Source organism: Burkholderia cepacia (genome assembly GCF_001039005.1).
GTDB lineage: Bacteria > Pseudomonadota > Gammaproteobacteria > Burkholderiales > Burkholderiaceae > Burkholderia > Burkholderia theae.
Genome location: NZ_LDWR01000079.1, coordinates 1 through 56,028, shown reverse-complemented (window position 1 = coordinate 56,028; position 56,028 = coordinate 1). Strand labels below are relative to the sequence as shown.

General features: G+C 65.8%; 53 protein-coding genes and 1 tRNA gene (1 of these 54 only partly in view). 27 read left to right on the top strand and 27 right to left on the bottom strand.

Translation table 11 applies throughout. The features are described 5' to 3' along the window. From VL15_RS35875 to VL15_RS35810, 14 genes are all read left to right on the top strand, one after another. Nucleotides 1–724: the 3' portion of a glycosyltransferase family 2 protein gene (locus tag VL15_RS35875; protein ID WP_230684601.1), read on the top strand. Its footprint begins 119 nt before the window's first position; the window shows 724 of its 843 coding nt (coding positions 120–843); its start codon lies beyond the left edge, outside the window; it ends in the stop codon at nucleotides 722–724. A 43-nt stretch (nucleotides 725–767) separates the two neighbouring features. Further along, nucleotides 768–1,703: a glycosyltransferase family 2 protein gene (locus VL15_RS39185; RefSeq protein WP_053077773.1), complete on the top strand. Its 936-nt coding sequence runs from the start codon at nucleotides 768–770 to the stop codon at nucleotides 1,701–1,703. After that, nucleotides 1,700–4,138 (top strand): glycosyltransferase, encoded by a 2,439-nt coding sequence (locus VL15_RS39180; RefSeq protein WP_053077772.1) that lies wholly within the window; start codon nucleotides 1,700–1,702, stop codon nucleotides 4,136–4,138. Before VL15_RS39185 ends, VL15_RS39180 begins: the two co-directional genes overlap by 4 nt. Then, a complete protein-coding gene (locus tag VL15_RS35860; protein ID WP_048251519.1) occupies nucleotides 4,135–5,025 on the top strand; it encodes an NAD-dependent epimerase/dehydratase family protein in 891 nt (296 codons plus the stop codon). Before VL15_RS39180 ends, VL15_RS35860 begins: the two co-directional genes overlap by 4 nt. After that, complete coding sequence (locus VL15_RS39175) at nucleotides 5,004–6,146, top strand: glycosyltransferase family 4 protein (RefSeq protein ID WP_155420367.1); 1,143 nt, start codon at nucleotides 5,004–5,006, stop codon at nucleotides 6,144–6,146. Before VL15_RS35860 ends, VL15_RS39175 begins: the two co-directional genes overlap by 22 nt. Before the next feature lie 31 nt (nucleotides 6,147–6,177). After that, entirely contained in the window at nucleotides 6,178–6,996 is an 819-nt protein-coding gene (locus VL15_RS35850) for an ABC transporter permease (RefSeq protein WP_048251518.1), read from the top strand. Then, nucleotides 6,986–8,374 carry an ABC transporter ATP-binding protein gene (locus VL15_RS35845; RefSeq protein ID WP_048251517.1) on the top strand — a complete coding sequence of 463 codons (1,389 nt, stop codon included), beginning with the start codon at nucleotides 6,986–6,988 and terminating at the stop codon, nucleotides 8,372–8,374. Before VL15_RS35850 ends, VL15_RS35845 begins: the two co-directional genes overlap by 11 nt. A 2-nt stretch (nucleotides 8,375–8,376) precedes the next feature. Further along, nucleotides 8,377–9,324 carry a glycosyltransferase family 2 protein gene (locus VL15_RS35840; RefSeq protein WP_080971062.1) on the top strand — a complete coding sequence of 316 codons (948 nt, stop codon included), beginning with the start codon at nucleotides 8,377–8,379 and terminating at the stop codon, nucleotides 9,322–9,324. A 181-nt stretch (nucleotides 9,325–9,505) separates the two neighbouring features. Continuing rightward, nucleotides 9,506–11,086 carry a methyltransferase domain-containing protein gene (locus VL15_RS35835; protein ID WP_048251516.1) on the top strand — a complete coding sequence of 527 codons (1,581 nt, stop codon included), beginning with the start codon at nucleotides 9,506–9,508 and terminating at the stop codon, nucleotides 11,084–11,086. Nucleotides 11,087–11,382: 296 nt separating this feature from the next. Then, nucleotides 11,383–12,498 (top strand): GDP-mannose 4,6-dehydratase, encoded by a 1,116-nt coding sequence (gene gmd / locus VL15_RS35830; RefSeq protein ID WP_048251515.1) that lies wholly within the window; start codon nucleotides 11,383–11,385, stop codon nucleotides 12,496–12,498. Then, the gene (gene fcl / locus VL15_RS35825; protein WP_155420369.1) at nucleotides 12,498–13,439 is read left to right on the top strand and encodes a GDP-L-fucose synthase; all 942 of its coding nucleotides are present in this window, start codon (nucleotides 12,498–12,500) and stop codon (nucleotides 13,437–13,439) included. The genes gmd and fcl overlap by 1 nt, the downstream gene beginning before the upstream one ends. Before the next feature lie 191 nt (nucleotides 13,440–13,630). Continuing rightward, nucleotides 13,631–14,602, top strand: coding sequence for an NAD-dependent epimerase/dehydratase family protein (locus tag VL15_RS35820; RefSeq protein ID WP_048251514.1), 972 nt, complete (start codon nucleotides 13,631–13,633; stop codon nucleotides 14,600–14,602). An 11-nt stretch (nucleotides 14,603–14,613) separates the two neighbouring features. Next, nucleotides 14,614–15,630: an MraY family glycosyltransferase gene (locus tag VL15_RS35815; RefSeq protein WP_048251513.1), complete on the top strand. Its 1,017-nt coding sequence runs from the start codon at nucleotides 14,614–14,616 to the stop codon at nucleotides 15,628–15,630. A 12-nt stretch (nucleotides 15,631–15,642) separates the two neighbouring features. Beyond that, entirely contained in the window at nucleotides 15,643–17,517 is a 1,875-nt protein-coding gene (locus tag VL15_RS35810) for a polysaccharide biosynthesis protein (protein ID WP_048251512.1), read from the top strand. Between the two features lie 87 nt (nucleotides 17,518–17,604). On the opposite strand, the gene VL15_RS35805 is transcribed toward VL15_RS35810, so the two are convergent. Genes VL15_RS35805 through VL15_RS35785 form a run of 5 tightly spaced genes read right to left on the bottom strand, consistent with a single transcriptional unit; the run spans nucleotide 17,605 to nucleotide 23,042 of the window. Then, nucleotides 17,605–18,711, bottom strand: a complete 1,107-nt coding sequence (locus VL15_RS35805; RefSeq protein WP_048251511.1) for an MraY family glycosyltransferase — start codon at nucleotides 18,709–18,711, stop codon at nucleotides 17,605–17,607. Between the two features lie 27 nt (nucleotides 18,712–18,738). Further along, nucleotides 18,739–19,761: a UDP-glucose 4-epimerase GalE gene (galE, locus tag VL15_RS35800; RefSeq protein ID WP_048251510.1), complete on the bottom strand. Its 1,023-nt coding sequence runs from the start codon at nucleotides 19,759–19,761 to the stop codon at nucleotides 18,739–18,741. 15 nt (nucleotides 19,762–19,776) lie between these two features. Next, nucleotides 19,777–20,913: a glycosyltransferase family 4 protein gene (locus tag VL15_RS35795; protein WP_048251509.1), complete on the bottom strand. Its 1,137-nt coding sequence runs from the start codon at nucleotides 20,911–20,913 to the stop codon at nucleotides 19,777–19,779. A 51-nt stretch (nucleotides 20,914–20,964) separates the two neighbouring features. After that, complete coding sequence (locus VL15_RS35790; protein WP_048251508.1) at nucleotides 20,965–21,789, bottom strand: glycosyltransferase; 825 nt, start codon at nucleotides 21,787–21,789, stop codon at nucleotides 20,965–20,967. After that, a complete protein-coding gene (locus tag VL15_RS35785; RefSeq protein WP_048251507.1) occupies nucleotides 21,786–23,042 on the bottom strand; it encodes a lipopolysaccharide biosynthesis protein in 1,257 nt (418 codons plus the stop codon). The genes VL15_RS35790 and VL15_RS35785 overlap by 4 nt, the downstream gene beginning before the upstream one ends. A gap of 257 nt (nucleotides 23,043–23,299) precedes the next feature. Here VL15_RS35785 and VL15_RS35780 point away from each other — a divergent pair, with 257 nt between their 5' ends. The 4 genes from VL15_RS35780 (at nucleotide 23,300) to waaA (ending at nucleotide 28,185) form a co-directional block, all read left to right on the top strand. Beyond that, nucleotides 23,300–24,694, top strand: coding sequence for a phosphomannomutase/phosphoglucomutase (locus tag VL15_RS35780; RefSeq protein WP_048251506.1), 1,395 nt, complete (start codon nucleotides 23,300–23,302; stop codon nucleotides 24,692–24,694). A gap of 174 nt (nucleotides 24,695–24,868) precedes the next feature. Further along, the gene (gene waaC, locus VL15_RS35775; RefSeq protein WP_048251505.1) at nucleotides 24,869–25,864 is read left to right on the top strand and encodes a lipopolysaccharide heptosyltransferase I; all 996 of its coding nucleotides are present in this window, start codon (nucleotides 24,869–24,871) and stop codon (nucleotides 25,862–25,864) included. Nucleotides 25,865–25,907: 43 nt separating this feature from the next. After that, complete coding sequence (locus VL15_RS35770) at nucleotides 25,908–26,792, top strand: Kdo hydroxylase family protein (protein WP_048251504.1); 885 nt, start codon at nucleotides 25,908–25,910, stop codon at nucleotides 26,790–26,792. Between the two features lie 37 nt (nucleotides 26,793–26,829). After that, complete coding sequence (waaA, locus tag VL15_RS35765) at nucleotides 26,830–28,185, top strand: lipid IV(A) 3-deoxy-D-manno-octulosonic acid transferase (RefSeq protein WP_048251503.1); 1,356 nt, start codon at nucleotides 26,830–26,832, stop codon at nucleotides 28,183–28,185. A gap of 67 nt (nucleotides 28,186–28,252) precedes the next feature. Here the strand turns inward: waaA and ureG are convergent, their stop codons facing one another. The 12 genes from ureG to urtA form a co-directional block, all read right to left on the bottom strand. Further along, a complete protein-coding gene (gene ureG, locus VL15_RS35760) occupies nucleotides 28,253–28,900 on the bottom strand; it encodes an urease accessory protein UreG (protein ID WP_048251502.1) in 648 nt (215 codons plus the stop codon). A 17-nt stretch (nucleotides 28,901–28,917) separates the two neighbouring features. Next, nucleotides 28,918–29,598, bottom strand: coding sequence for an urease accessory protein UreF (locus VL15_RS35755; RefSeq protein ID WP_048251541.1), 681 nt, complete (start codon nucleotides 29,596–29,598; stop codon nucleotides 28,918–28,920). Next, nucleotides 29,585–30,196: an urease accessory protein UreE gene (gene ureE, locus VL15_RS35750; protein ID WP_048251501.1), complete on the bottom strand. Its 612-nt coding sequence runs from the start codon at nucleotides 30,194–30,196 to the stop codon at nucleotides 29,585–29,587. The genes VL15_RS35755 and ureE overlap by 14 nt, the downstream gene beginning before the upstream one ends. A gap of 17 nt (nucleotides 30,197–30,213) precedes the next feature. Beyond that, entirely contained in the window at nucleotides 30,214–31,920 is a 1,707-nt protein-coding gene (gene ureC, locus VL15_RS35745; protein WP_048251500.1) for an urease subunit alpha, read from the bottom strand. Between the two features lie 38 nt (nucleotides 31,921–31,958). Beyond that, nucleotides 31,959–32,264 (bottom strand): urease subunit beta, encoded by a 306-nt coding sequence (locus VL15_RS35740; RefSeq protein ID WP_048251499.1) that lies wholly within the window; start codon nucleotides 32,262–32,264, stop codon nucleotides 31,959–31,961. An 8-nt stretch (nucleotides 32,265–32,272) separates the two neighbouring features. Then, nucleotides 32,273–32,575, bottom strand: a complete 303-nt coding sequence (ureA, locus tag VL15_RS35735; RefSeq protein WP_006406310.1) for an urease subunit gamma — start codon at nucleotides 32,573–32,575, stop codon at nucleotides 32,273–32,275. A 235-nt stretch (nucleotides 32,576–32,810) separates the two neighbouring features. After that, nucleotides 32,811–33,689 (bottom strand): urease accessory protein UreD, encoded by an 879-nt coding sequence (locus tag VL15_RS35730; protein ID WP_048251498.1) that lies wholly within the window; start codon nucleotides 33,687–33,689, stop codon nucleotides 32,811–32,813. Between the two features lie 152 nt (nucleotides 33,690–33,841). Further along, nucleotides 33,842–34,534 carry an urea ABC transporter ATP-binding subunit UrtE gene (urtE, locus tag VL15_RS35725; protein ID WP_048251497.1) on the bottom strand — a complete coding sequence of 231 codons (693 nt, stop codon included), beginning with the start codon at nucleotides 34,532–34,534 and terminating at the stop codon, nucleotides 33,842–33,844. Between the two features lie 4 nt (nucleotides 34,535–34,538). Beyond that, nucleotides 34,539–35,396 carry an urea ABC transporter ATP-binding protein UrtD gene (urtD, locus tag VL15_RS35720; protein WP_048251496.1) on the bottom strand — a complete coding sequence of 286 codons (858 nt, stop codon included), beginning with the start codon at nucleotides 35,394–35,396 and terminating at the stop codon, nucleotides 34,539–34,541. After that, nucleotides 35,393–36,577, bottom strand: coding sequence for an urea ABC transporter permease subunit UrtC (gene urtC / locus VL15_RS35715; RefSeq protein ID WP_048251495.1), 1,185 nt, complete (start codon nucleotides 36,575–36,577; stop codon nucleotides 35,393–35,395). Before urtC ends, urtD begins: the two co-directional genes overlap by 4 nt. Nucleotide 36,578: 1 nt before the next feature. Continuing rightward, nucleotides 36,579–38,198 (bottom strand): urea ABC transporter permease subunit UrtB, encoded by a 1,620-nt coding sequence (gene urtB / locus VL15_RS35710; RefSeq protein ID WP_053077769.1) that lies wholly within the window; start codon nucleotides 38,196–38,198, stop codon nucleotides 36,579–36,581. A gap of 142 nt (nucleotides 38,199–38,340) precedes the next feature. Further along, nucleotides 38,341–39,648 carry an urea ABC transporter substrate-binding protein gene (gene urtA / locus VL15_RS35705; protein WP_048251494.1) on the bottom strand — a complete coding sequence of 436 codons (1,308 nt, stop codon included), beginning with the start codon at nucleotides 39,646–39,648 and terminating at the stop codon, nucleotides 38,341–38,343. A 307-nt stretch (nucleotides 39,649–39,955) separates the two neighbouring features. Here urtA and VL15_RS35700 point away from each other — a divergent pair, with 307 nt between their 5' ends. Continuing rightward, the gene (locus VL15_RS35700) at nucleotides 39,956–41,284 is read left to right on the top strand and encodes an aspartate aminotransferase family protein (RefSeq protein WP_048251493.1); all 1,329 of its coding nucleotides are present in this window, start codon (nucleotides 39,956–39,958) and stop codon (nucleotides 41,282–41,284) included. An 84-nt stretch (nucleotides 41,285–41,368) separates the two neighbouring features. On the opposite strand, the gene VL15_RS35695 is transcribed toward VL15_RS35700, so the two are convergent. The 4 genes from VL15_RS35695 to hemN form a co-directional block, all read right to left on the bottom strand. Further along, nucleotides 41,369–41,692, bottom strand: a complete 324-nt coding sequence (locus tag VL15_RS35695; protein WP_048251492.1) for a rhodanese-like domain-containing protein — start codon at nucleotides 41,690–41,692, stop codon at nucleotides 41,369–41,371. 14 nt (nucleotides 41,693–41,706) lie between these two features. Continuing rightward, the gene (locus VL15_RS35690; protein ID WP_048251491.1) at nucleotides 41,707–42,363 is read right to left on the bottom strand and encodes a protein-L-isoaspartate O-methyltransferase family protein; all 657 of its coding nucleotides are present in this window, start codon (nucleotides 42,361–42,363) and stop codon (nucleotides 41,707–41,709) included. 104 nt (nucleotides 42,364–42,467) lie between these two features. Beyond that, nucleotides 42,468–42,725, bottom strand: a complete 258-nt coding sequence (locus VL15_RS35685; protein ID WP_048251490.1) for a hypothetical protein — start codon at nucleotides 42,723–42,725, stop codon at nucleotides 42,468–42,470. Nucleotides 42,726–42,797: 72 nt separating this feature from the next. Further along, entirely contained in the window at nucleotides 42,798–44,189 is a 1,392-nt protein-coding gene (gene hemN, locus VL15_RS35680; protein ID WP_048251489.1) for an oxygen-independent coproporphyrinogen III oxidase, read from the bottom strand. 172 nt (nucleotides 44,190–44,361) lie between these two features. Between hemN and VL15_RS35675 the strand changes: the two genes are divergently transcribed. The 3 genes from VL15_RS35675 to VL15_RS35665 all read left to right on the top strand — a co-directional run bounded on the left by VL15_RS35675 (nucleotide 44,362) and on the right by VL15_RS35665 (nucleotide 46,167). Beyond that, on the top strand, nucleotides 44,362–44,679 hold the full coding sequence (locus tag VL15_RS35675; protein ID WP_048251539.1) for a YkgJ family cysteine cluster protein: 318 nt from the start codon (nucleotides 44,362–44,364) through the stop codon (nucleotides 44,677–44,679). Beyond that, complete coding sequence (locus VL15_RS35670) at nucleotides 44,676–45,257, top strand: DUF1439 domain-containing protein (protein ID WP_048251488.1); 582 nt, start codon at nucleotides 44,676–44,678, stop codon at nucleotides 45,255–45,257. The genes VL15_RS35675 and VL15_RS35670 overlap by 4 nt, the downstream gene beginning before the upstream one ends. A gap of 79 nt (nucleotides 45,258–45,336) precedes the next feature. After that, entirely contained in the window at nucleotides 45,337–46,167 is an 831-nt protein-coding gene (locus VL15_RS35665; protein ID WP_048251487.1) for an undecaprenyl-diphosphate phosphatase, read from the top strand. 116 nt (nucleotides 46,168–46,283) lie between these two features. On the opposite strand, the gene trmB is transcribed toward VL15_RS35665, so the two are convergent. After that, nucleotides 46,284–47,051 (bottom strand): tRNA (guanosine(46)-N7)-methyltransferase TrmB, encoded by a 768-nt coding sequence (gene trmB / locus VL15_RS35660; protein WP_048251486.1) that lies wholly within the window; start codon nucleotides 47,049–47,051, stop codon nucleotides 46,284–46,286. Between the two features lie 133 nt (nucleotides 47,052–47,184). Next, nucleotides 47,185–47,259, bottom strand: a tRNA-Gly gene (locus VL15_RS35655). Nucleotides 47,260–47,595: 336 nt separating this feature from the next. Here VL15_RS35655 and VL15_RS35650 point away from each other — a divergent pair. After that, nucleotides 47,596–47,940 (top strand): cupin domain-containing protein, encoded by a 345-nt coding sequence (locus VL15_RS35650; RefSeq protein WP_047900015.1) that lies wholly within the window; start codon nucleotides 47,596–47,598, stop codon nucleotides 47,938–47,940. A 390-nt stretch (nucleotides 47,941–48,330) separates the two neighbouring features. Further along, nucleotides 48,331–49,491 carry an enolase C-terminal domain-like protein gene (locus VL15_RS35645; RefSeq protein ID WP_048251485.1) on the top strand — a complete coding sequence of 387 codons (1,161 nt, stop codon included), beginning with the start codon at nucleotides 48,331–48,333 and terminating at the stop codon, nucleotides 49,489–49,491. Between the two features lie 3 nt (nucleotides 49,492–49,494). Here the strand turns inward: VL15_RS35645 and VL15_RS35640 are convergent, their stop codons facing one another. Further along, nucleotides 49,495–50,121 (bottom strand): LysE/ArgO family amino acid transporter, encoded by a 627-nt coding sequence (locus tag VL15_RS35640; protein ID WP_048251484.1) that lies wholly within the window; start codon nucleotides 50,119–50,121, stop codon nucleotides 49,495–49,497. A 101-nt stretch (nucleotides 50,122–50,222) separates the two neighbouring features. Then, nucleotides 50,223–51,152, bottom strand: coding sequence for a LysR substrate-binding domain-containing protein (locus tag VL15_RS35635; RefSeq protein ID WP_048251483.1), 930 nt, complete (start codon nucleotides 51,150–51,152; stop codon nucleotides 50,223–50,225). A 171-nt stretch (nucleotides 51,153–51,323) separates the two neighbouring features. On the opposite strand from VL15_RS35635, the gene VL15_RS35630 reads away from it, so the two are divergent. The 3 genes from VL15_RS35630 to scpB all read left to right on the top strand — a co-directional run bounded on the left by VL15_RS35630 (nucleotide 51,324) and on the right by scpB (nucleotide 54,738). Beyond that, a complete protein-coding gene (locus tag VL15_RS35630; protein WP_048251482.1) occupies nucleotides 51,324–52,646 on the top strand; it encodes an MFS transporter in 1,323 nt (440 codons plus the stop codon). Nucleotides 52,647–52,708: 62 nt separating this feature from the next. Next, nucleotides 52,709–53,932 carry a CaiB/BaiF CoA transferase family protein gene (locus VL15_RS35625; protein ID WP_048251538.1) on the top strand — a complete coding sequence of 408 codons (1,224 nt, stop codon included), beginning with the start codon at nucleotides 52,709–52,711 and terminating at the stop codon, nucleotides 53,930–53,932. Then, a complete protein-coding gene (gene scpB, locus VL15_RS35620) occupies nucleotides 53,929–54,738 on the top strand; it encodes a methylmalonyl-CoA decarboxylase (protein WP_048251481.1) in 810 nt (269 codons plus the stop codon). The genes VL15_RS35625 and scpB overlap by 4 nt, the downstream gene beginning before the upstream one ends. 29 nt (nucleotides 54,739–54,767) lie before the next feature. Here scpB and VL15_RS35615 read toward each other — a convergent pair whose 3' ends face one another. Continuing rightward, nucleotides 54,768–55,310 carry a chromate transporter gene (locus VL15_RS35615; RefSeq protein ID WP_048251480.1) on the bottom strand — a complete coding sequence of 181 codons (543 nt, stop codon included), beginning with the start codon at nucleotides 55,308–55,310 and terminating at the stop codon, nucleotides 54,768–54,770. Next, a complete protein-coding gene (locus VL15_RS35610; RefSeq protein ID WP_048251479.1) occupies nucleotides 55,307–55,918 on the bottom strand; it encodes a chromate transporter in 612 nt (203 codons plus the stop codon). The genes VL15_RS35615 and VL15_RS35610 overlap by 4 nt, the downstream gene beginning before the upstream one ends. Between the last annotated feature and the right edge of the window lie 110 nt (nucleotides 55,919–56,028).

Here is a 56,028-nt window from a genome sequence, read left to right as displayed (position 1 = left end):
AACGTTCAATCATGGAGCGTTTCTGGAGCGGGCTCTCGTTTCGGTGTTCTCCCAAGATGTACCCGTCGAAGTGATCGTCCTGGATGCCGGGTCGACTGACAACACGCGCGAAATACTCGAGCGCTGGGACGACAAACTGGCCTACTGGAGGAGTCATCCCGACGGTGGGCAGGCGCAGGCGATCAACGAAGGGATTGCACGCGGGACTGCGCCGTACGTTGCATGGCTGAATTCGGACGACGCGTACATGCCGAACGGACTCGAACGGCTCGTCGCCGCGCTCGATGCGCAACCGGCGGTGCCCGCCGTGTACGGCCGTTCGATGGTCATCGATGCGAACGACCGTCCCCTCAGGCCTTACAGTACTGAAGCGTGGAATCGGTCGCGCTTTGCCCGGCGTTGCTTCATTTCGCAGCCCGCAACGATCATGCGACGCGAAGCATGGGAGGCTGTCGGGGGGCTGGACGGCGCATTGGGGTATGCACTTGATTACGACCTGTGGTGGCGTCTTGCAGAGTATGGCGGCTCGTTGGGGTACCTCGACGAAATTGTCGCTGCGACGCGCGCGCACATGGTGACCAAGACGATTCGCAATCCTGTTCAACACTACCGCGAGGCAATGCGGACGGTCAGGATCCATTACGGGCATGTTCCGCTTGTCTGGTATGCCAAGATGCCGGTGTCGGTAGGGGTGCGGTTGCTCATGAGCCCGTTCGCGCGCTAACCGGGACGCGGTTCGACCGCCCGGGCGGCTATGTTGGGAAGATATGTATCCAAAATTTTCGATTATTGTGCCGACGTTCAACGCGGCCGCCTCGCTGGATCAGGCTCTTCTGTCGGTGCGCAGTCAGCAATATCCTGCCGCTGAAGTGATTCTGGTCGACGGCGGCTCGACGGACGATACGCTGGCGATCGCGGCACGTTACGAGGATCTCATCGGCCAGTTGCGCTCCGAGCGGGACAACGGGATATACGACGCGATCAACAAAGGGGTTGCCCTTGCAACCGGCGATCTGATCATCGTGCTCGGTTCGGACGATCAGCTGGCCGACGGTATTTTGAGCACGGTGGCTCATGCGTGGACGGCGCAGCCGTCCGACATCGTGGCGGGCCAGGCTCTGATGTTTGCGGCGGACGGGACTTCGCAACTGCGTGCCGACGAGGACTACAATGCTGGCGCGCTCGTCAGCGGCGTGCCTTTCTGTCACAACGCGATGTTCGCGACGCCGGAGGCGTATCGCCGGGTAGGACCCTATGACACGTCCTATCGCATGTGCGCGGATGCGAAGTGGGTTCATGGCGCGATTCGGGCTGGTTGCACCTGCCTGCGGCTTGATCGCGTCGCCGTTCATTTTTCTCTCGCTGGCCAGTCCACTGTCCAGGGTGAGTTGACGCTGGCCGAAACGTATCGCTCGATTGTCGAGAATTTTCCATTTCTCGGAACCGAGGATGCGGAGCACGTATTTCGGACCATCCGCGGTTGGTCCAGCGGCGAGCGACTCGAGGATATCCTGCGGTTGCACATGTCGGAATCGCGGTTTCAAAATGCGGTTGCGCTGGCATTGCTGACGCGCGTGCGGATCGTGGCGTCCTCCGCGCACGCAAATCGTCAGAACGTTGCCCTGACGCCGGCTTCATTGGCGCAGCGTATCAGGCGTAAGCTTGGCCGTATTAACACCTATATTCGCAACCAAGGAACATGAAGCTCTCCTTCATCATCCCTGCTTACAACGTTGAGCGATACCTCGAGCGCTGCCTGTTGTCGATTCTGGAGCAGCCGTTTCACGACTACGAGATCATTGTCATCAACGACGGCTCGACAGATCGAACGGAAGAAATCGCGCGGCACTATGCATTGCGGGATCCCCGGATTCGTATCATCAATCAGCCGAATAGCGGGCAAGGAGCCGCGCGCCTGAACGGGATCGATCAGGCGCAGGGCGAATATGTCTGGTGCGTCGACAGCGACGACTGTCTGGTCGATAACGTCCTGCTGCGCATGACCCGCATTCTCGAGCAGTTCGCGCCGGAAGTCCTCGTCGCGAACTTCGAGTATTTCTGGGATGGTGGGGCCGTCCAGCCGGCGAGCGTCGTGCCGCCGCGCTTGGTCGGGAAGGTGATTGAGCCGGCGGCTGATCCGGCCGACTTCGCTGTCGTGTCGTGCTGGACTGCGCCGCCGTGGCGACTGATCGCGCGGCGGCAGTTGCTGATCGACAAAGGTATCCGCTTCGCAACAGGCGTCTTTTACGAAGACCACCCATTCGCGATCAAGCTCATGCTGAATGCCAAGCGTGTGTACGTCGATGGCGGGATCACGTACCGCTATTACCAGCGCGAAGGTTCGACGACCAAGCTGAACGATCGCAAGGCGTTCGATTTCATTCCGGTGCGCGACGAATGCCTGAAGCTGTTTGCCGAGCACGGAGCGCGCGAGAATTTCGCGGGTATCCTGGTCGGCTATATCGCGCCGTTCAATTTCTATGAGGCACACGTCGCAGACGAGTTCAAGGGCGAGTTCCTCACGAGGTTGGCGGCAAAGCTGAGCGACGACGACGTCGAGTTCGTTCGCCTTCATGGCGACTGGTCGGCTCAGGCGTTCCTGAAGATGGTGCGCTCCCAGGATCCGAAGCTGATGCGTCGGTTGCGGATGGCGCGGCGCTTGCGCGCGTTCGCGAGCCGCGAGGGCTATCGGCGCATCGTCGCGCATGGCCGTGCAGCGGCGCGGCGGGTTGTCGGCAAGGCCATTGCCCGCGGACGCCAGGCGGTCAGTCGGCAGATTCATCACGCAGGCTTTGATTACGGCGGCGTGCGCTTCGTCGAACTTGGTCAAGGCGCGCGACTGGAGCATGCGATCGTCGACGTTCGTGTCAAGCCGGAGCACAGGAAGTACTTGCGGGTGGGTGACGGCAGCCATGTCGGCGGGTATTACGTTTTCGAGCGCGGCCTCGGCACGATCACCATTGGTGACAAGAGTTCGATAGGGAGCGGCTGCAAGATAATCTGCTCCCAGGAGGAAGGGATCGTCATCGGGAACAACGTTCTGATTTCGTGGGATTGCACGCTGATCGACAGCGATTCCCACTCGCTGGATCCGGCGGTCCGATGGAACGATGCATATGACTGGAAATGCTCGGCTGATATCGGTCAGACGGGCGCCTACAAGGATTGGTCGCAGGTCGTGTCGAAGCCCATCGTTATCGAGGATGGCGCATGGATCGGCTTTGAGTCGGTCATCATGAAAGGTGTGCGCATCGGGCGCGGCGCGGTTGTTGCCGCGCGCTCGGTCGTGACGAAGGACGTTGCGCCGTTTTCCGTCTATGGCGGCAATCCGGCGCGCTTCATCAAGCTGGTGCCGCGCGAGTCGTGGTCCTGGGAGGATATCGTCGGCGCGTCGCAAGGCGATCCGCAGTTTCGAGACATCCTGGACAGCTCATACCTGAGCGCGGATTCCGGTATGTCGCTGCGGCGCTTTCGCGAAAGCGGCGAGTTCGTCGGCACGCTGGAACTGATTCGCGCCAAGTGCCCTCACGCGCGAACGATGATCGACGTCGGTGGCGGCAATGGCGTGATGGCGGTTGCCTTTGCCCTGGAGGGCTATCACGTCAAGCTGGTCGAGAAGTCGGGCGATAGGATCGTCGGCACGCTCGCAGCGGAAACCTTGCTCAACTTCGTCGCCATGAACGTCGACCCGACCATCAGGGAGCGGGTGCGCATAGTCAGCAGCGACATGGAGTCGCTGGATGTCGACGAACAGTTCGACGTCGTCTATTGCCGGCAAGCGCTTCATCATTTTCGAGATCCGGTTACTTCGCTCAAGAAAATCAAGGAACTGCTTGCCGCGAACGGCGTCGCGTTGCTGATTCGCGAGCACGTGATTTTCGACGAGGACGATCGAGCGCGGTTTCTGGACGGGCATGCGTTCCATCACTATTACGGCGGTGAAAACGCGTACACGGTCGAGCAGTATCTCGATTTCGTGAGGGCGGCGGGCTTGCGGTTACACCGAACCCTGGGCTTCGCGGACAGCGTCATCAATTATTTCCCGCATTCGGAGCAGGAACTGGCGAATCTGTCGGAGCTGGACGTCGCGGGTCGCCCGTATTCGTTTGTGCTCGATCGGGAAGAGGCGGTCCAATGAGGGTTCTCGTCATCGGCTCCGGCGGGTTCATCGGAAGCCACGTCGCGGATACGCTCGAAGCCACCTGCGACGTGGTGCGCGCGGACATCTTTCCAAGCGATGCGAAAGATTTTGTCTGCTACGACAAAGACAATCCGGACTACGCACATCTGTTGCGGTCGATCGCTCCGGACGTCTGCATCAACTGCTCCGGTGCCGCCAGCGTGCCTGCGTCGCTGAGCGATCCGCAGCACGATTACCTGCTGAACGCGCGTCGTGTGATTGAAATGCTCGAGGCGATTCGTGTGAATAGTCCTGGGACGCGCTTCGTTCATCTGTCGAGCGCTGCCGTTTACGGTAATCCGGCTGTGATGCCGGTGACCGAGGCGGCGCCAGCGGCGCCGGTGTCGCCATATGGCTGGCACAAGTATTACGCCGAACTGGCTTGCCGCGAGTATTTCGAGCAGTTCGGCGTTCGGTCCGTTTCGTTGCGGATTTTTTCGGCATATGGCCCGGGCCTCAGGAAGCAACTCTTCTGGGACGTGTACGGCCGCGCGCGCGGGCAAGAGGCGCTGGAACTGTTCGGCACGGGCGGAGAGACACGCGACTTTATTTTCATCGACGATCTCGTGTCGTGCATCGCGCTGATTCTGCAGAGCGACGTGTTCGACGGCCGGGCTGTCAATGTCGCGAGCGGCGTGTCGGTGCCGATCGAGCAGGCGGTCACAACGTTGCTGGCGCATCTCGATTGGCATCCGAAGCTCGCATTTTCAGGCTCGGCTCGCCAGGGCGATCCCATGCAGTGGCAGGCAGACATTTCAAGTTTGACGAAGCTCGGATTCGAGCCGAAGTACGACATCGTCAGTGGTCTTCGTAAGGTGGCAGTGTGGCTAAAAGAGCAAAACTAGGCATCCCGTTTAATTACGACGATTCCTGGATTGGTGGTACCTACTATATTAAGAATCTGGTGTCCGCGCTGAACATGCTTCAGGATGCGGAAAAGCCGGAAATCTACATGCTGAGCAACGGCCAGGAATCGTTCGATTTCATCCGCCACCATACCGGCTATCCGTATCTGCAATGGGTGCGTCCGGCCACGCTTGCCGGTGTCGATGGCGGAATCTTCCGACGGCTGAAACTGAAGAGCAAGTTGCTTCCTTCGTTCCTCAAGAAGGAGCTTCGATTCGACATGATCTTTCCGTTTCCGATCAGCACGGACTGGAAGCAGACGGTGTGCTGGATTCCCGATTTTCAGGACAAGCGCTTGCCTGAGTTTTTCTCTGCGGACGAGCTTCGGCAACGTACGGAACAGCATCGCTACTATTTCGAGAATTTCAACCATATCGTCTTCAGCAGCGAGGCGGCGCGAGCGGACTTCGAGGAGTTTTATCCCGAAGCCCGGGTGAACAAGCATGTCGTTCATTTCGCGGTCTTTCACGAGCGGCAGTCGCAGCGACCGGCTGAGCAGGTCGTCGCCGAGCTTGGCCTGCCGACGCGGTTCTTCTACTGCCCGAATCAATTCTGGATTCACAAGAACCACGCGGTCGTGATCGAGGCCGTCAACCTCCTCAAGCAGGAGGGCATCCCGGTCACTGTCGCGTTCTCCGGCAAGGAGCATGACCACCGTGCGCCGGATCACGCGGAGTCGTTGAAGCGCCGGGTGGCGGAACTCGGACTCCAGGACAATGTTCGTTTCCTCGGCTTCCTGGCCCGCGAGGATCAGATTGCACTCTTCGGGCGCGCGATCTGCATCGTGCAGCCGTCATTGTTCGAAGGATGGTCGACGGTCGTCGAGGACGCGAAATCGTACTCGCAGTACGTGATCGCCTCGGATCTGGCGACGAACCGTGAACAGATCGGCACTAACGCGGAATTTTTCGATGCGCGTGACGCGCGGCAGCTTGCGAATTGCATGAAGCGATACATCGAAGCGGATCCGGTCAAGGTGCCCGTCGATTATCGTAGTTGCCAACTAGCATTTGCTCGCGACTTCATGCAGGTGCTTCATCAGGTCAGACGTGGCGCGTAAGCCTGACGTCGCTCTGCAACAAGGATCCTAAATGGAACAGTCACATCGACGCCATATGACAGGGTGGGTTCAGCACTCGAGCCTGATCTGGCAACTGGCGAAGCGCGAGATGGCGCAGCGTTACAAAAGCTCGGCGTTGGGCGGCTTTTGGGTGGTTGCGCAACCGCTGATTCAGTTGCTGTTGTATGCATTCGTCTTTCAGGTCGTGCTGCGTTCGCGCTGGGGCGTCACCGTGCCTAACACCGGACGGGAGGTGCCGTTCGGGTTGATCCTGTTTGTCGGCATTCTCATTCATGCATTGTTGGCGGAGATACTGACGCGAGGTCCGGCGCTCGTCGTCAGCAATGTCTCGTTCGTCAAGCGCGTGATTTTTCCGCTCGAGATCCTTCCAGTCGTGACGATGGTGACGGCGATCATTAACGTGATGTTCGGATTCCTTATTCTTTTTGGGGGCTTCCTCTTGGTGCACGGCACGTTGACGCCGATGGCGTTCATGATCGTGGTTCCCCTGTTCTTTCTGGTCGTTCTTGGTCTCGGGCTCGGCTGGCTGCTGTCCGCCTTCGGCGTGTATTTTCGTGACCTGAGCCAGCTCACGACCCATCTGTCGACTATCCTGATGTTCACGGCCCCCATTTGCTACCCGGCCACCATGGTTCCGGAACACTTCCGCTGGCTTCTTCAAATCAATCCGCTGACGTTGCCGGTCGAGTCGGTGCGTGGGATGTTGTTTCAGGGGACACCACCCGATTGGTCGGCATTGCTGACGTATGGTGCGGGCGCGATCGTTTTCGCATGGTTTGGAAACTTCGTGTTCCGCAAGCTGCGGGGAGGTTTCGCAGATGTCCTCTGATTTCTCGTTGAAGGTTGATGGCGTTTCGAAAACGTACGACGTCTTCAAGTCGCCCGCGCAGCGTATTGCACAGATGTTTGCGCCAAAGGCTCAGCTTGCGGAAAAATTCCTGGCCCTGAAGGAAGTTTCCTTTCAGATCAATCCCGGCGATTTCTTCGGGATTATCGGACAGAACGGCAGCGGCAAGTCGACGTTGCTACAGATCATCGCGGGCATTCTGCCGCCGACCACCGGGAAGATTCAGGTGAGCGGTCGGATCGCGGCGCTCCTCGAACTTGGGGCGGGATTCAACCCTGAGTTTACGGGGCGCGAAAACGCGCGGCTGAACGCGCAGATCCTGGGTATTTCGGGGGCGGAATTTAATCGCATCTTCCCGGAAATTGAGGCATTTGCCGATATTGGTCATTTCATCGACCAGCCCGTCAAGACTTATTCGAGCGGGATGTTCGTCCGACTGGCGTTTTCCGTTCAGGCGTGTATCGATCCGGACATCCTGATCGTCGACGAGGCATTGGCCGTCGGTGACATCTTCTTCCGATTGAAGTGCTACGAGCGTCTCGAGCGTCTGCGCAAGAAGGGCTGCACCATTATTCTTGTCACGCACAGCATGGATGACATCCTGCACTATTGCGACAAGGTGCTGCTGCTCAACTACGGCGATCCGGTCTATTTTGGCGACCCGGTCGAGGCCGTGAATCGTTATTACGCGCTCGGACATCTGAATGCGCACGACCGTGCGAACGATGTAACCGATCATCAGACGATCACGATCAGTGGCGAATCCGGCGACGACATGTCGGATGGCTCGTCGCGCGGTGATACGTTCGATTGGCCGGCGGGACCGTTTGCCAGCATGGACACGCGCGAACAGATCGGACCGGGAACGGTGCGCTGCCTTCGCATGGCGCTGATGGACCACCGGGACACCGCCAAGCAGGTGTTCAGGCAGGGGGAACTGATGCGTCTCTACTGCGAGTTCGAGGTGTCGGAAACACTCGAAACGCCTTGCGCCGGTTTCGTTATCCGGACCGAGAAAGGGGTGGTCGTCCATGGCAAGCACACTGCCCAGACCGATGGATTGGTGCCGGGCACCATTGCTGCGGGTTCGATCGTGCGGGCAGTGTTTGAAATCCCGTTGAACCTGGGGCCGGGCGAGTATGTCGTGGATCTCGGATTCTCAACCTGGCCGCGCGCGATCTACAGCCAGCGTGCTCGCATCACGATGGCGGAACTCGAGTCCAGTGCCACCCGGCATTGCGTCGTCGCGGCTGCACAAAGCTTTTCTGTTATTCCGCGCGGTCAGCTGGGGTATGACGCGCAGCCGTTCTACGGGCTCGCGGGGCTGGAGTCGTCGACGCGCGTGATGCTGGCGGAATGACCATGAGCTGGCGCCTGCGGAAATGGCTGACGGGAACTCGGCTGCGCAAGATTCTCGGCATACGTTTGGGCCTGTTTCATCAGTACGCAGCTCGCCCGATCGAAGTCGTTGCGGTCGAGGCCGGCAGTGACGACGATTTGCCGGCGATCACAATCGTGACGCCGTCCCTGAATCAGGGCGCCTACATCGGGGCTACCGTATCGAGCGTGCTGAGCCAAGGATACCCGGCCCTGCAATACATTATCCAGGACGGCGGCTCGACCGACGCTACACTGGATGTGTTGCGGGGGTTCCCTGCGGGTTCATTCGAGCTGCGTTGCGAAAAGGACGCCGGGCAAGCTGACGCGCTGAACCGTGGATTCACGCGCGCGAACGGGGCGATTTATGCATACCTGAACGCTGACGACATCATGCTGGAGGGTGCGCTGAAGACGGTCGGGCGGTTTTTTCGCGATCATCCCGAGGTGGATGTCGTATACGGCAATCGTCTCATCATCGACGAGGGTGGGTGCGAGGTCGGGCGTTGGATATTGCCCGGACATGCGGCGTCGGTGCTGCGTCATGTCGACTACGTTCCTCAAGAGACGCTTTTCTGGCGGGCCGCGCTCGTGGCGGCGCCAGCGGCTCAGTTCGACGCGAAATTGCAGTTTGCGATGGATTGGGCGTTGCTATTACGCTTCCTCGAGCAGGGGGCGCGGTTTGCGCACATTCCCCGCCTGCTGGGTGGATTTCGGGTCCATGCGGATCAGAAGACGCAAGCTCAGATGGCGAGCACCGGCCGCGCCGAAATGGCGAGGCTGCGTAACCGGTACGCGTCGGGCAGGTTCAATCGACTGGCGGGATTTTGTTCGCATGGCGTGTTCCTGGCGCGGCATTGGTGGATGGAGCGTCGCCATGCTGGTTCGGTTTGGGGGCGCGAATGTGCTGGCCGGAGCCATCCCAAGGCCTAATTGCCGTACACGAAGGATGAACGCGTGGTAGGGAGGGGCGTCGCGATGCGGAGGTTGCGTTGCGTGGTATCGAGGCCGGCACGACTGCTTACGGGTGTGAATTTGACGGCAGCGGCGTGATGCCGCCTGTGGTCGCGAAGCCATGGCAGTGCATGTCGCAATCCCACATCACCATTTTCCTATGAGAATTTTCAAACCTGCGCCGGCGACGGTATTTCACATCACGCACTGGAAGGCCGGCTCGCAATGGATTCTGAAGATCCTGCGGCAACTTCAGCCGGATCGCATCGTTCCGCCCAAGGTTGGGGAGAGGCAGTTCTTTATCGATCCGCTCATTGAGGGGAAGATATATCCGACCACGTACGTGACCAGGGAGCAGTTCCTGCTGAGAAAGCCGCCGTCGAACTCGCGGGCGCTGGTCGTCTTGCGGGATCTTCGCGACACGCTCGTATCGTCGTATTTCAGCGCGCGATACAGTCACGCCGTCATGTCGAATGAACTGGGGACCATCAGGAACGCGCTGAACGAGTTGAGCGAAGAGGATGGTCTGATCCTTCTCGCGGAGAAATGGCTTCCGGCCAGTGCCTTGATTCATGCGTCATGGCTCCGGTCGGACCAGAAGATCGTCTGGTACGAGGACCTGCTTGCGAATGACGTGGAGATTCTCGGAGATGCGTTGCGTCGCGACTGCAGAATCGATGTTCCTGCGAGCCTCGTGCGCCAGGGCATCGTCGACAACCGATTCGAGAACCTGAGCGCCGGGCGTGCGCGCGGCAGCGAGGCGATCTACGATCACGAAAGAAAGGGCATCGCGGGCGATTGGGAGAATCACTTCACGGCCAAGGTGTCCGTCAGGTTCGAAGAGCTTTATGGGCCGCTGCTGGACCGGGGCGGTGCGAAGAAGCGCACCGGGGTTTCCGTGCGAGCGAAGCCAGGAGCGACGGTCGGCGAGTCAGAGATCATTGCCGCGTATGACGAACTGATCGCGTTGTATCCGAACGCGCCTTCGTACGTCCTGTGGTTGGCGTGGGAGTATGCCGCCTATCGGAAGATCAGGGTATCGGGCCAGGTGCTAGACGTCGGGTGCGCGGACGGCCGGTTGGCAAATCTGATTCTGACAGGTGCGGCGGATATCAAGGGGCTGGCGCCCGACCCGGCCACCGCGGAGGTCGCAGCATTGTATGGCCCTTACAGTCAGGTTTGGGAGCACGGTCGCCTCGCCGAATTGCCCGCAGGCATCGAGTTCGATGTCATTTTCGTGCGCAGCGCATTGGTGCAGGCGCATGATCTCGACAGGACGTTGCAGGACCTGCGCGGCAGGCTCAAGAAGAACGGGCGTTTGATATGCAGCGTGCTGACCGAGAATTTCAGTCGGGACATCGGCATTTCGGCGGTGATGAATCTGTGCGGTTTACATGAGGAGGCAAAGGCGGCGGACGCCCGGTATCGGGGGGGCCACAACATCGTCAATGCCAAACCGCTGGGGCGCTGGCGAGAGTACTTCTCGTCGGCAGGGTTCGCGGTCGAACAGGAAATCTCCATCATTCCGGCGATGACGCTTCATTCGTTCGCTTTGCTGGACAGCCTATGGCACACCCCGAGAGGCGAGACAGGCAAGCTGGGCGATACGATGGCAGCGCGTATTTCCGCCATTCCTTCCTTCGCCGAGGGCTTCCGATCCATCGTACGCGGACTGGTCAAGCTGGACGAAGACAGCGGCGCTCATGCGGGGGCGGTGATGATGTTGTCACGTGTTTTGTGATTTCGCGGATGATCGCGGTGCCGCTGGACGTGACGGTGCGGGCAGCAGGATACGGTAGCATATCGGAATCGGCAGGGGCGGCCAGGACGTGGTCGCATGTCGGGTTTGCGCGCGGGACTACGACGGCCTCGTGATGCTTTGGTATGCTGGGAGGAGAGTCGAGGAGGCCTGTGGCTCGCAACAAGTCGAAGGCCTGAGGCGGGCAGGTTGAATCACGAGGCCGTACGAATGCGAATGTTGTTCGTACGGCAAAGTTATTGGATGTTTCACAAAATTTGTTTGGGTAGGTTGAAACGATGAAAAAGGCGCTGATCACCGGTATCACCGGTCAGGATGGTTCGTATCTTGCCGAATTCCTGTTGAGCAAGGGATACGAGGTACACGGCATCAAGCGACGTGCATCGCTGTTCAATACGGATCGGATCGATCATATTTACGAGGATCCGCACACGCAGCACCAGCGGCTCAAACTGCATTACGGCGACTTGACGGATACCTCGAACCTCATCCGGATACTCCAGGAAGTACAGCCGGACGAGGTATACAACCTCGGCGCGCAATCTCACGTTGCGGTGAGCTTCGAGGCGCCGGAGTACACGGCGGACGTCGATGCGATCGGTGCGCTGCGTCTCCTGGAAGGGATTCGCTTCCTGGGCCTGGAGAAGAAGACGCGCTTCTACCAGGCAAGCACGTCGGAGCTCTACGGTTTGGTTCAGGAGACGCCGCAGAAGGAGACGACGCCCTTCTACCCGCGCTCGCCGTATGCAGTGGCGAAGCTCTATGCATACTGGATTACGGTGAACTATCGCGAAGCGTACGGCCTTTATGCGTGCAACGGCGTGCTCTTCAATCACGAATCCGCTCGCCGCGGCGAAACTTTCGTCACGCGCAAGATTACCCGCGGCCTGGCGAACATCGTGCAAGGCCTGGAGTCCTGCCTGTTCATGGGCAATCTCGACGCGCTGCGCGACTGGGGCCATGCGCGCGACTACGTCGAGATGCAGTGGCTGATGCTGCAACAGGAGCAGCCTGAGGATTTCGTTATCGCAACCGGTGTTCAGTACAGCGTGCGGACATTCATCGACAAGGCGGCGGCCCAGCTCGGCATCGAACTCGCGTGGGAAGGCGAGGGTGTCAACGAACAGGGCCGAATCGTATCGGTGGTCGGCGACAAAGCGCCGGCAGTCAAGGCTGGCGACGTGCTGGTCAAGATCGATCCGCGCTACTTCCGCCCGGCAGAAGTGGAAACGCTGCTCGGTGATCCGACCAAGGCCAAGGAAAAGCTTGGCTGGGTGCCGCGCATCACGCTCGACGAAATGGTCGAGGAGATGGTTTCGCACGATCTGGACAAGGCGCGCCAGCATGCATTGCTCAAGCGCGAGGGCTTCAATGTTTCCGTTGGGCGTGAATGATGAAGAGTATCGACAAGGATGCGAAGATTTTCGTCGCCGGGCATCGCGGGATGGTCGGTTCTGCGTTAGTGCGTTGCCTTGAGGCGCGTGGATACGCCAACATCCTGACGCGTACCCGTAACCAGCTGGATCTTCTTGATCAGACGGCGGTGCGCGAGTTCATGCGCGAGGAGCGGCCCGACTACGTATTTGTCGCGGCGGCGAAGGTCGGCGGCATTTACGCGAACAACACGTATGGCGCGGACTTCATCTATGAGAACCTCGTCGTCGAGACGAACATCATCGACAGTGCGCATCGCGCGGGTGTCGATCGGCTCTGCTTCCTGGGTTCCAGTTGCATCTATCCGCGTGAGTGTCCGCAGCCGATCCGGGAGGAATACCTTCTGACCGGTCCACTCGAACCGACGAACGAACCGTATGCGATCGCGAAGATCGCCGGCGTGAAGATGTGCGAAAGCTACAATCGTCAGCACGGGCGCCACTACGTGTCAGTCATGCCGACGAACCTGTACGGCCCGAACGATAACTACGACCTGAACAACAGCCATGTTCTGCCTGCACTGATCCGCAAGGCGCACGAGGCGAAAGCACGAGGCGATAACGAGTACGTGGTGTGGGGGTCGGGCAGGCCGATGCGCGAGTTCCTCTACGTGGACGATCTCGCGGCCGCATGCGTGTTCCTGATGGAGCAGGGAATTGCCGAGGGTTTGTATAACGTCGGAACGGGCGAGGACGTGACGATTCGCGAGCTCGCGGCAACGGTGATGAGCGTTGTCGGATTTGACGGTCGCATCGTCTTCGACGCAAGCAAACCGGACGGCACGCCGCGCAAGCTGCTCAATGTTGATCGTATGCGCGCGCTTGGCTGGCAGGCGCAAACGTCGCTGCGCGACGGGATTGCGGCGGCCTATACGGATTTCCTGAGCCGGTCGGCTGCTTGATATGACGAACCGCGGTCGCGCATGGAGCAGTCGGGAACGCATCGACCGATCCAGGACATGCGGCGGCGCTTGCTTCGCCGCTTGTTTCGCACCCCCGTGGCGTCCGGGCATGTTGGCCCGCCGCTGTGCGGTTTGCGGCTCGTCGGGCGACGCCGATGCATTCGGGTGTCTCGCCGTTTCCCGTTGACGACATGTCTCGAGTGATTCTAGTGACGGGAGCCAATGGCTTCGTCGGTCGGGCGGTGTCTCGGGCATTGCTTCTGCGTGGCGAACAGACCGTCGGGTTGGTTCGTCATGCGCAAGGTCCGTCCGGTATCGGGCGCGAGTGGATCCACGATCGGCCCGATTTTGTGGACATCGATCGGGCCTGGCCGCCAGGGCCAGGGTTGCAGTGCGACGCGGTAATTCATCTGGCCGCACGCGTGCACGTGATGCGCGATCATGCCGCCGAGCCACTCGACGCGTACCGTGCGACGAACGTGCAGGGTGCGCTTCGCGTTGCCCGGGCGGCGCGCGCAGCAGGTGCCGCGCGATTCGTATATGTGAGCAGTATCAAGGCCGTTGCGGAGAGCAGCTCGGGGCGGCCGCCGCTCTCCGAGCACGATGCCCCGCTCCCGCTGGATCCGTACGGAATTTCGAAGCTTGAAGCCGAGCGCGCGCTCGCCGACTATGGTCGCGAATCGGGCATGGAGGTCGTGGTCGTTCGGCCTCCGCTCGTCTACGGGCCGGGCGTACGGGCCAATTTTCTGAGCCTGATGGGTGCGCTGTCCAAGGGGATGCCGTTGCCGCTGGGGGCAGTGTCTGCGCGTCGTAGCATGATCTTCGTCGACAATCTCGCCGATGTCCTGGTGCAGTGCGCGCTCGATCCACGTGCAGCAGGTCAGACATTTCACGTTGCCGACGCGCGCGATTTGTCGGTGGCGGAACTTGTGGTGAAGCTGGCGGCGTGTCTGAATGCCCCCGCGCGCGTCATTCCTGTCCCGGTTTCCTGGTTACGATTGGCCGGCCGCCTGACGGGGCGCACGGCACAAGTCGAGCGTTTGGTCTGCGAGCTGCGGCTGGATTCCCGTCACGTGCGGGATGTGCTCGGCTGGTACCCGCCGTGCGATATCGAAGACGGTCTGAGCCAGACCGCGGCGTGGTATCGTTCGCGGGATCTTTGACAATAGGCAACATGCATCTCGCGATTACCACGTGGTTTGCGGCACTCGCGGTGGCAGTGGCCGCCGCAGCCGCGTCGACGATGATCCTCCGGGCGTTGCTCGCCACCGGGCTGGCGTGGCGGCTCGCGACGGATATTCCGAACGACCGTTCGCTGCATACACGTCCGACCCCGCGTGTCGGCGGCTGGGGCATTGTGCCGGTGAGCGTCGTCTTGCTGCTGTGGCTCGCGCCGCAGATGTGGTTGATCGCTGCTGCTGCTACGAGCCTGGCGGCCGTGTCGCAGATCGATGACCGGCGCGGGCTGCCCGCGCGTGTGCGGTTCGCCACGCATCTGATTGCGGTCGTTGCGCTGATCGTCGCCTATCCGGCCGCCGCCCCGTGGTGGTTCCTCGCGGGCGCGGGTTTCATGATGGTTTGGCTGATCAATCTGTACAACTTCATGGACGGTGCGGACGGCCTTGCCGGCGGAATGGCGGTGCTTGGATTCGGCGCGTATGCTGCCGCGGCGCTCGGCGGTTCGCACTTGGCACCGGAACTCGCCGCGGGCAGCGTGGCGATCGCGGGCGCCGCGTTCGGCTTTCTGCTGTTGAATTTTCATCCGGCCCGGCTGTTTCTAGGCGATGCGGGCTCGATTCCGCTCGGCTTCCTTGCCGGCGCGCTCGGTTATTGGGGCTGGCGCGAAGCGATCTGGGGCGTGTGGTTTCCCGCCACGGTATTCGCCCCCTTTATTGCTGACGCATCTGTAACACTATCGAGACGTTTGTTACGGGGAGAAAAATTTTGGCAAGCGCACCGGGAGCATTATTATCAGAGAATGGTTCGCCTTGGCATCGGTCATAGGCGTACCGCCGTTTACTGGTACCTCATCATGCTCGCAGGCATAATTGTTGCGTTGTGGGCTGTGGGGCGTCCCACACTGCAGCAGTGGTTGTCATGTGTTGCATGGTATGGCGTTCTCATGTGTATCGGGTTCACAATCGACATCCGCTGGCGCCGGGTTCAGACGGCCTCCAATAACAATTCTTGAGGTCTGCCACCGATGTTGCGATCCAAAGCATCATGGCTTTCGCTGAGCGCTTTCCTGTTTGACCTGACGGCGGTTTCCGCCGCATGGTTGTTCGCTTATCTCATTCGTTTCAACGGTAGCGTACCGTCCGATTTCATGGGTGGAGCGCTGAAAGCGCTCGTCTGGGTCCTTCCCGTGTACGCGCTGATGTTCCACGTATTCGGCCTGTATCGCGGGCTGTGGGTGTTCGCGAGCCTGCCCGATCTGATGCGCATCGCGAAGGCGGTTGGCGGCGGCGGCGTGATCGTGATGATCGGCGCGGTGATGTTCCAGCCGGTGCCGATCATTCCGCGCTCGGTGCTGCTCGTGTCGCCGTTGATGCTGTTCCTGGCGATGGGCGGCGCACGCGCGCTGTATCGCGCGACGAAGGAGTATTACCTGTACGGCGGGCTGGTCGGGAAGGGCAAGCCGGTGCTGGTGCTCGGCGCGGGCACGGCCGGCGCGAGTCTCGCGCGCGAACTGTCGCGCTCCGGCGAATGGCGCCTCGTCGGCCTGCTCGATGACGACGTCACCAAGACGGGCCGCGAGGTCTACGGCTACAAGGTGCTGGGCTCGTTCAACGATCTGAAGCACTGGACCGACGCGATGAAGGTCGAATACGCGATCATCGCGATTCCGTCGGCGTCGGTCGAGACCCAGCGTCGCGTCGCGACATTGTGCGTGCGGGCCGGCATAAAGGCGATGGTGCTGCCTTCGCTGACCGCGCTGATGCCGGGGCAGGGCTTCCTGTCGCAGGTGCGGAACATCGATCTCGAGGATCTGCTGGGCCGCGACGCCGTGACGATCGACACGCCGCACGTCGAGGCGCTGCTGCGCGGCCGCGTCGTGATGGTGACGGGGGCGGGCGGCTCGATCGGCTCCGAGCTGTGCCGGCAGATCCTGCGCTTCGAGCCGGCGCAGCTCGTCGCGTTCGACCTGTCCGAATACGCGATGTACCAGCTGACCGAGGAACTGCGCGAGCGCTTCCCCGACTTGCCGGTCCTGCCGATCATCGGCGACGCGAAGGATTCGCTGCTGCTCGATCAGGTGATGTCGCGCCATGCGCCGCACATCGTGTTCCATGCGGCCGCCTACAAGCACGTGCCGTTGATGGAGGAGCACAACGCATGGCAGGCGCTGCGCAACAACGTCCTCGGCACGTATCGCGTGGCCCGCGCGGCGATCCGCCACGACGTGCGTCACTTCGTACTGATCTCGACCGACAAGGCCGTCAATCCAACCAACGTGATGGGCGCGAGCAAGCGCCTCGCCGAAATGGCCTGTCAGGCGTTGCAGCAGACGAGCGGGCGCACGCAGTTCGAGACCGTGCGCTTCGGCAATGTGCTCGGCAGTGCAGGCAGCGTGATCCCGAAGTTCCAGCAGCAGATCGCGAAGGGCGGCCCGGTGACGGTCACGCACCCGGAGATCACGCGTTTCTTCATGACGATCCCGGAAGCGTCGCAGCTCGTGCTGCAGGCGTCGAGCATGGGGCATGGCGGCGAGATCTTCATTCTCGACATGGGCGAACCGGTGAAGATCGTCGATCTCGCGTGCGACCTGATCCGCCTGTACGGCTTCTCGGAAGGCCAGATCCGCATCGAGTTCACCGGGCTGCGGCCGGGCGAGAAGCTCTACGAGGAGCTGCTGGCGGACGACGAGGCGACGACGCGCACGCCGCACCCGAAGCTGCGGATCGCGCGCGCACGGGAAGTGCCGGACAATTTCCTCGACGAGTTGCTGCCGTGGCTGATGCAGCATCGCGTGCTGCCCGACGACGAAGTGCGCCGCGACTTGCGGCGCTGGGTGCCGGAGTATCAGACGGCCGCGGTTCCGGCGCTGAAGAGCGTGCGGGTCGCGTCGAATCGCTGACGGCCCTGCGGCCGCTGCACGGCGGCCGAGCCGCCCAAAAGAAAAGCGCCCCGAGGGGCGCTTTTTTCATACCGGGCCGTGAACGGCTCAGTGGCTGCGCCGCTCCTTCCTCACCACCATCCACCTCGGCGCCCTGAACCGCACGATGCTGATATACAGCCACACATAGGTCAGCGCGAACAGCACGACGAACACGAACAGGTGCACCGTGTGCCGCCAGAACAGCGTCGCGGGGATCACCGCGACGAGGCACAGCAGCCACAGGTACGGCGACGTCAGCGAATTGCGGCGCGTCAGGTCGTGCGCGTGCTTCGTGCCGACGGCCCAGCGCATCAGCCGCTTGTACACGAGCATGTGCAGGTGCACGCCGTCCGGGATGCCGGGCGACATCCCGCGGATGAATTTCTTCCGGTAGATCGAGAAGCAGGTCTCGAAGATCGGGTACATGAACAGCAGCACCGGGTACCACGCGGATACCTCGCGATTGCGCATCACGAGCATGATCGCGAGTTCCGCGAGCATGAAACCGATGAAATACGCGCCGCCGTCGCCGAGAAAGATCAGTCCTGCCGGGAAATTCCACAGGAAGAAGCCGAGCACGGCGCCCATCATGATGATCGACGCGGACATGACGACCGGGTCGCGGACCTGGAACGCGACGTACGCGAGCGACGCGAACATCATGAAGCTGACCATCGACGCGAGCCCGTTGAAGCCGTCGATGATGTTGATCGCATTCGCGAGCGCCGCGACCGCGAGCACGGTGACGAACGCCGAAATGGCCACGTAGTGCAGCAGGAAATCGAGCGGCGGCACGCTGATGCGTGTGACGGAGATATCCATCAGCCAGAACGCGAGCGCGGCCGCGCCCATCGTGCAGAGCAGCCGCGCGCGCGGCGACACGCGCTTGGTCAGGTCCTCGACGAGGCCGGACAGGAACGCCGGCAGCCCGCACGCGGCAATGCCCAGAATGCTGCCGGCGATCGTCGGATAGCGCCGCGACAGGATCAGCGCGGCAATGACGACCCCCGCGAGGATCCCGATGCCCCCGACCCGCGGCACGGGCCGCACGTGGAATTTCTGCACGCCGGCCAGGTCGCTGTCGATCGAGAATTTCTCGTGAAGGTGCGCGTAGCGCACGATGAACAGCGTGACGAGCAGGGAGACGATGAAGCCGGACGCGAAGCTGAGCATGGGATCGCTCGAAAAATGGACAGCGGATTATACAAAACCGCGCGGGTTCCCCTGCTGCCATCGCCAGTGGTCGGCACACATTTCTTCAATACCGAGCGTCGCGCGCCAGCCGATGATGTCGGCCGCGGCCTGCGGGTTCGCGTAGCACTCGGCGATATCGCCCGGGCGGCGCGCGACGAGCTCGTACGGCACCGGGCGACCCGACGCCTTCTCGAACGCGCGCACGACTTCCAGCACGCTGTAGCCTTGCCCGGTGCCGAGGTTCACGATGAAGCTCGCGTCGCGCTTCGCCAGCGCGTCGAGCGCGGCGATGTGCCCCTTCGCGAGATCGACGACGTGGATGTAGTCGCGCACGCCCGTGCCGTCCGGCGTCGGATAGTCGGAGCCGAACACGCGCAGCTTTTCCAGCTTGCCGACCGCGACCTGCGCAACATACGGCATCAGGTTGTTCGGGATGCCGGCCGGATCCTCGCCGATCAGCCCGCTCGCATGCGCGCCGACCGGGTTGAAGTAGCGCAGCGTCGCGATCCGCCACGACGGGTCGGATACCTCGAGATCGCGCAGGATCTGCTCGGCGATCAGCTTCGACTGGCCGTACGGGTTCGTCGCGGACAGCGGGAACGATTCGTCGATCGGCGAGCGCTCGGGCACGCCGTACACGGTCGCGGACGAGCTGAACACGAACTGCCTGACTTTGCGCTCGCGCATGACCTTGAGCACGGCGAGCAGGCCGCCGATGTTGTTCTGGTAGTACTCGAGCGGCTTCGCGACCGATTCGCCGACGGCCTTGAGCGCCGCGAAATGGATCGTGCCGGTGATCGGGTGCGCGTCGAACACCTTCGCGAGCGCGGCCTCGTCGCACACGTCGACCTGGTGGAACGCGGGCGTCTTGCCCGTGATCTGCGTGATGCGCCGCACGGACTCGGACTTGCTGTTGACGAGGTTGTCGACGATCACGACGTCGTAGCCGTTGCCGAGCAGCTCGACGGCCGTATGCGAGCCGATATAGCCCGCTCCGCCGGTGACGAGGATGGTGCCTTTAGCGGTCATTGCTGATGCGCTCCTTCAGAGGGTGATACCGGTTAACGAATGGATGGTACGCCGGTAGCGTTCGACGACCTGCTGCTCGTCGAATTCCGCCGTGACCTTCTGCCGGCCGCGTGCGCCCATCGCGTCGCGTCCGGCCGTTCCGAGTTCGATCATGCGAAGCAGTTGCTCCGCGAGGCTCGCGCTGTCGCGCACGCGGCACAGGAGGCCCGTTTCGCCGTCGGCGACGACGTCGCGGCAGCCCGGCACGTCGGTCGCGACGATCGGGCGGCCCATCGCCGATGCTTCCATCAGCGTGCGCGGCACGCCTTCGCGGTACGACGGCAGCACGACGCAGTCGGCCGCCGCGATATGCGGGCGCACGTCGTGCGCCTCACCGAGATATTCGACGATGCCTTCGCCGACCCACGCGTCGACATCCGCGCGGCCGATCGCGCTCGGATTGTCGACGCCGAGCGGCCCGAGCAGCTGGAAGCGCGCGTTCGGGACGCGGGCACGCACGATGCGCGCGGCCTCCACGTATTCGCGCACACCTTTGTCCCACAGCAGCCGGCCGATCAGGATGAAGACGGGCGCGTCGCCGGCGGGCAGCGGCACGGGCGCGAACTGTTCGAGATCGACGCCTTCGCCGTGCAGCAGCCGTGCGCGGTCGGGATGCGCGAGCAACTGCTCGTCGGTGAAGGTCGCGAGATCGTCGCGGTTCAGGAACCAGACTTCACGCGGGAAGCGGAACGCGAACCGGTACAGGCGCTTCGCGACGCTTGCCGCGCGGCTTTTCTGGATGAATACGTAACCGAGCCCCGTCGTCACAGCGATCGACGGCACGCGCGCGAGCCACGCGGCGACCGAGCCGTAGATGTTCGGCTTGATCGTGTAATGGAACACGAGACCGGGCTTCAGCGCGCGATAGTGACGCACCAGTGCGACGAGCGTGCCGAGATCCTCGCGCGGGCTTGTGCCTTTCGAGGCGACCGCGAGCGCCACGTAGCGGCAGCCCATCTGCTCGAGCAGCGGCACCGTGCGGTCGTGCGGCGCGATCACGATGACCTCAGCGCCGCGCGCGACGAGCGCACGGATCAGCCCCTGGCGATACGTGTAGATCGCCCAGGCCGTGTTGCAGACGAGCGCGATGCGCAGCGGGGAGGTGGCGGACATGAAAAAATTGAAAAATAAAGCGTCGAAAATGCCGGATGTGCCGAATGGTCGTCAGGCGGACGGCCGCGCGGCGAACAGCGTCTGCTTGATCCGCTGCAGCGTGCGGTACGGCGTCACGAAATGCAGCAGGTTCTTGGCGAGACCGGCCCAGTCGTACGGGTTCAGCGCGTTGAAGTGGCTCAGCAGCAGCGTGAGCGTCGACACCAGCTGGCGCCGGCGCTTGGTCGCACTGATCCCGCCCTCGTTAAGCTCGTAATACAGGCCGAGTTCGGGCAGGTTCGCGCAATCGTAGCGTTGCATTAACCGCAAAAAAAGATCGAGATCCTCGGCCGCGCGGTATTTCGCACGATAGTTGCCGACTTCGCGCACGGCGTCGATGCGCAGCATGACCGACGGATGCACGAGCGGCGAACGCAGGAAGCGCGTGCGGCGCAGCGTGCGCGGATCGGCGGGCGGTGTCAGCATGAAGCGCGGCTCGCCGGCGCGCGACACGACCTGCGTCCACATGCCGACGCAGGCCACGCGCGGGTGGGCGCCGAGATACGCGCGCTCCTTCGCGAGGCGCTGCGGCGCGGCGAGATCGCCGGCGTCGATGCGGGCCGCAAAACGGAAGCCGCGTGCCGCGAGCGCGTCGATGCCGGCCGCGAGCGCGCGCTCGATGCCGACGTTCTCCGGCATGCGCAGCACCTCGATCGCGAGGCCGGGCAGGTCGGGCGCGACGATCGGCGGCGTGCTGCCGTCGTCGACGATCAGCACCTGCACGGGCGCGTCCTCGCGAAACGACACGAGGGTCCGAACGACGTCGTCGTGCCCGTTGTAGGCCGGCATCAGCACGGCCACGTCGTCGAGCGGGGGCGGGCAATCAGGGGACGTCATGGTCGCAGCTTGAAACGGATGTAATAAAAATTGACGGCGGCGGCGGCCAGGTAGCCGGCCGCCAGCCCGACGAGCGCGCCGTACAGGCCGAGCCGCTGGATCGCGAACAGGTTGACGAGCGCGGCGATCGCGAGCGCGAGCAGCCATTTCGACAGCAACACGAATTTTGCTTGATATTTGAGAACGATAAGATTGCCTATCGCCTCGATGCCGGCCGGCACGGACAGCCAGACGGCCCAGCGGAAGATGTCGACCGAGGCTTCGTAGCCGCGGCCGAACACCTTGCCGACGATCAGCGGGGCGGCCGCGTCGAGCACGAGCGCGCCGGCCGTCATCAGGCAGGCCGTCATCGCGATCAGCCGGACGATGTTGCGGCGCAGCCGCGCGACGTCCTGCACGCGGTAGACGAATGCGGGCGCGATCGTCTGCGCGAGCATCAGCGCGAGCATGATCCAGTTCTCGTTGAGCTGCTGCGCGGCCGAATAGCGGCCGAGATCGGCGAACGACACATGGCGCTCGAGCATCAGGCGGTCGAGCTTCAGGAACAGGTACATGCAGATGAGGCCGAGCCAGAACACGGTGCCGGCCGTCGCAAAGTGCCTGAACAGCGGTTTGTCGAACGTCCAGCCGAACGCGCCGCCGTTACGATGCCGGTAGTACAGCAGCAGCGCGAAGCCGATTGCCGCGGCTTCGAGCGCCCACAGCCACGCGAAGCGCGCGGGGCCGGCGGCCGCGCGGACCAGCAGCCAGACGAGCAGCGCCTTCGCCAGCGCGGTGACCATGCTGGTGACGAGCTGCGGCTTGCTGTAGGTCATGCTCTGCAGCCACGCGTTGATCACGCCGACGAACGGCTCGCGGAACACCATCGTGACCGCCAGGCCCGCGAGCATCGCGCCGACCAGCGGATCGAAGGCGCCCGCGGCGATCGCGATCCAGGTCGCGGCGAGCGCGGCGACCGAAACGGCGATGCGCAGCGCGAACGCGCTGCCGAGCACCGCGCCGAGCTGGGCGGGCGGGCGCTGGACGATGGTCGGGACGAGGATTTCCGCGCCGCACACCCAGGTGAGCGGCGCCAGTACCAGGAGAAGCGTATTCGCATACTGCCATTTGCCGAACACATCCGGCCCGAAATAACGGGCCAGAAGACCGCTGATCGCGATCGCGACGCCGATCTGCGTGAGCCGTTCGAGCCCCAGCCAGACGAGGTTCGCGACGGCCTTCGCGACATCCGGGTTGCCGAAGCGCTTCAGCATGCGGAGCGACCGGGCACGCACAGGGCGGCCGGCAGGGCGCGCGGAGGCTGCGGGTTGGCGGCGGCGGGACGGCTAGGCATTAAAATGGGCGACATGCGCGTCATCAAAACCCGCGATTATAAGTGGGATCGGGGTCGCTCCAGCCGTTCCGCTCCGTGTCGTGCCGGGACCGGCATGTATCATGCGCGGCACCGGCGAGACGCGGTCAGGCACGCCAGACAATTTTCCATGCACGCAACTGAGAGAGAAGAGAATCGATGATCTCCCAATCCATCTTCAAGGCATATGACATTCGTGGCGTGGTCGGCAAGACACTCGACGTCGATACGGCGCGCGGGATCGGCCGGGCATTCGGCAGCGAAGTGCGTGCGCAGGGCGGCGACGCGGTCGTCGTCGCGCGCGACGGCCGCCTGTCCGGGCCGGACCTCGTCGGCGCACTCGCCGACGGCCTGCGTGCGGCGGGCGTCGACGTCGTCGATGTCGGCATGGTGCCCACGCCGGTCGGTTATTTCGCGGCGAGCGTGCCGCTCGCGCTGAAGGGCGGCGAGCGCCGCGTCGATTCGTGCATCGTCGTCACGGGCAGCCACAACCCGCCCGACTACAACGGCTTCAAGATGGTGCTGCGCGGCGCCGCGATCTACGGCGAGCAGATCCAGGCGCTGTACCGCCGTATCGTCGACGAACGCTTCGAAACGGGCAGCGGCACTTATGAGCAGGTCGACGTGGCCGATCAGTACATCGCGCGCATCGTCGGCGACGTGAAGCTCGCCCGCCCGCTGAAGCTCGTCGTCGACGCCGGCAACGGCGTCGCGGGCCCGCTCGCGACGCGCCTGTTCAAGGCGCTCGGCTGCGAACTCGTCGAGCGCTTCACCGACATCGACGGCACGTTCCCGAACCACCACCCCGATCCCGCGCACCCGGAAAACCTGCAGGACGTGATCCAGGCGCTGAAGGACACCGATGCCGAGCTCGGCTTCGCGTTCGACGGCGACGGCGACCGCCTCGGCGTCGTCACGAAGGACGGCCAGATCATCTATCCGGACCGCCAGCTGATGCTGTTCGCGGAAGAAGTGCTGTCGCGCAACCCGGGCGCGCAGATCATCTACGACGTGAAGTGCACGCGCAACCTCGCGCAGTGGGTGAAGTCGAAGGGCGGCGAGCCGCTGATGTGGAAGACGGGCCACTCGCTCGTGAAGGCGAAGCTGCGCGAGACGGGTGCGCCGCTCGCCGGTGAAATGAGCGGCCACGTGTTCTTCAAGGATCGCTGGTACGGCTTCGACGATGGCCTTTACACGGGCGCGCGTCTGCTCGAGATCCTGACGAAGACGGCCGACCCGAGCGCGCTGTTGAACGGGCTGCCGGACGCGATGAGCACGCCCGAGCTGCAGCTCTGGCTCGACGAGGGCGAGAACTTCCGCCTGATCGACAAGCTGCAGAAAGAGGCGAAGTTCGACGGCGCCGAGGAAGTCGTGACGATCGACGGCCTGCGTGTCGAGTACCCGGACGGCTTCGGCCTCGCGCGTTCGTCGAACACGACGCCGGTCGTCGTGATGCGTTTCGAATCCGAGACGCAGGAAGGGCTCAAGCGCATCCAGGAAGACTTCCGCCGCGTGCTGACGGCCGCGAAGCCGGACGTCAAGCTGCCGTTCTGAGTGTTGGCGGCCTGCGGGCCGCTGGCGGTGCGACAGCTGATTCAGCGGTCGCACCATCTCCAAAAAGCGGCGCACGCCACAGGCGTGCGCCGCTTTTTGCCTGTCTGGACCCCCGAGCGCGATAAAATCGCTCCTTTATGTCTGTCGCCGGCTGCCAGCCGGCGTTTTTTCAGCGTGCAAAAGATCCTGATCGTGCGCGTGTCGTCGCTGGGCGACGTCGTGCACAACATGCCGGTGATCGCCGATATCCGGCGCCGCCATCCCGATGCGCAGATCGACTGGCTCGTCGAGGAAAGCTTCGTCGACCTCGTGCGGCTCGTCGACGGCGTGCACGACGTGCTGCCGTTCTCGCTGCGCCGCTGGCGCAAGAAGCCGTTCGCGGGGGCCACGTGGCGCGAGATTCGCGCATTCCGCAAGCGTCTCGCGGCCGAGCAGTACGACCTCGTGATCGACTGCCAGGGTCTCATCAAGACGGCCTGGGTCGCGAGCTGGGCGCGCGGCCCGCTCGTCGGGCTCGGCAACCGCACCGACGGCGCCGGCTACGAATGGCCCGTGCGCTTCTTCTATCGCAAGCGCGTGCCGATCGCGCCGCGCACGCACGTCGTCGAGCGCTCGCGGCAACTCGTCGCGGCCGCGCTGGGCGACCCGGCGCCGACGCCGGCCGATCCTGTCGATTTCGGCCTCGACACGCGCGCGGCGGCGCTTGCGGTGGCCGCGCTCGGCCTGAACCTGCCGGTGCCGTACGTGGTGTTCGTCCATGCGACGTCGCGCGCCGACAAGCAGTGGCCGGACGCCGCCTGGATCGAGCTCGGCCAGGCGCTCGTGCGACGCGGTGCGTCGCTGGTGCTGCCGTGGGGCAACGACGCGGAGCGCGCGACCAGCGAGCGGCTCGCGAAGGAGTTCGGCGCGGCGGCGATCGTGCCGCCGAAGCTGTCGCTGCCGGCCGTGGTCGGGCTGATCGACGGCGCGGCCGCGACGGTCGGGGTTGATACAGGTCTGGTTCACATCGCGGCCGCGCTGAAGCGTCCGACGGTCGAACTGTACAATTTCGCGACGGCCTGGCGGACCGGCGGCTATTGGTCGCCGAACGTCGTCAATCTCGGCACGGCGGGGCAGCCCCCGTCGATCGCGCAGGTGAAGTCGGCGCTCGCGGGCTTCGGTCTCCTGTAATGCCCGCCATGCTTGCCATGCCTGCCACACACGCGAACCGAACATGAGCGAATCCCAGATCATCGAAGTCCCGTCCGCCGACTGGAGCGGACACAACCTGTCGGCGCCGCGCGAGCAGTTGCTGGCCGCGGTCGAGGCAGGCAAGGTGCTGTATTTCCCGCACCTGCGCTTCGCGATCGAAGGCGGCGAGGAAGCGCTGCTCGATCCGGCGCTCGCCGATCCGAAACGCAAGAACATCAGCCTCGCGCCGAACGGCGGCGCGCTCGCCGGCGTGCTCGGCGACAGCGTCACGCAGTCGGCCGTGCGCGCGCTCGTCGCGCGCTTCCAGCAGCAGGCCGGCACGCTCGTCGACGGCCTGTTTCCCGAATACCGCGGCAAGCTGCGCGTCGCGCCGACGAGCCTGCGGCTGATGCAGGTCGAGACGCGCCAGACGTCGTGGCGCAAGGACGACAGCCGGCTGCACGTCGACGCGTTTCCGTCGCGGCCGAATTACGGCGAGCGCATCCTGCGCGTGTTCACGAACGTGAACCCGGCCGGCGTGCCGCGCGTGTGGCGCGTCGGCGAGCCGTTCGAGGACGTCGCGAAGCGTTTCCTGCCGCACATCCGGCCGCAGTTGCCGGGCGCCGCGTGGCTGCTGAACCTGCTGCACGTGACGAAGTCGCCGCGCAGCACGTACGACCACCTGATGCTGAACCTGCACGACAGCATGAAGGCCGATCTCGACTACCAGAAAACGAGCCCGCAGCAGACGATGCCGTTTCCGCCGGGTTGCGTGTGGATATGTTTCTCGGACCAGACTTCGCACGCTGTGATGTCCGGCCAGTTCATGCTCGAGCAGACGTTCTTCCTGCCGGTCGATGCGATGGTCCGCCGCGAATGCGCGCCGCTCGGCATTCTCGAGCGCCTGCAGGGCAGGGCGCTGGTTTGAGCGCACACCTGCTTCGATTCAATCCGGAGGCTGCCGCATGCTGAGGGCGATCTATCGCGCACTGTGGTGGCTCGTCGCGCCTGTCGCGGTCATCCGGCTTTACGTGCGTTCGCGCAAGGAGCGCGGCTACCGCGAGCACATCGGCGAACGCTTCGGTCACGTGGCCGGCCGCTCGCGCGACGACCGCGCGCCGCTGATCTGGGTGCATGCGGTATCGGTCGGCGAGACGCGCGCCGCGCAGCCGTTGATCGATGCGCTGATGCACGCGCGCCCCGATGCGCGCATCCTGCTCACGCACATGACGCCGAGCGGCCGTGCGACCGGCGTACAGATCTTCGGCGATCGCGTGTTGCGCTGCTACCTGCCGTACGACATGCCCGGCGCGGTGCGGCGTTTCCTGCACGCATGGCGGCCGACACTCGGCCTCGTGATGGAAACCGAGGTGTGGCCGACGCTGATCGACGAGTGCCGCCGCGCGGACGTGCCGCTCGTGCTGACCAATGCGCGGATGTCCGCGCGTTCGTTCCGGCGCGCGGCGAAGTTCGGCACGGCGACGCGCGACGTATTCGGCGGCTTCTCGCGCGTGCTCGCGCAGAGCCCGGCCGATGCGGAGCGGCTGACGTCGCTCGGCGCGCGCAACGTGACCGTGCTCGGCAACCTGAAGTTCGACATGACGACGCCGCAGGAGCTGGCGGCGCGCGGCCATGCGTGGCGCGATGCGATCGGCGCGCGGCCCGTGTGGGTCGCCGCCAGCACGCGCGAGAACGAGGAGGCGCTGGTGCTGCAGGCGTTCGCGGCGATGCGCACGCCCGGCGCGCTGCTGGTGCTGGTGCCGCGTCATCCGCAGCGTTTCGCGGAGGTCGAGGCGCTGGTCGAGCGCAGCGGGCTCAAGTGCATGCGACGCTCCACGTGGGCGGCCGACACGGCCGCGCTCGCGGCCGGCCACCCGGCCGCCGAAGCGCTGCCGGAGGACGTGACGGTGCTGCTCGGCGATTCGATGGGTGAGCTCGGCGCGTATTACGCGGCCGCCGATATCGCGTTCATCGGCGGCAGCCTGCTGCCGCTCGGCGGCCAGAACCTGATCGAAGCATGCGCGGTCGGTGTGCCGGTGCTGATGGGGCCGCACGTGTTCAACTTCACGCAGGCGACCGCCGATGCGGTCGCGGCCGGTGCGGCACTGCAGGTCGAGGATCCGCTCGATCTCGCGCACGTGCTCGACGCGCTGTTCGCCGACAAGGCGCGGCGCATCGCGATGGGCGCGGCCGGGGCGGCGTTCGCGTCGCGTCACCGCGGCGCGACCGCGCGCACGGTCGACGTGCTCGCGGCACTGCTGCCGCCCGCCGAACGCGGCGAGCGCGCGATGCAGGACGGGCAGGACACGTCCGACAAATAAGACGGCATGCGGCGCCATGCCGCGCGGGCAGGCGTGGCGGCTTCGTGTGCCGCCGCGCCGTTCACGCTCAGACCGTCAGCAACCCCTTCTTCTCGATGAACGCGATCACGTCGGCGACGCCGTCGAGCGCCTTCAGGTTCGTCATCACATAAGGCCGCTCGCCGCGCATCTTCTTCGTGTCGGACGCCATCACGTCGAGGTTCGCGCCGACCAGCGGCGCGAGATCGGTCTTGTTGATCACGAGCAGGTCGGACTTCGTGATGCCGGGGCCGCCCTTGCGCGGAATCTTCTCGCCGCCCGCGACGTCGATCACGTAGATCGTCAGGTCCGACAGCTCGGGGCTGAAGGTTGCCGCGAGATTGTCGCCGCCCGATTCGATGAACACGATGTCGGCATCGGGAAAGCGCGACAGCATCCGGTCGACGGCCTCGAGGTTGATCGACGCATCCTCGCGGATCGCCGTGTGCGGGCAGCCGCCCGTCTCGACGCCCATGATGCGCTCCTCGGGCAGCGCGCCCGCAACCGTCAGCAGCCGCTGGTCTTCCTTCGTATAGATGTCGTTCGTGATCGCGACGAGGTCGTACTTGTCGCGCATCGCCTTGCACAGCATTTCGAGCAGCGTGGTCTTGCCGGAGCCGACGGGGCCGCCGATGCCGACGCGCAGCGGCGGCAGTTTCTTCGTGCGGCGGGCGGAGGAGGAAGCAGGAGCGTTCATGGCGAGTAGCGTCGTATTCAGGAGCGGAACAACCGCGAGTACTGGGTTTCGTGCCGCGCGGACAGGATGCCGAGCTGCGGCGCGAACGTGTTGATGGCATCGGGCGGCGTCGCGAGCGCACGGCGCACGGCCGCATCGATCGCGCCGCGCAGTGCGACGATGATGCGCTGCCCGGCGAGCTGGCCGAGCGGCACGGCCTTCAGCGCGGCCGACGTCTGGTTCTCGACCCAGCCGAATGCATACGCGGCGAGTGTCGCGTCGGCGCTGGCGTCGTGCGCGGCGGCCGCGTACGCGAACGCGGTCGGCAGCGCGACCGGCGACAGCGACGCGAGCGTCGCACGGCGCGCGGCATCGCCCCATTCGAGCGATGCGCAGAGTTGCGCGAGCGACCAGCCCATCTGTTCGGTCTCACGGCGCAGTTCCGCCGATTCGCGGCTGGCGACATACCACGCGTTCTCGGCGGCGAGCGCCGGCGCATCGTGCGCGTGCCAGCGCGCGAGCTGGTGTGCGAGAAACGGCAGCTCGCCGTGCGCGAGCACGTCGGTCAGGCCGCTCGCGATCCAGTCGCGCGCGGAATCGGCGTCGCGGATCAGGTTCGCGTCGAGCGCGGCTTCGAAGCCCTGCGAATAGCTGTACGCGCCGATCGGCAGCGCCGGCGACGCGAGGTGCAGCAGCGCGACGAGTTCAGTGGTGGTCATGGCCATGGCCGTGCGCGTATCCGGGACCATGTTGATGATCGTGATCGTGATCGTGATCGTGATCGTGATCGTGATCGTGCCCGTGGTGTTCGCCGAACACCTGCTGCGCGAGTGCGTAATCCTCGGCGAACGTCGCGTCGTGCCCGTGCTTGTGGCCGCCGCCGTAGGCGCCGGCTTCCGGCTGGAACGGCGCGTTTGCTGTTTCGACCTGCGTGCCGAGGCGGCGCAGCATGTCCGCGAGCACGGGATCGGCTTCGAGCTTCAGGTAGCCGTCGCCGATCTCGACCGGCGTGTGACGGTTGCCGAGGTGGTACGCAGCGCGCATCAGCGTGAGCGGATCGGCCGCGCGCACGAGCAGCACGGCTTCGGGCGCGGCGGCGACGCGCACGAGCGCGCCGTCGTCGGCGACGAGCACGTCGCCGTCGCGCAGCACGGTGCCGCGCGGCAGCAGGACCGCGACGTCCTCGCCGGTGTCGAGCGTCGCCGCGAGGCGGCTCTTGCAGCGGGCGTCATACGCGAGCGTGAGCGTCGGTGCGCGCGCAACGAGCGACGCGGCGAGTTTCACGTTCGGGGCAATGCGTTTGTCGAGGGTGCGCATGGAGCGAAAACCGGAAATCAGAACAGGAAGTAGCGCTGCGCCATCGGCAGCACCGTCGCCGGTTCGCAGGTGAGCAACTGGCCGTCGGCGATCACGTCGTAGGTTTCGGGGTCGACGCTGATCGACGGGCGCCACGCGTTGTGGATCATGTCGGCCTTCGTCACGTTGCGGCAGTTGCGTACGGGCACGATCTGCTTCGCGAGGCCGTAGCGTTCCGCGATGCCCGCGTCGGCCGCCATTTGAGACACGAAGGTCAGCGACGTGCGCGCGAGCGCACCGCCGCGCGTCGCGAACATCTCGCGGTAGTGGACGGGCTGCGGCGTCGGGATCGACGCGTTCGGGTCGCCCATCTGCGCGACCGCGATCATCCCGCCCTTCAGGATCATCGACGGCTTGATCCCGAAGAACGCGGGCTCCCACAGCACGAGGTCGGCCCACTTGCCGGGCTCGATCGAGCCGACTTCGTGCGCAATGCCGTGCGTGAGCGCCGGGTTGATCGTGTACTTCGCGACGTAGCGCTTCGCGCGGAAGTTGTCGTTGCGCGCGCCGTCCTCGGGCAGCGCGCCGCGCTGCACCTTCATCTTGTGTGCGGTCTGCCAGGTGCGGATGATCACCTCGCCGACGCGGCCCATCGCCTGCGAATCGGACGACAGCATCGACAGCGCGCCGAGATCGTGCAGGATGTCCTCGGCCGCGATCGTCTCGCGGCGGATCCGCGATTCGGCGAACGCGAGATCCTCGGCGATCGACGGATCGAGGTGATGGCACACCATCAGCATGTCGAGATGCTCGTCGAGCGTGTTGATCGTGTACGGGCGCGTCGGGTTGGTCGACGACGGCAGCACGTTCGCCTCGCCGCACACCTTCAGGATGTCGGGCGCGTGGCCGCCACCCGCGCCTTCGGTGTGGTACGTGTGGATCGTGCGGCCCTTGAACGCGGCGACCGTCGATTCGACGAAGCCGCCTTCGTTCAGCGTGTCGGTGTGGATCGCGACCTGCGTGTCGGTGTCGTCGGCAACCGACAGGCAGTTGTCGATCGCGGCGGGCGTCGTGCCCCAGTCCTCGTGCAGCTTCAGCCCGATCGCGCCGGCCGCGATCTGCTCGACGAGCGGTTGCGGCAGGCTTGCATTGCCCTTGCCGAGGAAGCCGAGGTTGATCGGCCAGCCGTCGGCGGCCTGCAGCATTCGCTCCATGTGCCACGGCCCCGGCGTGCAGGTCGTCGCGTTGGTGCCGGTGGCCGGCCCCGTGCCGCCGCCGAGCATCGTCGTGACGCCGGACGCGAGCGCCTCGTCGATCTGCTGCGGGCTGATGAAGTGGATGTGCGTGTCGATGCCGCCAGCCGTCACGATCAGTCCTTCGCCGGCGATCACTTCCGTCGCGGCGCCGATCGCGATCGTCACGCCCGGCTGGATGTCCGGGTTGCCGGCCTTGCCGATCGCGGCGATGCGGCCGTGCTTGATCGCGATGTCGGCCTTCACGATGCCCCAGTGATCGAGGATCACCGCGTTCGTGATGATCGTGTCGGGCACGTCGGCGGCCACGCGCTGCGACTGGCCCATGCCGTCGCGGATCACTTTCCCGCCGCCGAATTTCACTTCCTCGCCGTAGGTCGTGAAGTCGCGTTCGATCTCGATCAGCAGTTCGGTATCGGCGAGCCGGACGCGGTCGCCCGTCGTCGGCCCGAACATTTCCGCGTACGCGCGGCGGCTCAAGCGTAGTGTCATGTCGTGCTGTTCCTGAAGAGACGGACGTGAGGCTTCGCTCAGAGCGGCCCCATCACCTTGCCCTGAAAACCGTAGACGGCGCGATCGCCCGCGAGTGCGACCAGTTCGACGGTGCGCGTCTGGCCTGGCTCGAAGCGCACGGCCGTGCCGGCCGCGATGTTGAGCCGGAAGCCGCGTGCGGCCGCGCGGTCGAACGACAGTGCGTCGTTGACTTCGAAGAAGTGATAGTGCGAGCCGACCTGCACCGGGCGGTCGCCGGTGTTCGCGACGACGAGCGTCAGCGTTTCGCGGCCCACGTTCAGTTCGTGGTCGCCGTCGTCGGTGAGGATTTCGCCGGGGATCATGCGTTGCCTCACGGAATCGGATGATGGACGGTCACGAGCTTCGTGCCGTCGGGGAAGGTCGCCTCGACCTGGATGTCGGGAATCATCTCCGGCACGCCGTCCATCACGTCGTCGCGCGTGAGCAGCGTCGTGCCGTAGTGCATCACCTCGGCGACGGTCTTGCCGTCGCGCGCGGCTTCCATCAGCGCGGCGGTGATGAAGGCGACCGCCTCCGGATAGTTGAGCTTCAGGCCACGCGCGCGACGGCGTTCGGCCAGCAGCGCCGCCGTGAAGATCAGCAGCTTGTCCTTTTCTCGGGGAGTCAGTTTCATGAAGGCAAACGTTCAGGAAAACGTAATTTTATCGGTGCGCACGCAGCCGGGCGCACGCGCGGTTCATCGTAGCACCGCGCTGTTTTGCGTGCGGCGTGTATAAGTTATGTAAGCAGCAAGGCGCGTGCCATGCTCTTGGCGGGCGGTGCGATGCGCGTTCGCGGTGCGCGGTGCATGAACGGCGTGCACCGCTGGATGCGGCGCTGCGCCGAAACGGTGCGTCGGACGAACGGGATCAGGTTTGCCAGAGGCGCAGCGGCCGTGCGTCGACGCCGTGCACGATCGGCCGCAACTGCAGCCAGCATTCGATGAAATGGCGCTGCAACGCTTCCATCGACGTCGACAGCGCGCGCACGAGCACGACGCCGGGCGTGACGCAGGTCGCACCCGCGCGCAGCGTGTCGTCGAACGGCATCCGCGCGGCGAGCGATTCGGCGAGCGCGGCGTCGCACGCGGCGCCGGCGGCCCACAGCGTGCCGTACGCGGGAAAGCCGGCCAGGCCCTGCAACGCGCCGCGCAGCGGATCGTGCGCGTCGAGCAGCGCGCGCTCGGTCCACAATGGCCGGCCGTCGGCATCGACGAGCGCCGAGGTCGACGCGATGCGGCCCGCCGACCAGGTTTCGCCGGCCGCCTGCCGGCCGAGCTGCGTCGCATCCCAGCCGATCGCGCTCGCGCCCGCGCCGAGCGTCACCGTGAAGTCGAGCGATGCGTGCGCCGCGTCGAAGAACAGGTTGTTCTGCGGCAGCCAGTCGAGCTTCGCGTTCTCACCGACCGTCATGCCGATGCGCTGTGTCGCATCGAGGCCGTTCGACTTGTACCACTTGGTCGCGCCGGGCGTCGTCAGCACCGCGTGCGTGCCGTCGCCGAGCGCGATGTCGATGTCGAGCCGGTCGCCACCCGCGACGCCGCCCGGCGGGTGGACGATCACCGCGTGGCAGATCGCGTCGCCCTCCGGGTACAGCGGCCGCTGCACGCGCAGCGGTCCGTCGTGCAGCCGGTGCACGAGCGTCGTGCGCGCGCCGTGCCGTTCGAAGCCGAGTTCGAGGCGGCCACGCCACGACTTGGCGACGGCGGCGGGGCGGGACAGCGGGGCGTGGGAATCGGGGGCGGACATCGGCTGCGAACGGAAAACGTGGCGGACGGAGGAAAGCGGACGCGAAGAACGTGGATGCTACCGGAACAATAATGCAGATGCCGCGTTCGGTGAAAGGGCCGGTATCGGTCGAACCGCGAACCGGCCGCCCGTGCCCGCTGCCGCGCCGCGTCTCACACCGCGATCAACTCGCGCACGCCGTTCGTTTCCATGTCGCGCGCGTCGCCGCCCGCGACGATCTCGCCGCGGCTCATCACCCAGTACTGGTCCGCGATCGAGCGCGCGAAATCGTAATACTGCTCGACGAGCAGCACCGTCATCCCCGATTCGTCGACCAGCTGGCGCAGCGTGCGGCCGATGTCCTGGATGATCGACGGCTGGATGCCCTCGGTCGGCTCGTCGAGGATCAGCAGCTCCGGCTCGCTCATCAGCGCGCGGCCGATCGCGAGTTGCTGCTGCTGGCCGCCCGACAGGTCGCCGCCGCGCCGCGCGCGCATGTCCTTCAGCACCGGAAACAGGTCGTAAATGCGGTCGGGCACCTTCGACGGCGCTTTCCGGCTCGCCGCGCCGACGAGCAGGTTTTCCTCGACGGTCAGCCGCGGAAAGATGTCGCGGCCCTGCGGCACGTACGCGAGCCCTGCGGCGACGCGCGCATACGGCGGCATCGTGCCGAGCGCGGTGCTGCGCCACGACACGGTGCCGCTTTTCGCGGCGACGACACCCATCAGGCAGCGCAGCAGCGTGCTCTTGCCGACGCCGTTGCGGCCGAGCAGCACGGTGAGCTTGCCGTCGTCGGCGGCAAGGCTCACGTTGCGCAGGATATGGCTGCCGCCGTAGTACTGGTTCAGTGCATCGATCTTCAGCATCGCATCATCGTCCGAGGTAGGACCCGATCACCGCGTCGTCGCGCTTGACCTGGTCGAGCGTGCCTTGCGCGAGCACCGCGCCTTCGGCCATCACCGTCACGCGGCCCGTGTCGCCCGCGAGCGCCGCGACGAAATCCATGTCGTGCTCGACGACCATCATCGAGCAGGTGCCGCGCAGCGTGTTCAGCAACTCGGCGAGTTCCATCGTCTCGTGGTCGGTCATCCCGGCCGCCGGCTCGTCGAGCAGCAGCAGCGCGGGGCGCTGCATCAGCAGCATGCCGATCTCGAGCCGCTGCTTCTGCCCGTGCGACAGCTCGCCGGCCGCGCGAAACGCGTGGCTTTCGAGGCCGATCAGCGCGAGCGTCTCCTCGATCTTCGCCTGCGCCGAGCGGTCGAGCCGCGCGCGCAGCGACGCGAGCCAGCCCTTGTCGGTCTGCATCGCGAGCTCGAGGTTTTCCCACACCGGATGCTGCTCGAACACGGTCGGTTTCTGGAACTTGCGGCCGATGCCCGCGCGCGCGATCTCGGGCTCGCTCATCCGCGAGAGGTCGAGCGTCTGGCCGAGAAACACGTTGCCCGAATCGGGGCGCGTCTTGCCGGTGATGACATCCATCATCGTCGTCTTGCCCGCGCCGTTCGGGCCGATCACGCAGCGCAGCTCGCCCGCGTCGATCGCGAGCGACAGCTTGTTCAGTGCGCGAAAGCCGTCGAAGCTCACCTCGATATCCTCGAGGTAAAGGATCGTGCCGTGCGACGTGTCGATGCCGGGCGGCACGACGCGGCCCATCGATGCAGTGCCGCTGACGGCCAGCAGCTCGTCTTCCGGCGGCGGCGTGAATTGGTAGAGGGCGGTTCCGTTCAAGCGCGTTTCCCCTTCGCGAGCACGGTTTCGACGAGGCCCATGATCCCGCGCGGCAGCAGCAGCGGCACGAGCACGAAGATCAGGCCGAGGAAGAACAGCCAGTACTCGGCGAAGTACGCGGTAAACAGGCTCTTCGCGCCGTTCACCGCGAATGCGCCGACGATCGGCCCGATCAGCGTGCCGCGCCCGCCCACCGCGACCCAGATCGCCATCTCGATCGAGTTGCCGGGCGACATCTCGCCGGGGTTGATGATGCCGACCTGCGGCACGTACAACGCGCCGGCGATACCGCACAGCACGGCCGACACGGTCCATACGAACAGCTTGTACGCGAGCGGGCTGTAGCCGAGGAACATCAGCCGCGTCTCGCCGTCGCGCACCGCGGTGACGACGCGCCCGAGCTTGCTCGTGACGATCGCGCGCGCAGCGACGAACGCGAGCACGAGCGTCGCGAACGTCAGCAGCAACAGCACCGTGCGCGTGCCGGGCGACGTGACCGGAAAACCGGCGATGCGCTTGAAGTCGGTGAAGCCGTTGTTGCCGCCGAAGCCTGTCTCGTTGCGATAGAACAGCAGCATCGCGGCGAACGTCAGCGCCTGCGTGATGATCGACAGGTACACGCCCTTCACGCGCGAGCGGAACGTGAAGAAACCGAACACCCATGCGAGCACGGCCGGTACCAGCACGACGAGTGCAAGCGCCCACGCGAGATGCTGCGTGCCGCTCCAGTACCACGGCAACTGGTGCCAGTCGAGAAACACCATGAAGTCGGGCAGGTCGCTGCCGTACTTGCCGTCGCGGCCGATCTCGCGCATCAGGTACATGCCGATCGCATAACCGCCAAGCGCGAAGAACAGCCCGTGGCCGAGGCTCAGGATCCCGCAGTAGCCCCAGACGAGATCGAGCGCGAGCGCGGCGATCGCGTAGCACATCAGCTTGCCGGCGAGCGTCATCGCGTAAGCGGACAGATGGAACGCGCTCGATTCGGGCGCGACGAGCGCGGCGAGCGGCACGCCGATGCCGATCGCGATGCACAGCGCGACGAGCGCGAGCCACGCGCGGCGCGACAGCAGCGCGGGGCGCGGCGGCAGGCCGAGCGCGAAACCGTCTGCGGTGCGAGCGGAGGAGGGCGGGGTAGCGGCGGCCGGGCGATCCGGCAGCGTATCGATGAGGGTAGTCATGTCATGCCTCCGCGCTGCGGCCCTTCGGGGCGAACATGCCCTGCGGACGTTTCTGGATGAACAGCACGATCATCACGAGCACCGCGATCTTCGCGAGCACGGCGCCCCAGAACGGCTCGATCGCCTTGCTCGCGAGGCCGAGCCCGAAGCCGCCCAGCACGGTGCCGGCGATCTGCCCGACGCCGCCGAGCACGACCGCCATGAACGAATCGATGATGTAGTTCTGGCCGAGGTCGGGCCCCACGTTGCCGATCTGCGATAGCGCGCAGCCGCCGAGGCCGGCGATGCCCGCGCCGAACGCGAACGCATACGCGTCGACGCGCGCGGTCTTCACGCCGACGCACGCGGCCATCCGGCGGTTCTGCGTGACCGCGCGCACGAACAGGCCGAGCCGCGTCTTCGTCAGGACGGCCCACGCGACGAACACCACCGCGAGCGCGAACGCGAGGATCGCGAGCCGGTTGTACGGCAGGATCAGGTTCTGCATCACGGTCACGCCGCCGCTCATCCACGACGGGTTCACGACCTGCACGTTCTGCGCGCCGAACAGCATGCGCGTCGCCTGGATCAGGATCAGGCTCACGCCGAAGGTCGCGAGCAGCGTCTCGAGCGGGCGGCCGTACAGGTGGCGCAGCACGAGCCGTTCGAGCACGATGCCGACGAGCGCGGCCGCCGCGAATGAAGCGGGAACGGCGACGAGCGGATACCAGTCGAACGCGGCCGGCGCATAGCGCTGGATCAGCGTCTGCACGACATAGGTTGCGTACGCACCGATCATCAGGAATTCGCCGTGCGCCATGTTGATCACGCCGATCAGCCCGTACGTGATCGCGAGGCCGAGCGCGGCGAGCAGCAGCACGCTGCCGAGCGACAGTCCCGCGAACAGCGTGCCGACGATCTCGCCGCGGCGCTGCAGCCCGTGCAGTGCGTCGAGCCCCTGCTGCGCGGCGTCGCGCACGCGCGCGTCGGGTTCCGCGTAGCTGCCGTCGGCGTTCTTCGCGACGAGCGGGCGCAACTGTTCGATCATGTCGAGATCATGGCGCGCGGCCACCACCTGCACGGCTTCGAGACGCTTCGCGGGGTCGCCGTCGTGCAGCGCGGCGATCGCCCACAGGGCGTCGAGGCGGCGCTTCAGCGCGGGATCGGTTTCCTTCGCGCGGGCGCGGTCGATCATCGGCTTGAGCGCCGGGTCCGGCGACTTCAGCAGCGCATCGATCGCGTCGCGTCGCGCGGCGACGTCGGGCGATGCGAGCGCGAGCCCCGACAGCGCACCCGAGATCTTCGTGCGCAGCAGGTTGTTCAGCATCACGGGCTGCGCGTCGCCTGCCGGCGTCGCGGCCTGCGTGAGCGCGTCGTGCGCGGTGTCGCCGGTCTGGATCAGCAGGCGGCCGTCGCCGGTCGCGAACGCATCGCCGGTCGACAGCGCGTTGAGCAGCGCGACCGCGCGCGGATCGGTATCGGCGGCGAGCCGTTCGATCGCGGTCGTCTTCGCGTCGAAGTCGTCGCCGGCGAGCGCGGCGGTATCGGCGGCCGTCAGCGCGAACGCGGCACGCGGCAACCCGCCCGCGAGAGCGGCGCACGCGACGATCGCGACGGCGGCTCGGCGAAAGCGTATAGGCATCGGGAAATCCTGTCGGGCGTGGGAAAGCGAATTCATGCGGCGTTGCGCCGGCGATTGCGGTTCGTCACGGCAATCGCGGCCCGCGCATCCGCACCTGCGAACGAGCGGGGCATCGCGCCGGTGCGCGACGCCCCGCATCGCGTCAGGCGAGCGCTGCGCGCTGCCGGCGCAGGAACGACGGGATCGACGTGACGATGTCCGGCTTGCCCTGGTTGCCCGCGATGAACGGGCTCCACGGCTGCGCGCGCACCGCGGTCTTGGTCTTCCACACGACGTTGAATTGCCCGTCGCCGCGGATTTCGCCGATCATCACCGGCTTGTGCAGGTGGTGGTTGCCGTCCATCGCGAGCGTGAAGCCCGACGGCGCGGCGACGCTCTGGCCGATCATCGCGACGCGCACCTTGTCGACGTCGGTGCTCTTCGCCTTCTCGACGGCCTGCTTCCACATATGGATGCCGACGTAGGTCGCTTCCATCGGGTCGTTGGTCACGCGCTTCGTGCCGCCCGGCAGGTTGTTCGCCTTCACCCACGCGGCGAACTGGTCCTTGAACTTCGTATTGGTCGGGTTCTTCACCGACATGAAGTAGTTCCACGCGGCGAGGTGGCCGACGAGCGGCTTCGTGTCGATCCCGCGCAGTTCTTCCTCGCCGACCGAGAACGCGACGACCGGCACGTCGGTCGCCTTGATCCCCTGGTTGCCGAGTTCCTTGTAGAACGGCACGTTCGAGTCGCCGTTGATCGTCGAGATCACGGTCGTCTTGCCGCCCTGCGAGAAGGTCTTGATGTTCGCGACGATGGTCTGGTAATCGCTGTGGCCGAACGGTGTGTAGACCTCCTGAATGTCCGCGTCCTTCACGCCTTTCGATTTCAGGAACGCGCGCAGGATCTTGTTGGTCGTGCGCGGATACACGTAGTCGGTGCCGAGCAGGAAGAAGCGCTTCGCGCCGCCGCCTTCGGCGCTCATCAGGTACTCGACGGCCGGAATCGCCTGCTGGTTCGGCGCGGCACCCGTGTAGAACACGTTGCGCGACATTTCCTCGCCTTCGTACTGCACCGGGTAGTAGAGCAGCCCGTTCAGTTCCTCGAACACCGGCAGCACGGACTTGCGCGACACCGACGTCCAGCAGCCGAACACGCACGCGACCTTGTCCTGCGTGAGCAGCTGGCGCGCCTTCTCGGCGAACAGCGGCCAGTTCGACGCGGGATCGACCACCACGGGCTCGAGCTTGCGGCCCATCACGCCGCCGTTCTTGTTGATGTCGGCGATCGTCATCAGCGCGGTGTCCTTCAGCGACGTTTCGGAGATCGCCATCGTGCCCGACAGCGAGTGCAGGATGCCGACCTTGATCGGGCCGGTGCCCGCATCGGCCGCGTGCACGAACGGACTCTTGCCCGCCAGCGCGAGCGCACCGGCCATCGAACCGAACTTCAACAGACTGCGACGTTTCATCGGGATCCCCTTGTCATGTTGGATAGGCGTGCGCCGTAACGGCGCCGGCCATGGGGTAACGCAAGGCATGTGCCAGTCGCGCGGATGCACGTCCGGCGTGCCTGCGCGGGGCGATGGGGTGGTGCGCGTGATGCGTCGTGCAGCATGCGCGGTCCGTTGCGGTGCAGGTTCGCGGGCGCAAATGGTGCACGATTGTGGTTCCCCGTTCCGGTGCTTACACTCGGTGTTCGGTCTGCCATGCCCCCTGTCTTCGCATCACGCCGGTGCAGCGCCACGCGGCGCCGTCCGAACCCACCGAGGAGCCACCATGAGTCAACCGCAAGCGAACAAGCCCGACCTGTCGGCGTTCTGGATGCCGTTTACCGCCAACCGCCAGTTCAAGGACGCGCCGCGGCTGCTGGTGTCCGCGAAAGGGATGTACTACACGTCGCACGACGGCCGGCGCATACTCGACGGCACCGCGGGGCTCTGGTGCGTGAACGCCGGGCACTGCCGCGACGAGATCGTCGCGGCGATCAAGGCGCAGGCCGAGGAGATGGATTTCGCGCCGACCTTCCAGATGGGCCACCCGAAGGCGTTCGAAGCGGCGACGCGCATCGCGCGCCATACGCCGGCCGGCCTCGACCACATCTTCTTCACGAACTCGGGTTCGGAGGCGGTCGACACCGCGCTGAAGATCGCGCTCGCGTATCACCGCGCGCGCGGCGAAGCGCAGCGCACGCGCTTCATCGGCCGCGAGCGCGGTTATCACGGCGTCGGCTTCGGCGGCATCTCGGTCGGCGGGATCGCGCCGAACCGCAAGGCGTATTCGGGCGCGCTGCTGCCGTCGGTCGACCACCTGCCGCATACGCTGAACATCAAGGAAGCCGCGTTCTCGAAGGGGCAGCCGGCGTGGGGCGCGCACCTCGCCGACGAACTGGAACGGATCGTCGCGCTGCACGATGCATCGACGATCGCCGCGGTGATCGTCGAGCCGGTCGCGGGGTCGACGGGCGTGCTGATCCCGCCGAAGGGTTATCTCGAACGGTTGCGCGAGCTGTGCGACAAGCACGGCATCCTGCTGATCTTCGACGAGGTCATCACGGGCTGGGGGCGGCTCGGTGCGCCGTTCGCCGCGCAGTACTTCAACGTGACGCCCGACCTGCTGACGATGGCGAAAGGCACGAACAACGCGGCCGTGCCGATGGGCGCGGTCGCGGCGAGCGACGCCATTCACGACACGATCGTGAGCGGCGCGCCGGCCGGCATCGAGCTGTTCCATGGCTATACGTATTCGGGGCACCCGCTCGCGGCGGCCGCCGCGTGCGCGACGCTCGACCTGTACGAGCGCGAGCGGCTGTTCGAGCGCGCCGCGCAGATGGCGCCCGTGTTCGAGCGCGAGATCCACAAGCTGAAGGACACACGGCACGTGATCGACGTGCGCAATCTTGGCCTCGTCGGCGGCGTCGAGCTGGCGCCGCGCGACGGCAAGCCGGGCGCACGCGCGTACGACGTGTTCGTCAAGTGCTACCAGAAGGGCGCGATGATCCGCTATACGGGCGACATCCTCGCGTTCTCGCCGCCGCTCATCATCGACGACGCGCAGATCACCGAGCTGTTCGCGATCGTCGCCGACGCGCTGAAGGAAACGGAATAGGGCGGGAAAGAGAAACGGGCGCGCAATGCGCGCCCGTTCGGCGGATCAGTATGGCTGGCGACGCGTGATGCGCCGCCGGAAAGATCAGTAACGCGGCACGGCCGGATCGACGTCGCGCGACCACGCGTCGATACCGCCCTGCAGGTTGTACAGCTTCGTGAAGCCGCGCGATTCGAGGAACATCGCGACCTGCGCGCTGCGCATGCCGTGATGGCACACGCAGACGATTTCCGCTTCGTCGTCGAGCTCTTCGCTGCGCGCGGGGATCTGCTGCATCGGGATCGATACGCTGCCGGCGATCTGCGCGGTCGCGATTTCCCACGGCTCGCGCACGTCGAGCACGACCGGCGCGGGGCGCGCCGTGTCGCCGAGCCATTCCGCGAGCATCGCGGGTGTCAGGATCTGCATGGAGGCTCCGCCGCTCAGAACTTGAAGCGCGACGGTTCGATCGCGTTGACGAGGTGGTCGATGTAGGTTTCGAACACGTCGGCGACGCGGTACTGCTTGTCGTCGATGCGCGTGATGATCTGCGCCTTCATCACCGGACGGCCGCCGACGAACGCCGACAGGCGGCCGCCGACCTTCAGCTGTTCGAGCATTTCCTGCGGCACGACGGGCAGGCCGCCCGCGACGCAGATCACGTCGTACGGCGCCTTGCCGGCCCAGCCGCGCGAACCGTCGCCGAGCACGACTTCCGCGTTGGTCACGCCGTCGTTGCGGAGGTTGTCTTCCGCGAACTTCGCGATCGCCGGATCGATTTCGACCGCCGTCACGTGCTGCGCGCGATGGGCGAACAGCGCAGCCAGGTAGCCCGAGCCCGCGCCGATCAGCAGTACGTTCTCGTGCTTCTTGACCGTCAGTTCCTGCAGCACGCGCGCTTCGACGCGCGGGAACAGCATCTTGCTGCGACCGCCGGGCAGCGGCAGTTCGAGGTCGGCGAACGCGATATCGCGGTATTCGGCCGGCACGTAGTTTTCACGCTTGACGATCGACAGCAGGCCCAGGACGTCGAGATCCAGCACGTCCCACGGCCGGATCTGTTGTTCGATCATGTTGAAACGCGCGTTTTCGATATTCATGGTGTGGTCACGCAGCCTGGTCGGCCATCAGCGGGGATAGAGAAACTTCGTGATTGTACCAAACGGGGCGGCCGCCAAGCCTTCAGGCGGCCTGCAACAGACCTTTACCCCTTGCTCTTCTTGATCTGCGCCTCGAATGCGAGGTCGAGCTTGCTCGCCTTGCGCGGCTTTTTGGGGCCGAATTCGTCGACGAACTTGACGAACTCGTCGAGCGGCAGCGGCTCGCAGCGCTTTTCGCTGGTGCCGCCGGAGCGGTCGACGAGATAGAACAGGCCGCCCGCCATCGCGACGGCCGCGAATTGCGGGTTGCCGGAGCGGGTTTTCAGGCGTTCGACCGCGTAGGTCGCTTTGGTGGTGCGCATCGTGCGGGTTCTGGCGGAGCGTGAACTCCACACTGTATCAAACCGGCCGCCCGCGTGCGGCCGGCCAGGGCGTCAGACCGTGCGCGAGTAGCGTTGCCGCGGCGTTTGGCCGAGATACGCGTCGAACGCCATCGCGATGTTGCGCACGACCATCCGGCCGGCCGGATGGATCGTCAGGCGGTCGCGCGCGATCGTCAGCAGCCCGTCGCGCTCGAACGGGCGCAGCGCGTCGAGCTCGCGCGCGAAATGATCGGCGAAGCGGATGCCGTGCGCGGCCTCCACATGCGAGAACGGCAGTTCGAGGTTGCACATCAGTTGCGTGATCACGTCGCGGCGCAGCCGGTCGTCGGGCGTGAGCCGCACGCCGCGTGCGATCGGCAGCCGGCCCGCGTCGAGCGCGGCGCCGTACGCGGGCAGATCCTTCGCGTTCTGCGCGTAGACGTCGCCGACCTTGCCGATCGACGACACGCCGAACCCGACGAGGTCGGTATCCGCGCGCGTGCTGTAGCCCTGGAAATTGCGCTGCAGCGTGCCGTTGCGCTGCGCGCGCACGAGCTCGTCGGACGGCCGCGCGAAGTGGTCCATCCCGATGTACACGTAGCCGGCCGACGTCAGCATGTCGATCGCGAGGCCGAGCAGCGCGATGCGCGTGGCGGGCGGCGGCAGCGTCGCGTCGTCGATCTGCCGCTGCATCTTGAACAGGTGCGGCATGTGTGCGTAGCCGAACACCGACAGCCGGTCGGGCGCGAGTTCGATGATCGTTTCGAGCGTGCGCGCGAACACGGCGACCGTCTGGTGCGGCAGGCCGTAGATCAGGTCGACGCTGACCGAATGGAAGCCCGTCGCGCGCGCGGCGCCGAGCAGGTCGGCCGTCATCGCGAGCGGCTGGATGCGGTTGATCGCCTGCTGCACGACCGGATCGAAATCCTGCACGCCGAGGCTCAGCCGGTTGAAGCCGATCGTGCGCAGGTGCACGAGCGTCGCCGGCGTGACCGTGCGCGGGTCGATCTCGATCGAGAACTCGGCGTCGGCGTCCGGCGCGAGCGCGAAGTGCTCGCGGGTGGCCGCCATCAACTCGGCGGTTTCGTCGTCGGACAGGAAGGTCGGCGTGCCGCCGCCCCAGTGCAGTTGCGTGACTGGGCGCGCCGGATCGAACAACGCGGCCTGCAGCGCCATCTCGCGCTTGAGCTGGTCGAGATACGGGCGCGCGCGGCGGTGGTTGTTGGTCGCGATCTTGTTGCACCCGCAGTAGAAGCACGCGGTGTTGCAGAACGGGATGTGGACGTACAGCGACAGCTCGCTCGACGATGCGCCGGGGTCGCTTGCCGCACGCGCGTAGTCGGCCGGGTCGAAATCGTCGCGAAACTGCAGCGCGGTGGGGTATGACGTATAGCGCGGCCCGTTCGCGCCGTATTTCGCGAGCAAATCGGGACGGAACATTGTGTCGGCAGAACCAGAACTCATGACGGTCTCGCGCTTTTTAGATGCTTTCGAGTATATAAACGCGCGATTCGGCTGCATTGTGTAATAACGTCGCAGCCGGCGATGGCACAATGCGGGGTGGGGCCGCCGGACGCCGCGTCCGGTTGCCGCACCGTTTTTGTTGTTTGTCCGAGAGAGCCGAGTGTCCGTCGAAATGCCTGTCCACCCGGCGCCCGCCGTTGTTCCGCCGCCGCATGCGTGCCGCGAGGGCTGCGGCGCGTGCTGCATCGCGCCGTCGATTTCCAGCCCGATTCCGGGCATGCCGGACGGCAAGCCGGCCGGCGTGCGCTGCGTGCAGCTCGGCGACGACCTGCGCTGCCGGATCTTCGGCCAGCCCGAGCGGCCTGCGTGCTGTTCCGGGCTGCAGCCGTCAGCCGACATGTGCGGCGCGTCGCGCGACGACGCGCTCGCGTGGCTCACGCGCCTCGAGGCGGCGACGCAGCCGTCGCAACCAGGAGATTGTTCAGCATGACCGCACCTTGCGCGCCTGGCCGGCGCCGTTTTCTCGCCGTCTCCGTCGGCGCCATCGGCGTGACGCTTTCGCTTGCCGCCTGCGCGTCGACGTTTCCGTTCATCCCCGATCACTACACGTTTTCGCGCGGCGACGTGCAGAAAGCCGTCGCGCGCAAGTTTCCGTACCAGAAGACGGTCGCGCAGGTCGTCGACGTGTCGCTCGCGAACCCGGCCGTCAACCTGCTGCCCGACCAGAACCGCGTCGCCGTGCAGCTCGACGCGCATTTCGCGAGCCCGTTCCTGCGCGCGCCCGTCAGCGGCAAGTTCACCGTGTCGGGCCAGCTCGCGTATGACGCGCCGAGCCGCTCGGTCGTGCTGAAGGCGCCGGCCGTCGACAGCCTCGTGCTCGACGGCGATGCCCAGATGTACGCGCAGCAGGTCGGCGCGGCCGCCGGCCTGCTCGCGACGCAGGTGCTGACCAACTATCCGATCTACACGTTCAAGCCCGAACAACTGCAATTTGCCGGCGTGAACTACGAACCCGGTACAATTACGATTCTTACAAACGGCATACGCGTGGCGATCGTCGAAAAATGACGACGTACCGCGCGCGGCCGGGCGGGCCGCGCGTGGAGAGGTGGCCCTTTCTTACGACCATTTCGGAGTTGGGCCACGAATGGACTGGATCCTGATCTGCAAGGCATTGATCCTCGGCGTCGTCGAGGGGCTGACGGAATTCCTGCCGGTGTCGAGCACCGGCCACCTGATCGTCGCGGGCAGCTTCCTGAATTTCAACGATTCGCACGCGAAGACCTTCGACGTCGTGATCCAGTTCGGTGCGATCCTCGCGGTCTGCTGGGAGTACCGGCAACGGATCGCGTCCATCGTGTCCGGGCTGCCGAGCCGGTCCGACGCGCGGCGCTTCACGCTGAACGTCGTGATCGCGACGATTCCCGCGGTCGCGCTCGGCCTCCTGTTCGAGAAGAAGATCAAGGCCGTGCTGTTCTCGCCGGTGCCCGTCGCGTTCGCGCTCGTCGTCGGCGGCGCGATCATCCTGTGGGCCGAGGCGCGGCAGCGCGAACGCCGCGAGCCGCCGCGCGTGGTATCGGTCGATGCGCTGACGCCGCTCGATGCGCTCAAGGTCGGCCTCGCGCAGTGCTTCGCGCTGGTGCCCGGCATGTCGCGGTCGGGTTCGACGATCATCGGCGGGATGCTGTTCGGCCTCGACCGGCGCGTCGCGACCGAATTCTCGTTCTTCCTCGCGATTCCGATCATCTTCGGCGCGACGCTCTATGAAACCGTCAAGGACTGGCAGGCGTTCACCGTCGATTCGCTCGGCCTGTTCGCACTCGGGCTCGTCGCGGCATTCGTCAGCGCGTTCGTGTGCGTGCGCTGGCTGCTGCGCTACGTCGCGACGCACGACTTCACGGTGTTCGCGTGGTACCGGATCGCGTTCGGGCTGTTCGTGCTGCTGGTCGGCTACAGCGGCTGGCTGAACTGGGCGTGATGGCAACCCGGAGGCGAGTGGGCTTCCCATAAGGAAACACGGCCCGATCGGCAGATGCCGGTCGGGCCGTTTTGTCATCCGGGGCAGGGCGACGTGCGCTGCCGCGGCGGAATGTTTCAGCCTGCGCGCTTGCGGAATACGAGGTCCCACACGCCGTGGCCGAGTCGCAGCCCGCGCCGTTCGAACTTCGTCACCGGGCGGTAGTCGGGGCGCGGCGCGTAGTCGGCGGCCGTGTTCTCGAGCGTCGGCTCCGCGCCGAGCACTTCCAGCATCTGTTCCGCGTAGTTCTGCCAGTCGGTCGCGCAGTGCAGGTACGCACCGGGCTTCAGGCGCGACGCGAGATGCGCGACCAGCGGCGGCTGGATCAGCCGGCGCTTGTGGTGACGCGCCTTGTGCCACGGATCGGGGAAGAAGATGTGCACGCCGTCGAGGCTTTCCGGCGCGAGCATGTGCTCGAGCACTTCAACAGCGTCGTGCTGGATGATGCGGATGTTCGGCAGGTTCTGCTCGCCGATCAGCTTCAGTAGCGCGCCGACACCCGGTTCGTGCACCTCGACGCCGAGGAAGTCGTCGCCGGGCCGGTGCGCGGCGATTTCCGCGGTCGATGCGCCCATCCCGAAGCCGATCTCGAGGATGCGCGGCGCGCTGCGGCCGAACACCGCATTCCAGTCGGGCATCTCCGGCGCATACGGGACGACGAAGCGCGGGCCGAATTCGTCGAGCGCGCGGCGCTGGCCGGTCGATACGCGGCCTGCGCGCGTGACGAAGCTGCGGATGCGGCGGTGGTGCAGCGGGTTGACTTCGTCGGCGCCGTCGGCGGCTTCGTCGGGAATGGCGTCGTCGTGCGGCGGCAGGCCGGCTTCGTTCGGATCGTCGTGCATCATCGGTACAGAGAAAGGCTCGGTTGCGGGCGAGGGCCCGATGCGCGCAGCAGTGCGCGCGGTGAACCGGCACATGGTACAAAAAAGCCGCCTTCGACGAGGCGGCTTATGCGCAGGCTGCCGTGCAGCCGGAAAGTGGAGCGGGCGATGGGAATCGAACCCACGTCATCAGCTTGGGAAGCTGAGGTAATGGCCATTATACGACGCCCGCAGAACGCGCAATTCTACAGGGGTTCGGGTGGGGATGGCAAGCGGGTGGTTTGGGGCGGCGGCAGCGAAACTGGCATGGCTGGATTGTGTGGGGGGGTGTCGCCGAGAATGGGCGTCAAAGATCGGCCAAAAACGGTCCGTCGACGCAATTTGCTCGACGGGTTGAATCCGCAAATCGCCGGGGCCATTCCTCCCGAGCCAGGGGGCAACGAACTGGCAGCGCGCTTGCAGGCGAGTCGGTGTCGAAAATAGACGAGTCGGTGTCGGAAGCATGCAAGTCCCGGCAACGCTTTCGAACTAACGTGACGGACCACTTACCCGATCGTTTGGAGCTGACATGTCCGATTTCATAACCGTATTGCGCGAAACCTGCCCGACTCCGGTCCTTGACGCGACCAAGTGGAAGCGCATCGGCGGCGATCCGCACACCGTGAACCTCAACGCTTACGTTTCCAAGGACGGCAGCAAGATCATGGGCACTTGGATCTGCACGCCGGGCAAGTTCGAGGTGAACTACGAGAAATGGGAGTTCTGCCACTTCCTCGACGGCTACTGCATTATCACGCCGGAAGGCGAGGAGTCGGTGCACCTGAAAGCCGGCGATGTGTTCGTGATTGAACCCGGAATGAAAGGGACCTGGGAAGTGGTGGAGACGGTGCGCAAGTACTTCGTCTTCGCCTGAGCGGGCCTGTAGATTCGACCACGCATATCGTCGTCGCCTGGATACCTTCCCGGTTCGCGGCCTCTATCATCGCGGCCCTTGCATGTTGCAAGGGCCCATACACATCAAAAACAAGACGACGCCCGCAGAACGCGTGATTCGACACGGAACACACCGAAATGGCAACGGGGCGATTCTGGCGGGATGAACGGCCGCCGTGTTCGCCGTATCGGCTCGCGGTATCTTCACCGTGATCCAGGCCGACTTGTCTGCGACTGCATAGCCGCGGCGGCGCGATCGCCGACACTGGTAATGAGCGCCTGCAACGGGCGCACCGACGCCTATGATGCAGCAGTCCGCCCACCGTTCCGGCTATCCGCATGCGCCGGACGTACCACCGGAATCCCGACCATGCGCATCACCGCCATCCACGAACGCACGATTCCCGTTTCCCGTTACGCGGATCAAACCATTCCATCCGGCGGCCTGACGACGAGTGTCGTCGCGGTCGTCACCGATGTCGTGCGCGACGGCCGCTTCGTGACGGGCTACGGCTACGCATCGGTCGGCCGCTTCGCACAGGGTGGCCTGATCCGCGAACGGTTCGCGCCGCGCCTGCTGGCCGCCGCCGACACGCTCGCCGACGAAGCCGGCACGAACCTCGACCCGTTCCGCGCATGGCGCGCGATGATGGCCGGCGAGAAACCCGGCGGACACGGCGAACGATGCGTGGCGATCGGCACGCTCGACATGGCGATCTGGGACGCCGCCGCAAAAATCGCCGGCCTGCCGCTTCATCGCTTTCTCGCCGACCGGCTCGGGCGCACCACCGAACCGCGCGTGCGCGTGTATGCGGGCGGCGGCTACCGCTATCCGGATGACGATCTCGCGCGCCTGTCGGACGAGATGCGTCGTATCGTCGATCTCGGCTACACGCACGCGAAGATCAAGATCGGCGGCGCGGATCTCGATCAGGACAGACGCCGCATCGAAGTCGCCGCTGCCCAGCTTGCCGACAGTTCGCATCTCGCGGTCGACGCGATGAACACGTACGACGCGACGACCGCGCAAGCCGCCGCAACGATGCTCGCACCGTTCGACCTCTGGTGGTTCGAGGACATTTGCGACCCGCTCGATCTGCCGCTCCAGGCGGACCTAGCCGCGCGATACGCACCGCCGATCGCAGCCGGCGAAGCGCTGTTCTCGCTCTCGGAAGCGAAGCTGCTCGACCGTTACGGTGGGATGCGCCACGACCGCGACGTGCTCGTGTTCGATCCCGTGCATTGCTACGGGCTGCCGGGTTATCTGCAGATCGTCGAGCACTTCGTGTCGCGCGGCTGGCGGCGCGACGCGTTCTGGCCGCATGGCGGCCATCTGTTCTCGCTGCACGTCGTGGCGGCGCTCGGGCTCGGCGGCGCGGAGGTCAATCCATTCGCATTCCATCCGTTCAGCGGACTGGCCGATGGCGCAACCGTCGACGCCGGGTACGCGGCCGTACCGCAGGCGCCGGGTATCGGCTTCGAGCTTCATCGCGAAGCGCACGACGCGTTTCGCAACGTAGCGGGGCGCTGACGCCTAAAGCGCGTCGATCGCGAAACGCACCGCGAAGCCGAGCATCATCACCGCCACGAAGAAATCGAGCACACGCCACGCCAGCGTGCGAGCGAACCACGCGCGGCATGCGCGCGCACCGTAGGCGAGTATCAGGAACCACGCAAGCGAAGCCGTCATCGCGCCGATCGCGAACGGCGCCTGTGCGGACGGCGTGTGGCTCACGATCACGGTGCCGAGCAGCAGCACGGTGTCGATCCACGCATATGGATTGAGCAGCGAGACGGCGGCGGTCGCGAGCACCGTGCGCGACAGCGTGGGCTCGCGGCCTGCGGGTGAACCGTCGACGTGCTCCGGCTGCCGTCGCACGATCGCCGAGCGTAGCGCGAGCAGGCCATAACCGGCGAGATACGCAATGCCGGCCCATAACGCCGCGGACACCACACCGGGATGCCTCGACAGCAGCGACGACAGCCCCTGCGCGCCGAGCGCGATCAGCAGCGCATCGCTGCCTGCGCAGACGAGGGCAATGGAGAGCAGATGGGGGCTCGAGATCGAGCGCTTGATGACGAATGCGTCCTTCGGGCCGACCGACGTGAACAGACCGGCGCCAAGCAGGAGGCCTTCGATGAAGGCGGAGGTGTCGAGCACGAGCGGGCCGACAACCTCTTAAGCTGAACCGGTGATGGTTACGATGGGAGCAACGTTAAGGGGCGCCGAGGGGCGTTGTCAATGCCCCCGCGCCGCGCCGGTCACGCGCGGCGGGGATGGCCGTCCGCCCACTCCGGCCGCCGCCCGAGCGCGTCGAACAACCGCACGATCTCGGCCTTCACCTTCTGCACCGCATTGCTGACGAGCGCCGTATCGTGCCAGCACAGCGACAGGTCGCGCGCGAACAGCCGGTGCGCAACCGTCGACAGCTTGAGCTTGCGCTCCTCGATCTCGACGTGCGCGGCCGTCCACGGCAGGATGGTCACGCCGAGTTGCGCCATTACGGCCGCGAACAGCAGCCCGGTCGAGCTGGCCTCGAAGCTGATCTCGTACGACAGTCCGGCCTCGCGCATCGCCCAGTCGACACGGTTGCGGATCGTGTTCGGCGCGCTCGGCAGCACGAGCGGCATGCGTGCGATCGCGTCGAGCGGCACGGGATCGTCCGGCACCGGAAACTCGGGCCACGTGATCAGGTACAGCGTTTCCGTCAGCAGCCGGTGGATCGCGATGCCGCGCGCGTCGACCGCGTCGACGACGATCGCGAGATCGAGCCGCGTGCGTTCGAGCAGCGTGTCGAGATCGGCGCTCGGCGCCTCGATCAGCTCCAGCATGATGCCCGGATAACGGTCGCGCACCGCGCGTGCGAGCGGAATCGCCAGTACGCGCGCGGTGCTCGACGGCATGCCGACCGTCACGCGACCCTGCGGCGTTTCGGCGTCGCGGCGCAGCAGTTCGCGCGTGCCGTCGGCCTGGCGCAGCAGCTCGAGCGCGTGCTGGTACAGCGTGCGGCCGGCGGCGGTCGGCGCGACGCCGCGCACGCTCCGTTCGAGCAACTGCATCCCGAGATCACGTTCGAGATTGCGCACCTGCTGGCTCACCGCGGGCTGCGCGACATGCAGTGCCTCGCTCGCATGCGTGACGTTGCCGCATTCGACGACCTTCACGAAATAGCGCAACTGTCTCAAGTCCATCGCCGCCGTCTCCTCGATTCAAGCCATAAGCCAATCCGATCGAGCAAGATGAATATCATATTTTTCTCCGATCGATGGTGTTTCTATACTCGTCACACAAAAGAGCCAGCCTGCCGGCCATCCCGGACCGGACGCGGCAAAAGTGCCGGCCGCGCCGGCAAGGAGACGAAGATGTTCAAGGCGATCGACGCGCCGGCGGCCGGCGCGAAGCCGCGGCGCACGCCGCTCACGCGCGAGCAGGTCAAGGGCTTCTGGGCCGTGTACGCGGGCTGGGTGCTCGACGGCGTGGACTCGGTGATCTACGCGCTCGTGCTGATTCCCGCGCTGACCGAACTGCTGCCGGCATCCGGCATCGCGGCGACGCCCGCGAATCTCGGGATGTACGGCTCGATCCTGTTCGCGCTGTTCCTGATCGGCTGGGGGCTGTCGTTCATCTGGGGGCCGCTCGCCGACCGCTTCGGCCGCGTGCGCACGCTCGCCGCGAGCATTCTGATCTATTCGGTATTCACCGGCGCGGCTGCATTCGTGCACGACGTATGGGCGCTGGCCGCGTGCCGGTTGCTCGCCGGGATCGGCGTCGGTGGCGAATGGGCGCTCGCGGGCACCTACGTCGCGGAGAGCTGGCCGGAAGACCGTCGCAAGATGGGCGCCGGCTACCTGCAGACGGGCTACTACTTCGGCTTCTTTATCGCGGCGTGCCTGAACTACACGATCGGCGCGACCTACGGCTGGCGCGCGATGTTCCTGTGCGGGCTCGCTCCCGCGCTGCTCGCGGTGTTCACCGTGATGCGCGTAAAGGAACCGGGGCAGTGGCGCCGGCACGACGCGCGAGACGGCGACGTGGCCGACGCGCGGCGTGCGCATCCGCTGCGCGAGATCTTCGCGCCGGCCTTCCTGCGCCGCACGCTGACGAGCGCGAGCCTCGTCGGCGTCGCGATCGTCGGGCTGTGGGCCGGCTCCGTCTACGAGGCGAGCGCGGTCACCACGCTGGCGGCGCGCGCGGGCATCGACCACCTCGGCGCGTTGCGGCTCGCGTCGGTCGGCGCGGCGATCCTGTCGTGCGCGACGATCGCCGGCTGCCTGGTCGCGCCGTGGCTCTCGGAGCGGCTCGGCCGCCGCACGGCGCTCGGCGTGTATTTCGCGGGCATGGCCGGTGCGATCGTCTTCGCGTTCGGCTGGGCGTTCTACCAGCCGAACGGGCTCACGGCATTCATGGTTTCGCTCGCGTTCCTCGGTTTCTTCGGCGGCAACTTCGCGATCTTCTCGCTGTGGCTGCCCGAGCAGTATCCGACGCGCGTGCGGGCCACCGCGTTCGCGTTCAACGCGTCGGCCGGCCGCTTCATCGGCGCGGGCGTGAACTTCCTGCTCGGCGCCGCGATTCACGGCTACGGTTCGCTCGGCGTGCCGGTCGCGTGGACCGCGGCCGTGTTCGGGCTCGGCATCCTGATCCTGCCGTTCGCGGTCGAAACGCGTCATCAGACGCTGCCCGAATGAGCGGCGCGCCGCGATCGTTCGGCAACACGCAACATCCAGTCAAGCAATATCAGGAGTCCGGAATGAAGGCATTACAAGGAATCAAGGTCGTCGATCTGAGTCGCGCGCTGTCGGGGCCGTTCTGCTCGATGGTGCTCGCCGATCTCGGCGCCGACGTGATCAAGGTCGAGTCGGGACCGAACGGCGACATGAGCCGCGCATGGGGGCCGTTCGATCGCGGCGTGAGCACGTACTACCTGTCCTGCAACCGCAACAAGCGCGGCATCTGCGTGGATTTCCGGCAACCGGCCGGTATCGACGTCGTGCGCCGGCTGATCGCGCAGGCCGACGTCGTAATCGAGAATTTCAAGGCCGGCACGATGGACGCGATGGGGCTCGGTTATGCCGCGCTTAGCGCGCGCGATCCGCGGCTCGTGATGGGCAGCGTCACCGCGTTCGGCCCGCGCGGCCCGCTGCGCGACTGGCCAGGCTTCGACCAGATCGCGCAGGGTTATGCGGGGCTGATGAGCCTCACCGGCTTCCCGGACGGCGAGCCGACCCGCACCGGCACCGCGATCGGTGATCTCAGCTCGGGGATGTGGGTCGCGACCGGCGTGCTGGCCGCGCTGTTCGAGCGCGAGCGCACGGGGCGCGGCCAGCATGTGGGCACGTCGCTGCTCGAAAGCCTCGTCGCGCTGCTGAGCGTGCATGGGCAACGCTATCTGAGCCTCGGCGACGTGCCGCGCCGCACCGGCAATGCGCATGCGGTGATCGCGCCGTACGGCGTGTTCGAGACGGCCGACGGGCCGCTCAACCTCGCACCGATCACGACCGACATGTGGTTGCGGCTGTGTCAGTTGCTGGAGCTGCCCGACCTGCCGAACGATCCGCGCTTCGCGACCAACGACGCGCGCGTCGAGCACCGCGACGCGTTGAAGGCGCTGCTCGAAAGCCGGCTGCGCACGCGCGGCAAGCGCGAATGGACGCAGCGTTTCGTCGAAGCCGGGCTGCCGGCCGGGCCGATCAACACGCTCGACGAAGTGTTCGCCGATCCGCAGCTCGCGCACTGCGGGCTGGTCGAACCGGTCGCGCATCCGACGCTCGGCGCGCTGCGCCAGGTCGTCACGCCGCTCGGCGGGATGGGCGACGACATGCCGGCACCGCGCACGCGCCATGCGCCGCCGCTGCTCGGCGAGCATACGGTCGACGTGCTGCGCGAGGCCGGCTACGATGACGGCGCGATCGACGCGCTGCTGGCCGAGCGCGCGATCTTTCAGGCGGAAGCGGAGGCGGAGGCCGTGCAATGACCGACATGACGAAACAGGAAAGCGCGTCAAGCGTGACGGTCGACATGGTCGACGAGCGGATCGCGCGCGTGCGGTTCTCGAATCCGGCGCGGCGTCACGCGCTCGACGCACCGTTGCTCGATGCGCTGGTCGCGCGTCTCGATGCGCTGGCCGAGCGCCGTCCGCCGCCCGTCGTGATCCTGTCGAACGACGGCAGCGGCGACGTGTGGAGCGCCGGGCACGACTTGCGCGAACTGGCCGACGACCGCGACCCGCTCGCATACGGCAAGCCGCTCGAACGCGCGCTGCGGCGTGTGCGCACTTATCCGGGCGCGGTGATCGCGGCTGTGTCGGGGTCGGCGTGGGGTGGGGCAGTTGATCTCGTGATGAGCTGCGATCTCGTCGTCGCGGCGCGCGATGCGCGTTTCGCGATGACGCCCGCGAACATCGGGCTGCCGTATTCGACGAGCGGCCTGCTGCGTTTCTACGACAACCTGCCGATCCACGTGCTGAAGGAAATGTTCTTCTGCGCGCAGCCGCTCGATGCGGAGCGCGCCGCGCATCACGGGCTCGTGAACCGGCTGGCCGAAGCGGGCGGCGTCGACGATGCGGCGCTCGACGTCGCGCGCACGATTGCCGCGAAGGCGCCGCTCGCAGTGTACGCCGTGAAGGAGCAGTTGCGCGTGCTGCAGGACGCGCGGCCGTTGCCCGCCGACGCGTTCGAACGGATTGCCGAGCTGCGCCGGCACGCGTGCGAAGGCGCGGATTTCGACGAAGGGCTGCGCGCGTTTGCGGAGCGCCGCGCGCCGGTGTTCAACGGCGCCTAGGCGTCCGGATGTCCGAGCGGCGGCGTGCGCTACGCGCCGCCGATCGCGTGCACGCCGACGAGCAGCAGCGCGCCGATCGCGATCAGCAGCAGCGCGTGAACGCGCGTGACCATCACGCACACCGTCGACGCGATCGCGATCGCGCGCGCGGCCCAGCCGCCGTCGAGCGCCTGCAGCAGCACCCACACCGACGCGAGGATCATGCCGGCCGCGACCGGGCGCAGCCCGGCTTCGAGCGCGATCTGCCAGCGCGCGCCCTGGTGCCGCCGCCACAGGTGCGCGACGCCGTAGATCAGGAACGCGGTCGGGCCGAACAGCGCGAGGGTCGCGATCACCGCCCCCCAGAAGCCGGCCACCTGCCAGCCGATCAGCGTCGCCAGCAGCGAGCCGGGGCCCGGCGCCATCCGCGCGATCGCGAAGTCGTTCACGAATTGCGTGGCGGTCATCCAGTGATGCACGTCGACGACCTGCCGCTGGATGTCGGCGATGATCGCTTGTCCGCCGCCGATCGTCGCGATCGACAGCGGCGCGAACACGCCGAACAGCGCGGCGTAGCGTTGCGATGCGGTCATCGCGTGTCGCTCCCGGCCGGCGCGGCGGCGGCGCGGCGGTATTCGAGCGCGACGCTCAGCGCGCCGCCGATCAGCACGGTCCACACGAGCGGCCAGTGCAGCACGGCAACCGACACGAAGGTGAGCGCCATCACCGCGAACGGCAGCGTGCGGCGCGGCAGCCGGCGCACGGCCGTGATCGCCATCGAGATCGACAACCCGATCGCCGCGGCTGCCGCGCCGGCGAGCGCGACATGCGTGAGCGGGAAGCGCGTGAGGGTCGAGAATACGATGCCGAACAGGACGATCAGCACGGCCGGCGGCGCGATGATGCCGGTGAAGCCGGCCACCGCGCCGCGCCATCCGGCGAGCCGGTAGCCGATCCAGATCGCGAGGTTCTTCACATTGACGCCCGGCAACGCCTGCGACAGCGCGAGGCCGTTGAGGAACGCTTCTTCGTCGAGCCAGCGCCGTTCGTACACGAAGTCGCGCATCATCCGCCCGCTCAGCCCGCCGCCGAAGCTGGTCAGGCCGATCTGCGCGAACGCGATGAAGAGGGCGAGGATGCCGGGCGGCGGCGCATCGCCTGCGGGCGGCGCCGGCGGGGTGGGTGCGGAGGGCGGGGGCATCGGTCAGGCGGCGCGTGGCGATTGGGCGGGCGCCCATGTTAGCAAGCGGCACCTGTCAGCACGCTGACATCGGTGCGGTGCCGGCATGTCGAACACCCGCGGCCGATTCG

Excerpts from the sequence above, each read along its gene's own strand:
- VL15_RS35700 (WP_048251493.1), top strand. The coding sequence starts at position 39,956 with ATGAGTCAACCGCAAGCGAACAAGCCCGACCTGTCGGCGTTCTGGATG.
- VL15_RS35850 (WP_048251518.1), top strand. The coding sequence starts at position 6,178 with ATGGAACAGTCACATCGACGCCATATGACAGGGTGGGTTCAGCACTCG.
- VL15_RS35785 (WP_048251507.1), bottom strand. The coding sequence starts at position 23,042 with ATGCTGAAGCGCTTCGGCAACCCGGATGTCGCGAAGGCCGTCGCGAAC.
- galE (WP_048251510.1), bottom strand. The coding sequence starts at position 19,761 with ATGACCGCTAAAGGCACCATCCTCGTCACCGGCGGAGCGGGCTATATC.
- fcl (WP_155420369.1), top strand. The coding sequence starts at position 12,498 with ATGAAGAGTATCGACAAGGATGCGAAGATTTTCGTCGCCGGGCATCGC.
- VL15_RS35650 (WP_047900015.1), top strand. The coding sequence starts at position 47,596 with ATGTCCGATTTCATAACCGTATTGCGCGAAACCTGCCCGACTCCGGTC.
- VL15_RS35635 (WP_048251483.1), bottom strand. The coding sequence starts at position 51,152 with ATGGACTTGAGACAGTTGCGCTATTTCGTGAAGGTCGTCGAATGCGGC.
- VL15_RS35675 (WP_048251539.1), top strand. The coding sequence starts at position 44,362 with ATGCCTGTCCACCCGGCGCCCGCCGTTGTTCCGCCGCCGCATGCGTGC.
- VL15_RS35685 (WP_048251490.1), bottom strand. The coding sequence starts at position 42,725 with ATGCGCACCACCAAAGCGACCTACGCGGTCGAACGCCTGAAAACCCGC.
- ureA (WP_006406310.1), bottom strand. The coding sequence starts at position 32,575 with ATGAAACTGACTCCCCGAGAAAAGGACAAGCTGCTGATCTTCACGGCG.
- VL15_RS35670 (WP_048251488.1), top strand. The coding sequence starts at position 44,676 with ATGACCGCACCTTGCGCGCCTGGCCGGCGCCGTTTTCTCGCCGTCTCC.
- urtC (WP_048251495.1), bottom strand. The coding sequence starts at position 36,577 with ATGACTACCCTCATCGATACGCTGCCGGATCGCCCGGCCGCCGCTACC.
- VL15_RS35695 (WP_048251492.1), bottom strand. The coding sequence starts at position 41,692 with ATGCAGATCCTGACACCCGCGATGCTCGCGGAATGGCTCGGCGACACG.
- VL15_RS35815 (WP_048251513.1), top strand. The coding sequence starts at position 14,614 with ATGCATCTCGCGATTACCACGTGGTTTGCGGCACTCGCGGTGGCAGTG.
- VL15_RS35795 (WP_048251509.1), bottom strand. The coding sequence starts at position 20,913 with ATGTCCGCCACCTCCCCGCTGCGCATCGCGCTCGTCTGCAACACGGCC.
- VL15_RS35845 (WP_048251517.1), top strand. The coding sequence starts at position 6,986 with ATGTCCTCTGATTTCTCGTTGAAGGTTGATGGCGTTTCGAAAACGTAC.
- ureC (WP_048251500.1), bottom strand. The coding sequence starts at position 31,920 with ATGACACTACGCTTGAGCCGCCGCGCGTACGCGGAAATGTTCGGGCCG.
- VL15_RS35615 (WP_048251480.1), bottom strand. The coding sequence starts at position 55,310 with ATGACCGCATCGCAACGCTACGCCGCGCTGTTCGGCGTGTTCGCGCCG.
- trmB (WP_048251486.1), bottom strand. The coding sequence starts at position 47,051 with ATGATGCACGACGATCCGAACGAAGCCGGCCTGCCGCCGCACGACGAC.
- VL15_RS39180 (WP_053077772.1), top strand. The coding sequence starts at position 1,700 with ATGAAGCTCTCCTTCATCATCCCTGCTTACAACGTTGAGCGATACCTC.
- VL15_RS35610 (WP_048251479.1), bottom strand. The coding sequence starts at position 55,918 with ATGCCCCCGCCCTCCGCACCCACCCCGCCGGCGCCGCCCGCAGGCGAT.
- VL15_RS35625 (WP_048251538.1), top strand. The coding sequence starts at position 52,709 with ATGAAGGCATTACAAGGAATCAAGGTCGTCGATCTGAGTCGCGCGCTG.
- ureE (WP_048251501.1), bottom strand. The coding sequence starts at position 30,196 with ATGCGCACCCTCGACAAACGCATTGCCCCGAACGTGAAACTCGCCGCG.
- ureG (WP_048251502.1), bottom strand. The coding sequence starts at position 28,900 with ATGAACGCTCCTGCTTCCTCCTCCGCCCGCCGCACGAAGAAACTGCCG.
- VL15_RS39185 (WP_053077773.1), top strand. The coding sequence starts at position 768 with ATGTATCCAAAATTTTCGATTATTGTGCCGACGTTCAACGCGGCCGCC.
- hemN (WP_048251489.1), bottom strand. The coding sequence starts at position 44,189 with ATGAGTTCTGGTTCTGCCGACACAATGTTCCGTCCCGATTTGCTCGCG.
- gmd (WP_048251515.1), top strand. The coding sequence starts at position 11,383 with ATGAAAAAGGCGCTGATCACCGGTATCACCGGTCAGGATGGTTCGTAT.
- VL15_RS35755 (WP_048251541.1), bottom strand. The coding sequence starts at position 29,598 with ATGACCACCACTGAACTCGTCGCGCTGCTGCACCTCGCGTCGCCGGCG.
- scpB (WP_048251481.1), top strand. The coding sequence starts at position 53,929 with ATGACCGACATGACGAAACAGGAAAGCGCGTCAAGCGTGACGGTCGAC.
- VL15_RS35840 (WP_080971062.1), top strand. The coding sequence starts at position 8,377 with ATGAGCTGGCGCCTGCGGAAATGGCTGACGGGAACTCGGCTGCGCAAG.
- VL15_RS35835 (WP_048251516.1), top strand. The coding sequence starts at position 9,506 with ATGAGAATTTTCAAACCTGCGCCGGCGACGGTATTTCACATCACGCAC.
- VL15_RS35810 (WP_048251512.1), top strand. The coding sequence starts at position 15,643 with ATGTTGCGATCCAAAGCATCATGGCTTTCGCTGAGCGCTTTCCTGTTT.
- VL15_RS35690 (WP_048251491.1), bottom strand. The coding sequence starts at position 42,363 with ATGAATATCGAAAACGCGCGTTTCAACATGATCGAACAACAGATCCGG.
- VL15_RS35860 (WP_048251519.1), top strand. The coding sequence starts at position 4,135 with ATGAGGGTTCTCGTCATCGGCTCCGGCGGGTTCATCGGAAGCCACGTC.
- urtA (WP_048251494.1), bottom strand. The coding sequence starts at position 39,648 with ATGAAACGTCGCAGTCTGTTGAAGTTCGGTTCGATGGCCGGTGCGCTC.
- VL15_RS35805 (WP_048251511.1), bottom strand. The coding sequence starts at position 18,711 with ATGCTCAGCTTCGCGTCCGGCTTCATCGTCTCCCTGCTCGTCACGCTG.
- VL15_RS35645 (WP_048251485.1), top strand. The coding sequence starts at position 48,331 with ATGCGCATCACCGCCATCCACGAACGCACGATTCCCGTTTCCCGTTAC.
- VL15_RS35730 (WP_048251498.1), bottom strand. The coding sequence starts at position 33,689 with ATGTCCGCCCCCGATTCCCACGCCCCGCTGTCCCGCCCCGCCGCCGTC.
- VL15_RS35820 (WP_048251514.1), top strand. The coding sequence starts at position 13,631 with ATGTCTCGAGTGATTCTAGTGACGGGAGCCAATGGCTTCGTCGGTCGG.
- VL15_RS35790 (WP_048251508.1), bottom strand. The coding sequence starts at position 21,789 with ATGACGTCCCCTGATTGCCCGCCCCCGCTCGACGACGTGGCCGTGCTG.
- VL15_RS35770 (WP_048251504.1), top strand. The coding sequence starts at position 25,908 with ATGAGCGAATCCCAGATCATCGAAGTCCCGTCCGCCGACTGGAGCGGA.
- urtB (WP_053077769.1), bottom strand. The coding sequence starts at position 38,198 with ATGCCTATACGCTTTCGCCGAGCCGCCGTCGCGATCGTCGCGTGCGCC.
- VL15_RS35740 (WP_048251499.1), bottom strand. The coding sequence starts at position 32,264 with ATGATCCCCGGCGAAATCCTCACCGACGACGGCGACCACGAACTGAAC.
- waaA (WP_048251503.1), top strand. The coding sequence starts at position 26,830 with ATGCTGAGGGCGATCTATCGCGCACTGTGGTGGCTCGTCGCGCCTGTC.
- urtE (WP_048251497.1), bottom strand. The coding sequence starts at position 34,534 with ATGCTGAAGATCGATGCACTGAACCAGTACTACGGCGGCAGCCATATC.
- VL15_RS35630 (WP_048251482.1), top strand. The coding sequence starts at position 51,324 with ATGTTCAAGGCGATCGACGCGCCGGCGGCCGGCGCGAAGCCGCGGCGC.
- VL15_RS35780 (WP_048251506.1), top strand. The coding sequence starts at position 23,300 with ATGATCTCCCAATCCATCTTCAAGGCATATGACATTCGTGGCGTGGTC.
- VL15_RS35665 (WP_048251487.1), top strand. The coding sequence starts at position 45,337 with ATGGACTGGATCCTGATCTGCAAGGCATTGATCCTCGGCGTCGTCGAG.